Genomic DNA, 54288 nt, shown 5'->3' on the forward strand with positions numbered 1-54288 from the left:
TTGCACGGGATCATCAGCTATCTGCTGCACCAGTGGATCTGGATCGGGACGGGCTTCACGCGACATAGTGCGGTTCGCGCGGGGTTTGCGACCAGAACCGTGGTCGAGACGCACTCGGATGTCTCGGAGGGGGCGATCGGCTGCCGACGGCACTTCAGCGTCCCTCCATTGGTTATGCTTTACCCTTTGCCGGCGCGTTCCCCCGCGATCAATTCCACGGCCTCAACGTTCAGGGCTCGAGCATCGCTTTGCACCACGCTCAGAGGGGCTGGTGTCGGTCGCGTACGCAGGAGGTCGAGGCCGCCGTAAATTCCCTCAGCCTGCTGTACGGCGAGGCGGTCGCGATCTCGGGCACGGAGAAAATCCTCCACGATCGCCGCGCGATCGGCGTCGATACCGATCGCTACCAGGGCCTCGCGACCGAATCGCATCGCCGATTCAAACGTCTCGCGCAGTTCGTAGTCGACGCCCTTGGCGAGCAACTGCAGCGTATGTCCTCGGTCAAACGATCGGGCGAAGACCTTGGTGCCGGGAAATTCGGCGAGTGTGAGTTCGACGATCCGATTCGTCGGATGCTCCTTCTCCGTGCAGATCGCGATCAGACGAGCTTTGCCGAGACCTGCCGCATGCAGGACGTCGAGCCGGCTGCCGTCGCCATAATAGACCTTAAAGCCGAACGTTCCGGCGACGCGGATCATCTCGGGATCGGCGTCGATGATGGTGACGTCGATCCCCTCGGCCAGCAGGTATTGCGACACGATCTGCCCGAAACGACCGAAGCCGATCACCAGAACGGAGCCCTTCGCTTCGTCGAAGCTGTCTGCCGGATGCCGGTCGCGTCTCGTCCCGAGCCGACGTAGCAGCGCCTCGGTCAGCGCGGCAAAAGGCGGAGCGACGAGCAGCGTGATCGCGGCTATGGCGGACAGCAGGCTACCCTGCTCGGCGCTGAATATGCCTAGCGAGGCGCCCAGAGGCAGCAGCACGAAAGCGAACTCGCCCGCGCCGGTGAGTACCGAGCCGGCGCGCAGGGCGTCGCTAGGCTGTGTGCACGTGATGCGGAACAGTCCCCACACAACGGCCGCCTTGACCAGCGTGACGGCGAGCGCGCCGGCGATGATCAACCACAGATGTGCCCAGACGACGGTCATGTCGATCGTCATCCCGACGCCCATGAAGAAAAGCGCCAGCAGCAGGCCGCGGAAAGGCTCGATGTCGGCTTCGAGCTGGTGACGATAGTTGGAGCCGGCCAGCAGCACGCCGGCAAGGAACGCGCCGAGGGCCATGGACATTCCGACGACCTGCATGAGAAGTGCGGCGCCGAGCACGACCAGCAGCGCGGCGGCGGTCATCACCTCGCGGGCGCCGGTTCCGGCGAGCAGGCGAAAGAACGGATTGAGCAAATAGCGGCCGGCCAGAATCAGGGCGGCGATGGCGCCGCCGATCAGCGCCACGCTGCCGACGGTATCGGCCAGAGTCAGTTTGGCACTCGAAGCTCCGGGGGAGGCCAGCAGCGGAACGAGCGCGAGCAATGGCACGACCGACATGTCCTGTAGAAGCAGGATCGCGAAGGCGCGCTGGCCGTAGGTGTGTTGCAGATGGCCGCGCTCCTCTAGAATCCTCAGCGCGATCGCGGTGGCGGAGAGTGCGAGCGCCAGGGCCGCGACGAGGGCTCCGCGCCAGTCGAACAGGCCCGTCAGCAGCGTGAGCGCCCAGATTGCCGCCGTGGTAAGCGAGAGTTGCGCAAGGCCCAGACCCAAGATGTCGCGTCGCATGGCGAGCAGGCGCGAGAACTCGAGCTCGAGCCCGACGAGGAACAGCAGCATCACCACCCCGAGCTCGGCCACCGGCAGGATGTGCTCGGGATCGTCGAAGACCTTCAGTCCGTAGGGGCCGATCACCACGCCGGCGAGCAGATAGGCGACGATGGCCGAAAGTCGACCGAGGCGCGCGATCGGCACGCTGATGACGGCCGCCGCAAGCAATATGAGGGGAAGTCCGACGAGGCCGACCTGGGCGGAATGGGAGTTCATCGAAGGGTCCGGGATTGCGGGCCGCGAATGGTGCTCGTCGAAACGTCGGAAACGCCCATTGGTGATGAAGGCTATCGGCCGGCGAAGACCGACGCGTTCTCCTTGACGAACCCGGCAACGGTCTGCGCCGGCCGCCCTGTAAGCTCGGCGATCGTGTCGGTGATGGTCACGGTCTTGCCGCCGGCGCGTTGATAGGCGCCGATGGCGAGAACGCTTTCGATCACGGCGGGCGGGACGCCCTCTCGGACGCGGCGCGCCCGGGCCTGCTCGGGGGTTTCGTCGACGAATCGCACTTCCTTGCCGATGGTGGCGCCGATGATCTCCGCGGCCTGCCGGTAGGATAACGCTTCGCTTCCCGTGACCACGTAGGTCTTGCCGTCGTGTCCGGGTTGGGTCAGCGTGACGAAGGCGACCGCGGCCACGTCGCGCGGATCGACGTAGGGAATCTTGCCGTCGCCCGAGGGCGAGTAGATGGCGCCTTCCTTGGCGACGTATCCGGCCTGGGCGACGAGGTTCGTCATGAAGTGGTGGGGCTGGAGCATCGTCCAGGCCATGCCGGATGCCTTCAGCTCCTCTTCGATTCGGTGGTGCCATTGCCCGATCGGAGCCTTGGAGTGGTCGGTGGCGGCGAAGGCCGAAACTTTCACGACGTGCTTCATGCCCGCGGCCCGCGCCGCGACGATCGCGTTGTGTTGCAACTCCACCATGTCCTCGTAGTAGTGCGTGAGGAGGAATAGCGACTTGGCCCCCTCGAAGGCGTCCTTCAGGGTTTCCGGCTTGGCCAGATCGCCGACGACCCATGTGATGCCTGGTAGCTTCTGCGCCTTGGCCGGATCGCGGACGAGCGCGCGGGCCGGCACCTTCGCTTGGGACAGCAATCGCAGGAGTTCGCTGCCGATGACGCCTGTGCCTCCGGTGACGAGTATCATGGATTCCTCTTCTTGCTCTGTGCGCGATGTACGGTCTTCATCCGGATGCCGGCGCAGCCGGATGGCGGTCGATGCTGAAGTCGATGACCGGGCCGAGCGGGACGACTCCCGTCGGATTGATGGTCGTATGGCTTTCGTAATAATGGCGCCGGATGTGATCGAGATTGACCGTCTGGGCGACGCCGGGAAGGTTGTAGACGTCGCGGGTGAAGCGCCAGAGCGCCGGGCAATCGGCAATGCGTCTCAGGTTGCACTTGAAGTGACCGTGGTACACGGCATCGAACCTGGCCAGCGTGGTGAACAGCCTAATGTCGGCTTCGGTGAGCCGGTCTCCGGTCAGGAAACGCGATCCGGACAGCTTGGCCTCCAGCCAATCGAGAGCCTCGAACAGCGTCACGACGGCTTCTTCGTAGGCCGCCTGCGTGGTCGCGAAGCCGGCGCGGTAGACGCCGTTGTTGACTTCCCGGTAGATGCGCTCGTTCAGCGCGTCGATCTCCGCACGCAATGGCGCGGGATAGTAGTCGCCCGCCGCCGCTCCGACGCGGTCGAAGGCGCTATTGAACATGCGGATGATCTCGGCGGATTCGTTGGATACGATGGTGCTGCGCCTCTTGTCCCAAAGAACCGGCACCGTGACGCGGCCCGTGTAGTGCGGGTCGGCTGCGACGTAGATCTGGCTCAGCGTCTCGGCGCCCATGAGCGGATCGCCCGTCACGCACGGCCCCGGAGCGAAGGTCCAGCCCCGCTCGCGCATCAGCCAGTTGACCACCGATAGCGAGACGGTGTCTTCCAGGCCTTTCAGCCGCCGCATGATCAGGGTCCGGTGCGCCCATGGACAGGCCAGGCTGACATAGAGGTGGTAGCGCCCCCGTTCGGCCTGGAAGCCACCTGCGCCGGTCGGGCCGGGTTCGCCCTCAGGCGTCACCCAGTTGCGGAAAGCGCTGGCTTTGCGCTCGAACCGGCCGCCGGTACTGGCCGTGTCGTACCAGACGTCGTGCCACTGGCCGTCGACAAGCATGCCCATCTGACGTCTTTCCTGAAACTCGCCGCGACGCCGGCGGGGGGATCGAGGCGCGCCTTCCCCGCCGGTCGTCGTGAAGTCGCCTCACTTCGAAGAGGCGACGCCGCTGGTTTGCTTCGCGGCGTCCTGAGCCTTCTGATAGCTCTCGATGACGGCCGCGTAGTTGGGCGCGACGAGCGCATAAAGCTTTGCGAGCTCGGCGGCCTCCGGCCTGGCCCAGGTGCGATGCGCCTCCGACAGCACCGCGTTGGTCGACGTCGGCACCACCCCGGACTGGACGAACCGGGCGACGGTGGTGCGCGAAGCCATCTCGCTGGGGTCGCCTGACGCGTCGATCACCGCGTAGACCTTGTAGCCGGCGGCCTTGGCGTCCAGCGCCGGGAACATGACGCAGACGCTGGTCCAGACGCCGGCCATGATGAGGGTCTTCTTGCCCGTCGCGCGCACGGCCTTGACGAAGTCGTCGTTGTCCCACGCATTCACCTCTCCCTTGCGTCCTACGTAGACGGCATGCGGCGCGAACTGGTGTATCTCCGGCATCAGCGGCCCGTTCGGCCCGTTCGGCTCGGATGCGGTCGTAATGACGGGTATCTTCAGTAGCGTGGCTAATTTAGCCAGCATGATGGTGTTATTCCTCAATTCGGCTACGCTGATGTCCTTGACGGTCTGGAAAAGCCCGGACTGGTGGTCCAGTAGCAGGATCACCGAGTCGGAAGCATCGAAGAGGGCAGCGCCACCGCCTGAGGGCAACACGTTTGCACGCTGAGTGGGGCTGTCCGTTTGGGCGAGCGCGCCCGAAATGGGCGGCAGAACCAACAGCGCTAGAGCGGTGGCAATCGCACCTGCCAGCTTGGATGTGATCGGCATGGCGGTACCTCCCTGCTGAATCGTGGCAAACCAATTTCCGCAATAGGGGGTGCCCTGGCGCCGAGTGCTGCATTGATGTGGATCAAAGGATTCGAGGCGGGCTTCAATTGAGATGAAGCAATGGATGGCGCGGTCAGTCGAAGGCGTGCACCAATGGACGAGTTTTTTGCGCGCGCGAGAAAGCACTTGTCGCTCGAGGTGCCGCAGGCCTTGAACGATCCCAATGTCGCCCCACACCTTGACCAAGACGCGGGCGAGGATCTGATTGCTGCAATCGCCGCAGCGCGGCCGATCAGGACGGCTGCCGTTCTCGTTCCGGTCGTAGAACGGAAAGAGCCAACCATCCTCTTCACGCAGCGGACCTCACAGCTCGCAGACCACGGCGGTGAGATTGCTTTCGCTGGCGGCAAGATCGATCTGCGTGATGCGAGCCCGGTTGACGCCGCTCTTCGAGAAGCGGAGGAGGAGATCGGTCTCGACCGCCGCTTTGTCGATCCTATCGGCTATCTCAACGTCCACGCGGTGCCTACCGGCTACCGGATCTTGCCTACGCTTGCACGCGTCCGTGAAGGTTTCTCGCTCCGTTTCAATCCGGGCGAGGTGACCGATGTGTTTGAAGCACCGTTGTCTTTCCTGATGACCCCGGCGAACTTCAAGCGCGAGAAAGCGGACTGGAAGGGTCTGCCGACGCACGTTCACGCCCTTCGGTTCGAGCTTCACAAGATTTGGGGAGTGACCGCGAACATCCTCTGGAATCTCCGGGAGCGGCTCTATACCAACCGCTGATCTAGATCAGGTGAGGAGCCTATGGTCCTGATCTGATGGTAGAAGCCAAGGACCGGACGCTCCAGACGGCGGAACCTTTGATATGGATCAATGCCGCCTCAGTTCAGTGTCATGGACTCGTCGAGCGCTGTGTGCGCTCTCCATTGGCGGGACGGTAGGAACGTTCAGCTCTGGGAAGAGCGACGCAGCATACAAATGTGTGCCAGATCGACGGAGCGGCCAACATGTTTGAACGCGGTCGGTGGATTTGGACGGTAGCGGCCATATTGGTCATGGCCTCCCTCTTCTCGCCTGCCCGGGCGGATGATCCGGCGACACCTCAACGCATCCAAGAAGAGGTTTGGGCGCTTCTTACGCCATTGCCGACCTTCGGTTACGTGGCCCGCCCAGTCGGTGATGGGCCCTTTCCGCTTGTGATCATCAACCATGGCGTTGGCCTAAAAGCGACGGAGCGCAGCTTCTTTCCGCTCACGGAATTCAGGGATCTTGCGAAGTGGTTTGCTCAGCGCGGCTATTTCGTCGTTGCGCCGGTCGGTCCCGGCTACGGCGCCTCGGCGATCGACATTCCCGAGCGAGCGATCTTCGGACCGTTCTTTTCCAAGATCGGAAAATGTGAGAACCCGAATTTCCGCGACGCCGGGCTCGCTGTCGCCCAGATGGATCTGTGGATCATCGATTTTTTGGCCGCCGAGAAACGGATCGTGCCTAAGGACGTCATTATTGTCGGCCAATCGGCGGGCGGATGGGGATCGATCGCGCTATCGAGCATCAATCCTGGCTCGGTGAAAGCGATCATAACGTTCGGTGCGGGCCGAGGTGGTCGCGTCGGCGGCAAGCCAAACAGCAACTGTGCACCTGACAAGCTGGTCCAGGCGGCTGCCGATTTCGGCCGGACATCTCGCATACCGATGCTATGGGTGTACAACGAGAACGACACCTATTTTGGGCCGGAATTGTCCAAACGAATGCATCAGGCATTTGTCGGCGCCGGCGGCAAAGCCGAATACCGTCTTCTGCCACCGTTTGGCGACGATGGCCATTTCATGATCTGCACACCGAGCGCCATCCCGGTCTGGTCGCCGGTCGTCAGCAAATTCCTGGAAGAGCAAGGTTAGAAATCGTTTCGATCGGACCTTTTCTTGCAATAGTCGAAGGTTCGAACGCCCTCCGGATTATCTGGTCGCTCAAACACCTCCGGATGTGACAGGCTGCGCACCGCATCGTCGTAGCCGGATTTCCAGTGCTCTTCCATGGTTCTGCGCGAGAACTCGTAATCCTTCGAAGCTCCTTCGTACGACTTGGAATGATAGATCAGGTGGACGATGTTGTAGACTTTCTCATCGGCTTCCCGCGCAAGAATTTTGACCTCTGGCGTGGTGCGCAGCCCGTCCGGAAGATGTTCAAGCACCTTCCTGAATGCTCTGCGAAGCATCTGCGCATACTTGAATTGGTCGGTCGCTGCGCGGGTTCTGCTCGAATACTGGATTTCTTTTTGGCGCACCTCCGCTTCCTGGAGGTTATCCGGAAGTTCGCCGTCGGCGCTCCAAAGATCGACCTGAAAAGCGAGCGTGTCTTCGTGGGGCCGGTTCTCCAACATCCATTGCAGCGGAGTGTTAGAGACGAGGCCTCCGTCCCAATAGTATTCGCCTTCGATCTCGGTCGCGGGAAACCCGGGCGGCAGCGAGCCGCTCGCGATGATGTGGGCCGGACAGATCCGATGCGTTCGGTTGTCGAAGTAGAGGAAATTGCCGGTGCGCACATTTACCGCGCCAACGCTGAACCGCATCTGTCTCGAGTTGATCCTGTCGAAGTCGACCAGACGTTCGAGCGTCTGCCGCAGAGGAGCAACGTCGTAGTAGCTGACCGAATCCGGAGATAAAGCGGGCCAGAACAAGGGTGGCAGAACGCGCGGAGCGAAGAAGCTTGGCGCTCCGAACAGTAGGACACCGAGCGCGCGGCTCTGGTTGACAATACGTCTTGTCAATTCGTCGGAAATCTCGATGGACTTCAAGTAGGGGACGCCCAGAGGCGCGGTGCTCACAGCTTCCCAAAACTCGCGCAGCCGCTCGACGCGCTTTTGCGGGGCATTACCGGCAATCAAGGCGGCATTCACCGCACCTATCGATATGCCGGCAACCCAATCCAGGTCAAGATTTGCTTCTGATAAGGCTTCGTAGACACCAGCCTGGTACGCACCAAGCGCGCCTCCACCCTGCAGAAGCAACGCAACTCGTTCAAAAGGCGGCCGGTCCTTTTCCATCCGAACTTGCTCGTCCACCGGATACCGGTCTCCACAGAGGTCGATTGCGCGGACGACGGCTGTTCGCATTGATCTATGTCAAGCCCCAGGCTACGCGCCCGCCCAAGTCTGCCGTCCGAAGTTATCCCAAGAAGGATCTCATCATGGCTCAGCTTGAGAGATACAGCGACCAGATGGCACTGCTGGGGCGAATTTTCGCAGCTTCGATGCTTCTGCTTTTTGGCTACGGCAAGATCACCGCCTTTTCCGGCACCACGGCCTACATGGCCTCTCTTGGCCTTCCGGCTCCTGCGCTGGTCACCCTGCTTGCGATCATCATCGAGGTCGCTGGAGGCCTTTTGTTGCTGGTGGGCTATCAAACCCGACCTGTGGCGTTAGGTCTCGCCATCTACATTCTGGCATCAGCTTTCATCGGACATTCGCAACTGGGCGACTTCAACCAGTTCCAGCACTTCATGAAGAACATGGCCATCGTCGGTGGCCTGCTGGCGTTTACCGCTTTCGGCGCAGGCGCGTATTCGGTCGATGCACGCGCTCCGCATTTGAAGACCGCATGAAATGGTCATGCTCGTCAACGGTGAGTGGCGCGACGTCTGGTACGATATCGCGAACAGCGCTGGCCACTTCGAGCGCAAAGACAAGCGCCTTCCGCAGCTGCGATGGTGGTCTCAACGGATGTTCCTCTCGCTGCGGCAGCCCGCGGAGGGTGCCTCGCGGCGGCGCGACCGCCGAGAACGCCGACGCGAGGCACGTGAACGGGCCGGCGCGAACGCGTCCTAGCCAAAGAAAAAGCCGCCAGCGAAGCTGGGCGGCTTGATAGTCCCGGACCGTCGATCGCCACCCCAGCCCCAAGCTTGGCTTGGCTTAGCGAAGGCCAGCCATATCTCCGTCGTCGATCCCGAGTCCGGGGTTACCTCGACGATGCTGAATTCCTTGCCGAACGACTCTGCCATGAACGTTCAACCAGCTTTCAACGCAGCCATTTCAAACTGCATCCGCGCTTCAGTCAGGCGGCTATCCTGGCGATTTGAGCCACTCTCTCATGTGAGAGCCGGTCTCACATTGCCGAGCTTTCCGGATGACCTGCTCGCGTGCAGGTCCTGCGGAAGCTGTGTGGCTTCTTCGCGCAAACGCCTTGCCTCTTCGGCAAGCCGTTCTTCCAACGATCGGGTCTGTTTGAAACGACGCCGCTTCAGCATGGGCTGCTCCCTTGTTCGAGGGGGCGGGAGCGCTACGGGCGTTCTCATCACAGGTAGCAGCCAAGGTCCGGACTGTGATGGTAAGACCGTGCGCCTAAGTATCTCGGCGGTTGAAGCTAAACTCTGTTTTTGCTTCGCAGGTCAGGGGCTCGCCAACGGACGCGGCCGTCGGCGCACACAGAACCGATATGGTTGTGGACAACCACACTCCGTATTAGCCTCAGCGGAAACCTCCCGGGGCACGGCCAAATGAATCTCGAAGACCTCTACCGCCTTTTGCGTAGCGAGCACGTCCAGGCCCAAGGGATCGTCGACACGCTAGAGGAACCCCTGCTTGTCCTCGATCAAGCGGGATGTGTTCTCAGCGCCAACCGCGGGTTTTACGAAACCTTCAGGGTGGGACGCGACGACACGGTGGGGCGCAGCTTATTCGCCCTTGGCGATGGTCAATGGGACATACCCGAACTCAGGACACTGGTCAGCGAGATCGTTCCCAGGTCTGCCGCCATCGTGGGATATGAGGTCGCCGCCGAGTTTCCCGCCATCGGCCAGCGGACCATGCTCGTCAGCGCGCGTCGTCTGGTTCACCCGGACAATAACAGCACCAGCATTCTAATCTTGTTCGAGGATGTGACCGACAGACGCCACAGCGAGGACCAAAAAGACATTCTCCTCGCGGAAACGCGCCATCGGATGAAGAACCTCCTGGGCATCGTACGCGCGCTTGCCAATCAGACAGATGTTGAGGGCCGCACAGCCAAGGAATACCGCGATGCGTTCTTGGGAAGGTTCCAGGCTGTGGCTGAAGCGGAGACCATGGCGCTGGCCAGCAGCCCTGAAGCCAATCTAAGTACCCTTGTAGAGCAATCGCTCAAGGCCGCGGGCCCCGAGCGATACCGGATAACCCCCGGGCCAGCAGTGCGTCTCAGCCCACGGCAGATCATGCCGATGAGCCTCATTCTGCATGAACTCGTCACCAATGCTTGGAAGTACGGAGCGTTCTCCAACACTGGAGGGCTAGTCCACTTGAGCTGGCGCACGTCGGAAGAGCAAGGCGAAACCTTCCTGCAAATCGATTGGCAAGAGGAAAACGGCCCGCCGGTGAGTCCGCCAACTCGCTCGGGCTTCGGCTCCAGACTGATCGATCTCAGCGCCGTACAAGGCTTACGCGGAGCGGTGGAACTGAAGTATGAGCCAACCGGTTTAAGAGTTCACATCACCGCGCCTGTGGAGTCTTGAACCCGGGGACAATTGTGCAGGAAGCCCCCCGAATACTGGTGGTCGAAGATGAGTACCTCATCGCATTGGAGCTCGAGACCGAGTTGAGGACTGCTGGATACCGCGTGGTCGGTCCTGTCCCGAGCATCGATGGCGCTTTGAAGTTGTTGAAGGCGAACCGGCCCGACGCTGCCATCCTCGACGTCAACCTGGCCGGAGAATGGATCACCCCGGTCGCGGAAACGCTCCGGGCGATGGCGGTGCCCTACATTCTCGCCAGCGGCTACGTTGCCGCCGATCTCCAAGGCCATCCGGCGCTGCGAGACGCGGTAAATGTCGGAAAGTCGTGGCGGTCCGAATATCTGCTCGAGACCCTCCGGAGCGCCTTGGGCCGGCCGTAGGAAATGTCGCTCCAAAGTCTGGCTTGCTTCGATCCCGACGTTGGCCGGGTCAGCAGCCGCAGGTCACCGGCTCCAAGTGCGCAACGGACGCGGCCGCCGGCTGAGCCTCGCTCCGCACTGCACTGCAACGCTGCGAAAGCAACCAGCCGGTGGCATCGGCGCAGGGCCTCTTCTTGGGTAGAACGCATTTTTCGAGAAGCTTAACTTGCCTGAATCCCAAGACCGGGAAAACTCGGTTAAGATGCGACTTTCCCTTATTGGGGGCATCTCATGTTCGACACGGCAACCACCGCGCTTTTGCGCGCGGTCTTCGAAGAAGTATGCGAGGGTCTCCCGCAGCGGGAGATTGGGGCGCGTACGCATGTGGCATCGAAGATCCTGGAGGCCGCCACCAGCGGCGAGCTCTCTCCCGAAGACCTCAGACAGATCGGCCGCAAGGCCCTTTCGCACGCGCCCACCATGTGGCGCTAACTGAGAGCCGGGGCGCGGACGTGAACTTCCAGGTCACTGTTTTGAAGATCTTGGCGGCATACCCGGACGGGTTTGCCGTGATGGAAGACCTCAAGCGTGACATGGCTATCCTGGCGACGAGTGGCAGCGACTGGGCAGACCGGACCAGGCGGCTCGCGGCCAAGGCGCCCGACCTGAACATCTGGTCACAAGGACTGGTCGAACGCCTAAGCGGGGGATGGAAGATCACAGCCAAAGGACGGGCAGTGCTGGACCTCATGGAGGCCCGCCCAGCGTCGTCGGAGGCTGTCCAGGTGTCCGCGGTTGAAGATTCCATTGCGGCGTCCACATCCCCCGTTCCACCGTTGCGGCAGCCTGCCGATCGAGCCAAGCGACGGCGCGAGCGCCGGGAGCGGCTCCGTGAGGCCCGAGAACGAGCAAGGGCCAACGCCTCCTGAGGGAGGGTGAGCGAAAAAAAGCCGCCAGCGGAGCTGGGCGGCTTGATAGTCCCGGACCGTCGGTTGCCTCCCCAGCCCCAAGCGTACCGCCGTTACCTTGTTTGCGGCCATGCCGCTCCGAACTACCGAACGCGCTTCGATTCGGCTATTGGGCCGCTGATTTATGCACGGGGCATTTTACAGAGCCGGCAAGAGGCCAGATCAGGAGAGAAGCCGACCCAGAAGGATATGGCCAGCCGCGACCGTCCCGCCCGCCCGAACCACGCGCAGCACTTCGATTTCAAATCGAGGGCTCGTTTCCGCCGACGAGAGCGCGTGCCGCTAAGGCCAGCTCGCAACCGATCGCGGAGGGCACCGTCTTAGAACTGATCGTGGGACTAGGCGGAGGCATTGAGAGATTCGAGACGCTTGCGAAGAAATGCCAGCACCATGATCTCGTCGGATGTGAGCTTGGCGTACTGTCGCTTGAACTTCTGCGCGATCTTGGCTTCGATCATCTTCACAAGGTCACCGGACATGTAGGCGTCCAAGACTTCCGGGTGAACATAGCACTTCCGGCAGACGGCCGGCGTGTTGCCGAGCTGCTTCGAGACGTTCTCGATCGCGGCGACCACGTTGCGCTTCGCCTCGGCCTGGCTGTCGTATTTCTTGAACTCGGTCAGCGCCAACGCCGCCAGAACCGTCCCCGCCCAAGTGCGGAAATCCTTGGCGCTGAAGTCCTCGCCGGTGATGTCTTTGATGTAGGCGTTGACTTCGCCGGAATCGACGGTGCGTGGCTGCCCGTCGCCGTCCAGGTATTTGAAGAGTTCGTGTCCCGGAATCTCGGCGCAGCGCTTCACGATCGCGGCTATCCGTTTGTCCTCGACGCGAAGCTTCCATTGCTTGCCCGATTTGCCCGTGAAGTCGAACCGAAGCACGCCGCGGCCGACCGCGACGTGCTTGCGGCGCATGGTGGTGAGCCCATAGGACTTGTTTTTCTCCGCATACTCGGCGTTGCCGACCCGGATCAACGTTTTCTCCAGAAGACTAACGATCGTGGCCAGCACCTTCTCGCGAGGTAGTCCTTCCAGCTTCATGTCGGCGGCGACACGGTCGCGCAGCGCGGGCAGCGCGGCCGCGAACTGGATGATATGCTCATACTTGTTCTGGTCACGCAGCTCCCGCCACTTCGGGTGATAGCGATACTGCTTGCGACCCCGCGCATCGAGCCCGGTCGCCTGGATGTGGCCATTGGCCGAGGGGCAGATCCACACCGATTCATAGGCCGGCGGGATGCCGATCGACTTGATACGCCGGATGACGGCGGCATCGGTGATGCGCCTGCCGTCCTTGTCGTAATAGCTGAAAGTGGTTCCGGTCCGCTTGCGGGTGTAGCCCGGCGCGGAGTCGCTGACATACCGAAGCCCTTCTTCCGCGATGGTGGCCGCCACTTCGGCGGTGCGGTCCAGAACCTGTTCTTCGTTGCCGGTCTCTCGAAGCATGGGCCTGTCCCTCGGAAGCACTCAGGGATCGAGGCTTCGATCTTTCACAAAGGATGACGAAGCCGGTTGGTTCCGTTCTGAGGTCGGTGGAGCGATGTGCAACTCGCTGACAGCGACGAAAGAAGAGCCGCCGGTTCCTTCGGCAAATCGCAGCGGGTCGGTGAGAGAGACGCCTGGTCGACTTCAGACAATCGCCACAAAGTTCACCGACATGGCTCCCCAGTCAGTGTGTGCGAAGGCCGCCATGTCCCAATATTCGCTCGATGCATTGCGTCAGCGCTATGTCATCGAGAAAAGACCGCTCGAGACTAGCGTCGAGCAGATCTTGCGGGCTGACGCCCGCGCGGGAGCCCGCGCCATCCTGGCTTCGATCGATAAGAGGCGCTTCGAAAACAGGTCCGAAGGGCAGCGCCTCCGCAAGATGCTCAGTTTCGAGACCTCGCTCTGGGGGAGCGGGCTTCATGCCGTGGCGGGCGTGGACGAAGCCGGAATGAGCCCTCTCGCAGGCCCGGTCTCCGCAGGCGCCGTGATTCTCAAGCCCGGTACACGGATCATCGGAATCGACGACTCCAAGAAGCTCGACGCTGTCGCTCGCGAGGAACTCGCGAAGGAGATCAAGGCAAAGGCAGAGAGTTGGAGTGTGGCGTTCGTGGAGGTCGAAGAGATCGACGCGATCAACATCTATTGGGCCGGCATCCAGGCCATGCAGCGTGCTGTCCGTGGCCTAGGGTTGAGGCCGCAGCACCTGCTGATCGATGCGAAGCGATTGAAGGAAATCGACCTCCCCCAGCAGGCCATCATCAAGGGCGATGCCAAGTCCGCCAGCATCGCTGCTGCGTCAATCCTGGCGAAAGTCGAGCGCGACACGGTCATGCGGGCTCTCGACGTCCGCTACCCCGGCTACGGTTTCGCGGATCACAAGGGCTACCCGGTGCCGGCTCACTACGGTGCTCTCGCCAGGCTTGGGGCGTGCGCAGCTCACCGGAAGTCGTTCGGACCTGTACGCAAGGCTCTCGGGTTGCCGCCCCTCCCGCCGTGGCCTTCGGCAACAGAGCGCGCCGCCGGTTGACCGGGTCGGACGTCTCTTCTCGGCGACGCTATTTTCGCGACCAACTCTTTTCGCGAACGACGTCCTTGGCCTTTTTGTCGGACCGCAGGCCGAGATAGACTGGCTGGCGCAGCTCCCCCTTACTGGTCCACTCCGCGAACTTCACCTCTGCGACCAACGAAGGACGCACCCAGGTCGTGACCTGCTCATCCTTCACCTTGGCGGGAAAGGGCGACTTGGCCGTCTTGAGCTTCAGGAGTTTGCCGTGAAGCTCTCCCAGAACCTGGTGGCTGAAGCCGGTGCCGACGTGGCCGACGTACCGCCACCCGCCATTTTCCCGCACTGCCAGCGTTAGAGCGCCGAAAAAGGGCCGGGTTCGCCTCGGCGCCGTGAAGCCGGCGATCACGACCTCCTGCCGCTGCGCGGTCTTCACCTTCAGCCAATCGGCGGTCCGACGTCCGGACGCGTACGGGCTGTCGGCGCGCTTGGCCATAATGCCTTCGAGATGTCTCCGCTCGGCTTCTGCGAAGAACTTCGTTCCGTTACCTTTGCGGTGGTTGCTGAACGCGATCAGCTTGTGGCGCGGCAGGATGGCTTTCAGCCGCTTCTTGCGCTCGAGGAGCGGCAGCGTGCGCAGATCCTCGCCGTCCGCGAACATGAGGTCGAACACGCAGTACAAGAGCTTGGCTTCATGGCGCAGGGCGTTCTGGAGCAACTGGAAATGGGATGCGCCGTCCTTGCCGATCGCGACGAGCTCGCCATCGATCACAGCATCCGTCTTCACGCCCTCGAGTGCTTTCGCGACCTCCATATAGGAGTGGCTGATGATCTTCCCGTTGCGGCTATAGAGCGCGACCCGACCTCCCCGAACCTCCGCCACCATGCGGAAACCATCGAATTTGTCCTCGAAGACCCAATCGGGGTCATCGAACGGCGCATCCGTCAGCGTGGCCAGCATGGGCTGTAGGCGATAAGGCAAGGTGGATTTTCGGGCCATGGCAGGGGCTCTCTACAGGGCCGGCAGAGGCCGAAACGGGGGAGACGGGAGGCGAATTTGCGCGATATCACGGGCCGCGACCGTCCCGCCGGCCCGTACCACGCCCAGCACCCCGGATTTGAACGGAGGGCCCGTTTCCGCCGACGAGAGCACCTGCCGCTTGAGACCGGACCGGAAGCGGTCGATGAGGACGCAGGGCGTCCGGAGACCGGTCAGCTCGATGATTGCCGTGGGACCCAACTCGATGAGGGTGCCGAGCGGCATCCGCTCCAAGTCCAGGCCAGTCGTTGTGATGTTCTCACCCATGTCCCCCGCTGCGACCTCGAACCCGGCCTCCGAGAGGGACGCAAAGAGCTCGGCCGGGATCAAGTGGACCTGCCGGAGATTGGGTAGTCGTGGCCGGCGGCGTGCCAAATAGCGGTGCCGGACGAACGGGCCGGCGTGAGCGTCGCCTTCGACGCCGTGGCCTTCCACCAGGATTATGCTGTCCCGAGTTGGTTTGCTGAAGTGGTGCCCGCGATCGGCGGCGACCGCCACGACCCTCCCCTCGAGCGAGAGTTCGTGCGCGTGCTGCATCAAGCGGCGCGGGCCAGCGAGCGCCGCTTCTGACGCAGGTAACGCGTGATCTCGGCAAGTGTCATCGCGTTCAGGACCCGGTCGGCGGGGACACCGCCCTTGCGGGCCATCAGGACGCCCCAGTGCATGTGGTCGAGTTCGGCGATCGAGTGGGCGTCCGGATTGATGCTCAGCATGCAACCGAAGTCGAGGGCCGCCTGGTGCCAGCGCCAGTCCAGGTCGAGCCGCCATGGGTGGGCGTTGATCTCGACGACGACGTCGTGCTTCGCGCAGGTGCGCAGCACCTTCTCGATGTCGATTTCGTAGCCCGGCCGCCGCTGGAGCTGTCGCCCCGTCATGTGGCCGATGATGGTGGTGTGAGGGTTGGAGATAGCCCGAAGCAGGCGCTGCGTCTGGGCCTTGCGATCCAGCTTGAAGCGCCCATGGACGCTGGCGACCACGAAATCGAAGCGCTCCAGAACGTCATCTTCATAGTCGAGCGACCCGTCCGCCAGGATGTCCGACTCGATACCCTTGAGGATCCGGAAGTCTTTGCCGAAGCGCTTGTTCAGTCGATCGGCTTCCCGGTGCTGCTGCGCGATCTCCTCGACGGAGAGACCGCCGGCATAGTGGGCAGACTTGGAATGGTCCGCCACGCCGAAATATTCGAAGCCCCGCTGGCGCGTGGTCTTGGCCATGGTTTCCAGGGTCTCGGTGCCATCAGAGGCATCGGTGTGGCAGTGAAGGATGCCCCGCAGGTCCTGGTCGCTGACGAGCTTTGGGAGCTTGCCTTTCAGAGCCGCCTCGATCTCGCCGCGCCCCTCCCGGAGCTCAGGGTCGATGAAGGGCAGACCGAGGGCGCGGTAGATCTCGGCCTCCTCGCCGGCGATCAGCGTGCGGTCCTTGTGCAAGCCGTCGGCGACTAACCGCAGACCCTTCTCGGCGGCCAAGGCTTGAAGCTGCTCGATGTGGCCGGCGGAGCCGGTGGCGAAGAGAAGGGCGGCGCCGAAGTGCTTGCGGTCGGACACTCGGATTTGCAGCCCGTCGGCCGATGGCATCGATGACTTGTCCGGCTTGGCAGTCTCCGCAAGGATCGCGAGATCGCCAACGAGTTCGCAGCCGCGGCGGAAATCGCCAGCGATCGTCACACGCTTGAGTTCGGGGCGGGACTTGCGGATCGAATCCTTCGCATGCGCGAGCAGCACGGCAGCGCGGTGCAGGTGGAGGCGCCCTTCCCCGCTTTTCGCGATCGCAAGGTTCTGCAGGATCTTGGTCTGCAGCGCGGCGCCGAGTCCTTTCGCCTTCTTGATGCGGTCATCCTTGGCGGCGGCCTCCAACTCCGAGAGCGAGCCTATGCTGAGATCCTTGTACAGGCGTAGCACCTTCTCCGGACGAAGGCCGGGTACAGCGAGCATCTCGAGCACGCCCGCGGGAACCTCCTTCCGCAGCTTTTCGAGGCTGGGATGGCTGCCCGTCTTGTGAACCTTGGTGATGATGTCGGCGATAGCATCGCCGACGCCAGGGATCTCAGTAAGTCGATCTTCGGCGACAAGCACGTCCAGAGGAACGGCTAGGGCCGCCAAGCTGTCGGCGGCCCGAGAGTACGCTTTCGCCCGGTAGGGATTGCCGCCTCCCAAGGCGGTCCGCTGCGCGTACTCTCGCAGAAGGCTTGCCACACTGCGCGCGTCGAGCGAAGGCATTCAGCCAGCCTCCCTATCCGAGCTTTGCGGCGCCGCTGGAGCAAGGCGACCGCCGGAGCGGTCACTTGGCCGGCGATCGAGAGAGGCCTCGAGCTTCTGGGCTGCATGAAAGTCCTCAAGGTGCTGGACATTGGGGCCGTAGGCAGCCTCCTTCTTGAGGAGATTGTAGATCCGGCCTACCACAAGCTGCAGATGCTTCATCCGGCCCCTCGGCATTGACCGAGCCTTACAAAGAGCTCGGACAGCGTAGGCGCGGAAGTAGTCGAACGCGTCTGACATGGTCGGTAAACGCCTGTTCTCGCCGATAGTTCGGCCGCACCCGTCTTTCAAAGGTCCTCACGCAGCCCCTTGAAAAACGGGTGCCTCACCTTTCCTTCCGCCGACTTGGCCCGATATTCGACCTCGGCGAGCAGCTTCGGCTCCACCCAGATGCCTTTGTGGGCGATCCGCTTCGCGTACGGCTGCGTCTTCCGGATCAGCGGCTTCAGTCGCCTTTGCAGATCGGTAGCGGAGACCTTATCGAAGCCGTGGTCGACCTTGCCGGCGTAGACCAGGTCGTCCCCCTTGCGTCGACCGAGATAGATGCCATCCCACTTGCCTTCGTCGAGCGCGAAACCGGCGATCGCCAGGGTCTCCCGCTGCTCGCAGGTCTTCTTGACCCAGTTGTTGCCGCGGCCGCTGGCGTACGCGCTGTCGCGGACCTTGGAGACAACGCCCTCCAGACCGACCTTGCAGGCGTGCTCGAACATCGCGCGGCCCTCGAGCTCGAAGCTTTCGCTGAACTGGATCTCGGTGCCGTCGACGATCTTCTTGAGTTCGGTCTTGCGCTGGAAAAGCGGAAGCTTCCGGAGGTCGCGGCCGTTCAGGTACAGGAGATCGAAGGCGACCAGTACGATGCTGGCCGACTTGCCTTTCAATTCGTTCTGAAGGACCGAGAAGTCCGTCGTGCCGTCCGCAGCGGGGACCACGACTTCCCCGTCAACGATCGCCGATCCCGCCTTGATGTGCCAGGCGTCGTCGGCGACCTTTTTGAAGCGGTTGGTCCAGTCGTGACCGCGGCGGGTGAAGACCTTCACGGCTTCGTTCACCAGATGGACCTGGACGCGGTAGCCATCGAACTTGATTTCATGAATCCATCGCGCTCCGGACGGCACCTTCTCGATCGATGATGCCAAGGCCGGCTCTACGAAGCCCGGGAACGGCGCCTTCACGCCGATCGCCGCCCGTTGACGCCGCTGAAACGCCACGCAATGAACTCCAACGCAACAACTCGTCGACTCAAGCCGGGACGGCAGGATTCGTTTCCGGAACCCGCGAATCCTTGCGGCGTTGCATCGCCATCAGTTCGCAAGAGGAGGAGCCGATGGCGGCAGCGAAGAAGACCGCGCGTGGACGCAAACAGGACCGGGCACGCGTCGCCAAGGGGCAGGACTACGAAGTCCGCTACGAAGCGAAGAAGACAGGCCGCTCGGCCTCGGCCGTGAAGAAGGCGATCAAGAAGGTCGGCAACAGCCGCAAGCGCGTCGAGAAGCGTCTCGGCCGCTAGGCCGCCTCAGATCCGGTCGGAGAACCGTGTGAATGCGGTCAGCCTCTGCACGCTGGGCTCGACGTCCTGCATGTAGATCTCGGTTCGCAGAAACGCGATCTCGTCGCCGAGCGCGGTCTCGTCGACGTCTCTGAACCAGGACTTCGGCCTGCCGTCGCTGCCGTCGTTCCAGCGAGCCTGCGTTCAGCGAGTCCTTGAGTTCGAAAGCGGTCTGCTCTGCCCAGACTCGCATCGTCGGCTTGCGGGCGGTTTCTCCAGCAGGAGCGCAAGCGCCGGCGCGCCGGTCGTCGGCAGTACGAAATCCAGGACCTCCAGCAGAGCGTGGCAGTCGTCCACGGCGCGGTGCGCTTGGTGGAAGTAGCCGGCTCCCTTCAGGAGATAGCCGAGCTGCGAGGCGGCGAAGCCATGTTTGCGCCAGTCGATCTCGCTCATGCTGCAGCCCCAGGCCTTGTGCTCGAACACGGGCCAGTAGCGTTCGACGAACCTCCTGTCGAAAGCGCTGTTATGCGCGATCGTGATGACTGCGCTTTCGACGAAAGCCGTGACGGCGGCATCGTCTAATTGTGTCCGGCGACCATTTCGTTGGTGATGCCGGTGAGTGCCGTCACTTCCGCGGAAATCGGCGCACTCGGTTCGTTGAAGGCGGAGAACGTGTCTCAGACGCCGGCGACCTGCCCGTCCGGCGTGTAGTCGAACTTGACCATCCCGGGCTCGATGATCTCGTCTTTGGCCGGCCAGAACCGGTCGGCTCGCTCACCGCAGAATATCCGCAGCGCCGGCAATGAGATACCTGAAAAAGGAGCGATTCACGGGCTTTCGGCCGTTGTGGATTCGATAGCGGGCATCCGGTCTGCATGCGTCGTTGCGGAGGCGGCTCATCGTCAGCGCGGGCGGCGATTGGGGCAGGCATGGTCGCGCGTCCGGTCCTGCCGCCAATAGCCGACATTGCAAACGCCCCAGCTTTGCTCGCCCAAGGGCCACGTCCAGAGTGTTCGTTGAAAACACCGTGCTTTGTTCTGCGAGGAACCCCTGCGCAACACCTTCGTTGTGCTGATCTTCCGAACAGCAAAGGACATGGTTATGGACCGCGAACATGTGAAGGGCGCCGCCGACAAGGCAAAAGGCGCCATCAAAGAAGGTGCCGGCAAGCTCACAGGCGACAAGGACATGGAAACCGAAGGCAAGATCGATAAGGCCAAGGGATCCGCCCACAACGCCGCGGGGGACGTGAAAGATGCAGCGCGGGACGCCGCTGACGCCCTCAAGAAGTAAGCAGAAGAAGCGAAGATCAAAAACTAGCCGCCCCCGGGCGGCCTTTTTGCGCCAATTGAGACGGCGAGCGGGCTTTCAGCCGGAGATCAGAGGAACGAAGCGGACCTCCTCTATCCTTTCCTCGACGAAACGATCGTCCGGTCCGCGTGTCAGCTTCGTCAGCCACTGCACACCGTCAGGATCGCCGAGCGGGATGAGCAGTCGTCCCAAGGGAGCTAATTGAGTCTCGAGGACCGCTGGCATCTGCGCTCTGGCGGCCGACACCAGGATCACGTCGAACTCGCCGCCATCCGGCCATCCCGCGGTGCCGTCGCCATGACGCAGATCCACATTGCGGCAGCCGAGATGCCGAAGGCGCGATCGGGCGCGCTGCACCAATGCTTCATGGCGCTCGATCGCGCAAACCTCCCGCCCCAGCTTGGCGGCGAGCGCCGCCAGATAACCCGAACCCGCGCCGATCTCCAGAACCCGGTCCGATTTGGCGATCGCGGCAGCCTCGAGCATCTTGGCGACGATGTAGGGCTGAGAGATGGTCTGCCCTTTCGGGAGCGGTACCGCGCAGTCTTCGTACGCGGCTTCCGCGAACCGCCGATCGAGGAAAATCTCGCGGGGGACCTGCCGCATCGCCAGCAGGACCCGCCTGCTGCGAACGCCGCGGCCGGCAATCTGCACGTCGACCATCGCGTCGCGGAGGAAGCGCGATCTCCTGGACCGTTTGCTCTCCTTGACCGCGCGCACGACCTCTCCATCATGAACGATTTCGCTCCAGCAGATGGGAAACTCGGAGGCCCGCGACTTGCTCCTACACGCGAGGGGCCGCTGCCGATGAGCGACATCGCGGACCTGCAGTCAGGAACGTGCTCGCAGCGGAACGACCGCCTCCGGATCGAATTGACCTCGCGGAAAACCGAGCCCGGAGAACGCTCATGAAATGGATCTTCACGGCGGCATGCGTGGCCGCAATGGCGCTGGCATCGGCCTCCGGCGCGGACGCGAAGGGTTGCATCAAGGGCGCCATCGTCGGAGGCGTCGCGGGCCACATGGCGGGACACGGCAAGCTCGGCGCTGCCGCCGGCTGCGTGATCGGCCATCATGAGGCGAACAAGAAGAACCCGAACGATTCGAATGCTCAGGCGCCGTCAGGCCGGAAGTGACCTTCCGGATCTACGGGCGGTTCGTCGCGACGCCGGAGCCGATCGGACCGGCGGCACCCCTGATGATCGAACCCGAGACGCCGCTCGTCGGGCCTTCATGACTCCTGGAGGAGAGGGGATGAAATCGGCAGTGTCGGCGCTCGTTCTCGGACTTGTCGCCTCGAGCTCCACGGTTTCGGCGCAACCGGTGAGATGGACGACGTATTCCATCCCGCAGACAGGCACCTCTGTCGATTTCCCGGCCTCGATCTTTACCGAAGAAGCCGGCCGTCCGGACGGGTACGGACAGCGATTTCGGACGGCTGACGGCCGAGCCGACATCACGATACAGGCCGCACCCAACGTCTCGAACGATTCACCCGCTGCATTTCTCGCAAAGAAGCATCCGCCCGCACGCATTCAGTACAAGCGAACGACGCCTCGATTCTTTGCGGTGTCCAGCTACAAGAGCGACAAGGTCTGGTACAACCGGTGCAACTTCTCGAGCGGATTGATCCACTGCGTCCTGATCAACTACCCGGCGAGCGAAGAGCGCGAGTGGGACGACATCGTAACGCGGATCAGTCTATCGCTGAGGGGCAGATAAAGCGGGTGCGGGATGGAGATCTCGCCTGTCGGCGAGGGCGCGAAGGCGCATAGCTGCGAGAACACCGGGGTTCCGAAGAGGCCGCCGCCTTTGGCTATCCTCGCGAGCGCTAGTTCTGAATAGCGGGTCGTGAGACCTTTGGCTATCCGCGACAGGCGCCGTAGTTCAACGGCGGGCGACGGTCCCTGCAGTCCAATAGGGTGGCAAGGTTATCGTTCCTCCGATCTGCCCGCGGCTCGCCAATCTGTGGTTCACGAGGTAGCCGCCGCCCGTCCGGCGTCGGTGATGCGATACTCGATATCTCCGGATGGAAGCGGTTCGGTTTCCACGAGACCGAGTTCCACGAGCCGCGCCACGATTTCATGGTCGAACGTCGGCGGGCTGACCCAGGATTCGCCGAGGAGCTTCCTCAGAAAATCGCGCTCCAGATCGGTCAGCTCCATGCTCTAGCTCCGCTCGCCGACTACGTCCGGCACATTGCGGCGCGTCATCGTTCCGGCCGCTTCATCCCTGGGGAATCAACATTTCGCCGCGGATTGTGCCAGGAACGGAGGCATCGTCGCACTGTTGATTTCCGAAGACAACATCCAGGAGGTCAACCATGGCCATGGAAGATAGCGAGACGTTCAGTCTGATCGGCAGCGACAAGGTGGAGGGTACGAACGTGTACGGGGCCGACGGGGAAAAGGTCGGCTACATCGAGCGCGTCATGATCGACAAGGTCAGCGGCAAGGTGTCGTACGCGGTGCTAAGCTTCGGCGGCCTGCTCGGCATCGGCGACGATCACTATCCGCTGCCTTGGCAGGCGTTGAAATATGACACCAACCTCGGCGGCTACGTCACCGGTATCACCCAGGACCAGCTCCGCGGCGCCCCCAAATACGCCGACGAGAGCAGTTGGAATTGGAGCGACCCGGCGACCACGCGCTCCGTGAACGCCTACTATGGTGTGCCGGTGGCCTGAGGCGGGACGACACTCTGACGTCTGGCTGCCCGACGCACCGCCGCCCCGGTCGACGATCAAGCCTGATCGCCGAGGAGACTTGAAAGTGAGCGATGCCGTTCGTGTTCTGGTCGTGGAGGACGAAGCTCTCATCGCCAGCTTCGTGGAGGACGCGTTGTCCGACGTCGGTTTCGAGGCCTGCTCGGTCCCTTCGGGGGAAGCGGCCTTCTCCACGTTTTGCGATGGCCGTGAGGGATGTCGGTGCTGCTGACGGACATCAACCTGGGTGACGGCATCAGCGGCTGGGAACTAGCGCAGCAGATCAGGGAAATCTCACCTGGCTTTCCGGTGGTCTACATGACGAGCGCCAGCGCGCCGGACTGGCAATCGCGGGGGGTCGAAGGCAGCCTTCTGATCCAGAAACCCTTTGCGCCGGCGCAATTGGCTGCCGCCGTTTCGCAGCTACTTGATACCGGGCCCTCACCGGCTTGAACCGGGATCGTGGTGAGTTTTCGATCCTTCGATCGAGCCCGTAAGGATGGCAGCGGATCGTCGCTTGCTCGCGCTATCCTTTAGCCGCGCGTTGCGGCTGCGGCGCGCGCCGCCGCGACCGCCATTCAGTCCCCCAGCAGGCCTCTGTCCTCTCTCGAAATGCTGCCGAATAAGTCGCACGGCCTGCCGCGAGTGAATGACCGTCGTGTCTCAATGGCATCTTCTGGGTCTTGCGATCTGGAGCGCCATGGCGCGATCTGCCAGAGAACTTCGGTCCGTATACTATGTACTACAACCGCTTCGTCCGCTGGCGGGGGGCTGGCTCTGGGGCGGTATCATAGATGCGCTTGCAACTGCCCACGATGCCGCTGTCCAGATGATCGACACTTCGATTGTCCGTGTGCATCATCGGCTTAATGGCAAACCACTCATTGTCCGTCAGTTCGTAGCGCATGATTCGGCCCCTTCGGTCGGATGGCTTGAATCATGGTTTGGCCATCAGCCTCAACTGGTCGTTACCACCCGAAAGTGGACCTATTACCGGAAGTCCGGGTGTCGTCTCTGTCTTGCTGATAAATGAACCTAGTCTCCCTTTCGGGCGTTAGGGCCAAGGCGATTAATAAGGTCACGGAGGCGGACGTGCTGCCAGCGAGACTTTTCATCTATCGGCGGGATGAACTAAGCGACAACAAAATTATCGAGGAAGCTCGCCGAGTTATCGCTGAATGTGTGAGGGTCCTCGAAACTCATCCGTCTCCGGATACATTTCGGCCGCAGGACACACAGACCTATTCCTCAGGCTGAAGAGGAATGATCTTGTAACTGGACTATTCTGGTTGTTCGTCCCATGCTGGTTCCGGGCAGGAACCGGCTATGACGCTGGATGAAAAAATCGCTCAAGCGCAGCGCCACGTTGATAGGGGCAGGATCATCATAGAGCGCCAGCGAGCGATTGTAGCCCGCCACGGAACGCCGGTTTCAATCGACCTCCTGCAACTTTTCGAACAGACACAGCAGATATTCGAACTGGACTTGGCTGAGTTGCTCAAGAGGCAGTAAGGCCGTTTCATCAAATGACCCTCTGGCCCATCTGCGAAGTTGCCGCGTCTGCCAGAGGTCCGTTCACCACGCCAGTCTGATCAGATTTGCTCAACCTAAGTTTTTCTCAGTTTCACCCGGACTGACCTCTCGCCGTTCTCAATCGGTTCTGGTGTCACCGTTTGTCCCCATGCGGCGGGCGTGGACGAACACCCCCATTCTGGAACTGCCTCTGGCGCCCGACCGTTAGTGAGTCGTCGAAATTGCTTTAGGAGCACGCCATGCTCAAACGGCGTCGTTTCAAGCAACAAACCACTCTAAAAGAAAGGCTTGCCGCTTGGACCAAGAGTCTCCGCGAGCAAGCAACCAAACTCCCACCCGGGCCTGATCGCGATGCGCTGATCAAGACTGCCAGTCAAGCCGAGACCGGCTCTCGCCTGAACAGTTGGCTAACCTCCTCGGGCTTGCAGCCGCCGAAGTAAGGCCGCCTTCAGTTGGCGGCCTCTTTCATTCCGGCCAAGGCTGACTTCCGCTGCTGGCCTTCTCGGAAGTCCCATAACGTCCGCTTTCGCGCCGCTGTTCGGGACAAGCGGACTTCAGGTGCGCCTGCTCCTAGTGACAGGTTTTATGTACGTACCCTAGGGGTCACCTGCCGCGTTAGGCTCGAGTTGGTGCGGCTGTAACCGGCTTACTATGCGCAGCGGCGGCCGCTCGATAAGGCGGACGGCGGCTGAAGGAAGCATCTCCAGCCGAATATCGGGCGAGAACGTCCAACTCATCAGCGAAGTCGACGGCGCGAGGAAGCGGCCGTTTCTCGGCGCCGCCGCCTTGTTGCTTCCGATCGATTGGCTAGAGCCTTTCGGCTTGGTCATCACCGAGGCGATGATCCCCTTCTCACGCTTCGCCGCTGCCGGAGAAGATCGTCGAGGGCGGGGTGGTGCGTGGCGGCGGCAGCGGCCTGGTGCTTCCGGCAGGTTTGCTCTTGGCGTCGTACCTCTGGGCCAGATCGAGCAACCGTCTGCGTGTGAACGGATCCGCCTTCTCCGCCAGGTCGCGCGCATGCTGCGCGAACCCCCTGTAGAACTCTTCCATGACGCCACCCTGCAACAACACCGCGGACGCCGATCTTCGACGGTCTTCGGCGTTCGCGTCAAGAGATCGCTTGTGCCCGCAAGGCAAAGGGCACTACGCTGATCGCGGCGGGGAAGCCAAATGTCGATGCTACATCCTATCCTGAAGCCGTGCCCGCACTGCGGGCGGCCGATGAAGCTTGTTCGCGACGCGGCCGCCAGAGGCGGCGAGCGCTACGTCTGTCCCGAGTGCGACGACGACCCGCTGCACGATCCCGCCGCCCGGAAGTGGGTGGACGGCCCGCTGCGGCCGCCCGCGAAATAGGGTCCGGAAGGACGGTCTGGTCTGACGGCCAGGAAGACGCTGGGACTGGCAAGTTCCTCATAGGCGCACCAACTCCATTATTGTTACCGAACATGGGAGGTGCGAGGTGTCGACTGTCGCAAACCTGCTCGCGCGCAAGCAGGCGCTCATGGAGCGACTGGAGAACGGTGCCGGATCGAACGAGCGCGAGGAAATCGAGCGTCTGCTCGCGCAGATCGAGACCGCGCTGAACTTGCTCGAATCGGGAAATGCCGCCCCGCGCGAGGAATGATCTGGCCGCGCCGGTCGCGGCGCGGCGAAAGCGTGGGCGCCTAGGAACGGCAGCCGCCGCAGCCGGTTTTCGTGAATGCCGCGCTATTACTTTGATACCTCCGACAACGAGAACTTCGTCTTCGACGACGTCGGGGTGGAGATCGCCTCGTTCGAGGACGTGAAACGGGAGGCGTCCCGGGCCATGGCGGACTTCGCCAAGGACGTACTGCCAGGGTCCGAGGTTCGCAACTTGGCGATCGAAGTCCGGGATGACGCAGGGCCCGTTCTCCGGGTGGGCCTTCGCTTCGAGATCGAGCACGCGGCTGTGCGCTGACGCCGGGGCCGGGCGATACCCCTCGCAGGGTGAAATGCTCCCGCCGCCCGTGGGCCATGTCGGAACCGGACCGCCTCGTTCGTCTTGAATCCAGGCCCGCCCCAACGGAGTTCCGCGTACATGGCCCCGCGTGCCAACTGGAAAGGCTTCCTGCGTCTCTCCCTAGTGACCTGTCCGGTCGCGCTCTATCCGGCCACCTCCGAGTCCGAGAAGATCAGCTTCAACCAGCTCAACCGGCAGACCGGACATCGCATCAGGTACCTGAAGGTCGATGCCGACACTGGCGACGAGGTGCCGAACGAGGACATCGTCAAGGGCTACCAGCTTGAGAAGGATCAGTTCATCGAGGTGACGAAGGAGGAGCTCGAGGAGATCGCGCTGGAGTCGACGCGCACTATCGAGATTGACGAGTTCGTCGACAAGTCCGACATCGACCCGCGCTACCTGATCCGCCCGTACTACATCCGTCCCGACGGCAAGGTCGGGCACGACGCCTTCGCCGTGATCCGGGAGACCATCCGCGACATGAACAAGGTGGCCATCGGTCGGGTCGTGCTGACCAACCGCGAGCACATCATCGGGCTCGAGCCGCTGGACAAGGGGCTCGTCGGCACCCTGCTGCGCTACCCCTACGAAGTCCGGAGCGAGCAGGAGTATTTCGAGGACATCCAGCAGGTGAAGCTGACCAAGGACATGCTCGACCTCGCAAAGCACATCGTCAACCAGAAGGCGGGGCGGTTCGAGCCGGAGAAGTTCGAGGACCACTATGAGACCGCGCTGATCGACCTCATCAACAAGAAGCGCGCCGGCAAGCCGATCACGCCGAAGGAGCGTCCAGCGTCGACCAACGTCGTCGATCTGATGGAGGCGCTGCGGCGGTCCGTCGGCAACGAGGCCGCGCCGGCGAAGGCCGCAAAGCCCACCAAGAAGCCGCGAAAGGCGGCGGCCGGCCAGAAGGAAATGCTGATGCCGATCGAGGGCAAGAAGACGGCGAAGGAAGCTACGGCGAAAAGGCCGGCCAAACCGCAGCGGAAGTCTGCGTGATTTTCTACAGCAGGAGGATTGGAACGAACGGGTTCGCGAAACGTCGAATCCAAGCCCCCGGCCCCCAAAAGCCCCATCCGGGGGAAAACCTACCCCAAGGTTGGCGGTCCGAATGCGCAACATAGCGCAAGGACCGTTTTGCGCCCGAAGGAGGGAGCAATGAACAATCGCATATCGGACCGACGGATGCCGACCGTTGCCCAACGGGAAGCCCGCAAGGTGTTTCGCGACACGCGCGCGGAGGCGCCGGTCTCAGAGCATGAGCGCGACCAACAGGCATTCCATGCAAACCGGGAGCGCCTGAAGGCGGAGCGGATCGCTCGAGAGGCTGCAGCGAAACAGAAGCCAAAGACCTGAAAGCGGTTAGCGCCAGCGGGCTCCCGTTCGATGGAGACGATTGCGACGTCCGCTTCCCATCACCGAGATGAAAAGCGGATGCCACCTCAATTCCGCCCCTGCGGGAGCGAATGCTCGAGGAAGAAGCGCAGCATTTCTCTCGTTGCGTCCGGTCCGTCCGGATCGGTGTAGGAGCCGGCGGGGCTGCCCCCCGACCATGCGTGTCCGGCTCCGTGGATCTCCCAGTGCTCGAGGATGCCGCGTCCGGAGACGTCAGTATGGACCGTGCGAGTGTAGGCATGCCCGCCAGGCACCCGCCCGCGACGCACCTCCGTCGTCGTGCTTGTCCCACCAACGGATTGCCGGACAATTCGCGCGGCGTTTTTCGAATGCACCGTGTTGTCGCGGTCGCCGTGGAAGACGATCGTCGGAATGGATGGGCCATCTGCCGGCCTTTCATCGGACCCGCCGCCTTGCTTCATGGCGATCAGTGCCGAGGAAAGGTCGCTGGCTGCTCCGCAGGCCAGTCCGGAATGAATGCCGATCGCCGCGTACAGGTCGCCATACGTCGATCCCATGACGGCCGCGGCCGCGGCCCCGGCGGACAGTCCGGCGACGTAGACGCGTTCCGAATCGACCGAATAATCGCACATGATCTGGCGGGTGATGCCGGCGATGAGCGAGGGCTCGCCTCCGTCGCGCTGTTGGTCGGCCGGACGAAACCAATTCCAGCATTTCGCCTGGTTTGCGTCGGCCCGCTGCGCGGGATAGGCGACGAAGCAGGTCTGTTCTTCGGCGATGAAGTTCATTCGCGTGCCGGCGGCGAAATCCTCCGGCGACTGCGTGCAGCCGTGGAGCATGATCACCAGCGGAATGGGCTGGCCATGATAGCCGCTCGGGATGAAGAGCCGGTAGGCGCGGCTTCCCGCGCCGTTTGCGTAGACGCCTTCGACGAACCTGGCGCCGTCCGGCACGATGTCCGCCATGGGAGGCGGCGCACGCCTCAGGGCTCCTCCCAGTCCGAGCCCGCGGAGGTTTTTGGCGATATCCACTGCCGGCTGGGCCGCCCGACGCGGACGCCTCGTCTCGGCGGCGTTCGCCTTGGCGTCGATGGTTGGCGGCTCTCGTCCTGACGCAAGGGCGGCGTGGTCGACCCTCGGTGCGGTAGCGCCGCGCTCTTTCTCGCCCCGAAGCATGCGCTGAAGCAGCGCGGTGGCCTCGACGAGTCGGCCCGAGCGTGTGAGGCGGGTGGCTTCGCGAATGATGTCCTGGTTCAACATGACCTTACCTCGTCCTGTCGGCGAGAGCAGACTTGACCGCCGAACTGGCATGCAGGGCCCCCAGCACAGAGACCGATGCAATTGTCGCGCGGGCCAGCTCGGGCGTGACGTCCTGCGCGATGGTGGCGAGGCCCAGAACATTGATGTGCAGCATCTCGCCCGCCCGCCGCGCCGCCTCGAGATCCTCGCGGCTGTAGTTTCGCAAGCCCAGGTCCAAGCTCTTTCGCGCCGTGGACTGCTTGACCACGTCGGCATGGCGTTCGAGCTGGTTGCGGATCGCGGTCCGGATGAAATCCGTGCGGTTCGAGTAGAAGCCTTCCTGCACCATCAAATCGACCTGACCGAGATCGACAAAACCAAGATTGATCGTGATTTTTTCCGAGTCGGAGGGCTTTGGTCGGATTTCGTGCACATTGCTGGCCATCGTTAGTACATCCCATCGCCATCTGATTAGATGGTATATGGATGGAATTCGTCGGCCCGCAAGGCCCCGCCTTGCCGCGTTTGCGAAAAGTGCGATCCGTCCGGGGGCGGCCAGCGCTACCCGCATCGCCTTCTGCAGTAGCAGCGCTGATCCAGAGCCTCGGGAGCGGCTCATCGACAGATTATGGGAGGAGAGGCGAGACGCTCCGGAGGGTTAGGCCCGCGATTGCGGTCGTGGCGGCCCCGGATTCCTACGGTCGCCTCGCTGTGTGATCGTTTACGATCCGCGATTATGTTTCAGCCCATGGACGTCGAGTACGATCCCGAGCGCGAGGCGTTTGCGGCCATGAAGCTCGCCGCCGAAGCCGATGGAGCTGAACGGCAGAGATGGATCAACGCCGCGCTGGCGTGGATCGAACTCATTCGCCTTCGTGCCTCGGCTTGCTGCGAGCGTGGCATGACGGACAAGACGGCTTAGTCGGCCTCGGGCGGGCACTCCGGGCAGGTGTCGCCGATCGAATCCAGGACCTCGCGAACTTCCGCCACGGCTTCGTCGGCGGAAATGCCGGCTGGCGGATTCTGACGGGCGAGGCGGAAGGCGCGGTCCCTGGCGTGCGGGTCGGCGCGGTCCTGCATCCAGCCATGTTCTTCGCACTCGCGGATGGCGCCTGCCTCCTGCAGCACAGAGATCGCCCAGCCGCGCAGCGTCCGGATCGCCGGTCGTCGTTCCTTCGTCATCAGCATCGAGAGCGCTCCTGCCTGGACGAATCCTTCCGCCCGCCTGCTCGTTCCGGGCGGTTAGCACGGGTCAGGGATTTACAATCGGCAGAGCTTCGGCTTGTCCACGTGTTCCGCAGCGCCTGTGCAGAACGCTGAGTGCGTAGCGCCGACGCTTTGGCCCGATGAGCATTGCCATATCGAAGAAGGTAGGATGTATTTCCCGGCGGGGGCACCTCTGAAGTTGCAGGAGGGGTCCATGGGTAACTGGCTGATCGTCCCCAAAGGGACAAGCCTGGCGAAGCGGATCCGATCGCGCCGCGCAGCGCCATACGTCCGAATGTCGAGAGAACTCCAGCGCTACTCGATCAAGAACCAGCTCGCGGCTATCGCCGCCTATGCCGAGACGAACACTCTCACGATCGTCCGCACCTACGCCGACGAAGGCCGCAGCGGCCTTCGGATCAAAGGACGGCCTGGTCTGATCGAACTGATCGACGACGTTCAGTCGGGACAAGCCGACTTCGATCACATCCTCGTCTACGACGTGAGCCGCTGGGGCCGCTTCCAGGATGTCGACGAGAGCGCCTACTACGAATTCCTGTGCAAGCGGACCGGCGTCCAGGTCGATACTGCGCGGAGCTCTTCAAGAACGACGGCACGTTCGTTTCCGGGATAGCGAAAAACTTGAAGCGCGGCATGGCCGCCGAGTGGAGCCGAGAACTTTCGGTTAAAGTGCACGCCGGACACTGCCGGGTCGCGAGCCTCGGGTACCGCGTCGGCGCTCCCATAGGCTATGGGCTCCGACGTTTTGATGGTCGACGAAAGCGAGCATCCGAAGGGCCTCCTCGAAAAGGGCCAATTCAAAGCTTTGCAGTCGGATCGCGTTCGGTTGCGGCTTGGTTCACGCGAAGAAGCAGAGGTCATCCGATGCATTTTCGACCAGTTCGTCAACGGTCGGAAATCGTACAGCGAGATCAGGCGTCAACTGAACGAGGCGAGCATCGCCAATCACAATGATCCGCTTTGGACGGATGGCATGATACCGACCATTCTCGCCAACGAGAATTATATCGGCAAGACCATCTACAATCGCACCTCGCGGCGCCTGGGGCAGAAGCTCGTCAAGAACCCGGATCACGCCTGGGTCCGGGGCGCTGCGGCGGTCGAGCCTATCGTCGATCCGGGCATCTTCGCTCGAGCCCAGAAGCTGCTGGCAGAGCGGCGCGTGGAGATCCGGAAGATGACATGTTGCTACGCCTGCGTCTCACGCTTCGCCGGCGCGGAAAGCTGAACTCGCGCATCATCAACTCGACGCTCGGCCTCAATCACGTCTCGTCGTACGTGAAGCATTTCGGATCGCTGCGGAAGGCCTATGCGCTGATCCGATACGCGTCGCCGCGCGACTGCGATTGGATCGACACCCGGGAGCTTTGGGTCTCCGAACAGGCGAGGCATGCCTCCGAACTCGCGGAGGTGCTGCGGACCGACCTTGGTCTTCAGCCGGAGCTCGATCTGGACGGCATAGGCCTTGATATCAGAGGCGAACGCCTGGTTTCGTTTCTCGTCGCGCGACGCTTGGCCCACCGTGGAGCGGATCACGGGCCACAATGGAAAGCCTACCGTAGGCAGATCTCATCGGGGTTACTCGCCGTGATGCGGCTGGATGCGGCGAATAGGGCGATCGAGGACTATGTGCTGTTGCCTCCCTCACTGAGGGCAGGCCGCTACGTCTGGCTCTCATCAGATTCCCTCCGCCGACATCGGGGGGCGCTTTACGCCGGAAAGGATGCGTTGTTCGGAGCGATCAAGGCGAAGTTCGCAAGAACCAACCATGCCGCCCTAACCAGGTCAGTGCCGCTGAGCAAGCGAACAAAACCAAGCCGGCCCAAAACCAACGGCTCCCTCGGGCGGCGCTGGTAGAGCGGAAATACAGGAACGCTCCGATGAAGGTCCCGTAGTTCGGGACGCCGTCCGACCAGGGACGCTGGTCTTCAAGCCAGAGTCAACAAAGGCGGCGCTTTCCAGCGTCCCGAGCGCGCCCAACGCAACCCGGCCTCGTTCAGGTGTCTCAGGGGCGGCAAGTACCTGTACGTCCCGCCGATCACGCTCGCGCCCCATCGGTCCTCGCCTCCGAGACGATTGCGGCAAATGACCTTGCCCTCGGATGCGAGTTTGTGTGGCGGCAGCAGTCGGACGAGCTGGGTGAGCTCTCCGCGGAAAGTGCGGACCTGCGAGCCCGGACCGAGTTCGCTCCCGTCGTCCGCGTAAAGGCGCCAGTGCGCTGCCGTAACGTCTTCGAAATAGACCGGAAGCAGAACTGGATAGAGATAGAGCCTGTGATCACCTTCCCATTTTCCCCGCAGGTGAAAGCACAGGTTGGCATCGACCTGATAGATGTCCAGTCGGCAGCGCCAATCGTCCTTATGGTCCTTGTTTGCGATGAAGTTTTCTCGTTCCCGTTCGGCCGCGACCCGCCTCTCGAACTCGCGGGGGCGACCGTGCTCATCGCGACCCCGGTACTCGCCTCTGTGGTTGTCCCAAATGGTGAAGGTCACGCTCTGTGTCCCGCCGATATTTCATTGTCGGCGGAATATCCGTGACGCCGATCGTGGGTGCAAGAAGAACCATTTTTGTCAAGTTGACTAAATGTGGAAAGCCGAATTCTGTTCGGGTTCGAGCACTTACCTAGTACTCGTTGCCATCATTCGAAATTCGTTGAAGCTAGTGAACGGCACCAGGCAGCGATGCTCCGTACCAGCCGGCGCTTTCAGGACGCTTCTCGCGTTGCGCGGATGGCGCCCGCCCAACGCGCCGAGTAGAGGCGGACTGGCCGAATCTCGGGGGAAGTCCGGCGTGCAGCTGATGCGCGCGGCGAGGAGCGAAACCCTTCCAGAACGTGCCCGATTGCGTCTTTGCGGAATTTGCGGATCGGCTGCTGACTGGTAGGGTTCCTGGTGCGAGCGAGGAACGCGATCAGTGGACGCCGAGGGTGCAGCGCCGGGAGCTAAGGGGACCGACTGGACGGCCGAGCAGGTCGCCATCGTGGTCGCCAACTATTTCCTGATGCTCGAGCGTGAGCGCGCCGGCGACAAGATCAACAAGGCCGATCTGTACAGGCGCCTGTCGCCGGAAGTGGGTCGCTCCGCGAAGTCGATCGAGTGGAAGCTCCGCAACGTCTCGGCGGTCCTGGAGGAACTCGGGATCGCCTGGATCCCGGGACTGCTGCCGGCCCACAACTACCAGGACTCCTTGGTGCAGGTCGTCGAGGCCCAGATAGGGCTACATCCGAAGATCCTGACGGAGCCGGTTGTCGTCCAACCGCGCTTCACGTCGGCGGGAGGGCCTGTGCTGGTGCCGCCGCCAGCGGTTTTGAACTCGGGCCCGCAGGACCGTCAACCGGCGCTCCGGCGGCTGATCGGCAAGTACGACCCGGCGGCCAGGGACGAGCTCAACCGCTCGCTGGGGCGCGCCGGCGAGGAGATGGTGTTCAAGTTCGAATTCGACCGGTTGTGCCAAGCCGGACGCAAAGATCTGGCGAAGGAGATGGACTGGCCTTCCGATCGCGGCGAGGACCACCGGGGCTACGATATCCGATCCTTCGAGCCGGACAGCGGCGAGGAGCGGCTTCTCGAGATCAAGACCACGCACGGGCACGCTCGCACCCGATTCTGGCTGTCCCGCAACCAGGTCGAGACGGCTGCGGAGAACCCGTCGGCCTACCGCGTCCGGAGGGTCTTCCATTTCCGGAACGGCGCGCAGATGTTCGACATCAAGCCGCCACTCGACGCCGGCCTTTGGCTGATGCCGGACAAGTATGTGGCAGTGCCGAGGTGACGTGGTTCACGTAGAGCGGTGGCCAGGAAGCCCCGCCAACGAAGGCCGCCAACTCCCTTGGGATCACGATAGACGATGCGCAGCTTGCGCTGCTCGCGCATCGCTTCGCGCGCGCCGCGATTTCTCTCTGCAGCACGGAGACGGCCCAGTCGCCTAGCGTCCGGATGCCTGGCTCTCTCTGCATCGAAATCACTCCCGGGTGCGCACAACGAATCCTTGAGGGCCGCCGCCCATCCAACACGTGAGGGATTGGAATCGCGAGACGATGCGCTTTTCCACCGGTTCTGTCCGAAACGCCACATCGCTTGGCAGCTTTTCGGAGAAAAACCGCAACATTATCAATCCCGTGCCGAGTTGGTGTAGCGGTGTGCCGGTCCTGACCGAATGCTTTATCGACAATTAGAACTATGGACTTTGCGCCCTCGGAAGTTGTAAGGATGGCTATTCATTGAGCAAATTAGATGCAGGGGGCTATATGACCGAGAAATCAAAAGTTGTGCTGTCGCTTGGGGCGGCGCTCGCATCGCTCACGGGAATGTCGGTTCAGGTCGCTGAGGCCAAGACCGCAGTTGCCAGCGATACAAGCGCGGTAGCGGCCGAAAACACTGTCACTAAGCTTGAGCCAAATGCCTACTATCAGGCGGGGGAAGACCTTCTTGGGTTTGTCATGACGAAGCAGCCCGATGGCACCATCGTCGCGGGGCATAGCTCCCACGCGTCGCATGCTTCACATGCGTCTCATGCCTCAAGCCGCTAAGCTTCCTGCGGCGTCGTCGGTCGAGGTAGCTGTCGATTTCGATTCAAGCATCCAAAGCCTCAGTGCTTTGGATGCGGCAGCGTATCGCCTGATCGGAACCGCGACTTGCCAGGTTGACCGGGCGGGCGACCGCTATCTATGCCGTTTGATTTCGTCTGCCAATCCGCAAAAGGGCGCGGTGCTCGGTCCGGACGAGTTGAAGGAGCGGTTTCTGAGCCTTGTCGCCGACGAAAACTTGCGGGCTCGCGTCGCCGCAAGAACGGATGGCGTTCGGAATGTCATCCTCGCACTTGCCTTCGGAGCCTTGGCCACCAACCAAAATGATGCCTGATAACGTCCAGCCGGGGGCCCATGGCGCGGTTTTCATCTCCTGAAGCCTTCGGCGCGGCAACCGAAGATCTCTCGTTGTTGCCATTCAATTTTGAGCGTGCCGGCGCAAACCAGTACCTCGTCGCCAACCTGGTCGGCGATTTCATTCGCCTGACCGAAGCTGAACTGCACAAGCTGGTCGATTTACAGATCCGACCCGGTGACGGCCTCTACGAAAAGGCCTATGCCGCTCATCTGGTCACCGGAACGAACCAGAAGTCACAACGACAGCTTTTGGCGGCTCGGCTGAGAAGCCGAATGTCGTTCCTGCAGCAGACGACCCCGCTCCATATTTTCGTCGTGACGCTGCGGTGCGAACACTCCTGCCCTTATTGCCAGGTCTCGCGTCAAAGCACCGACCGCTCGCGCTTCGACATGAGCGAGCAGACCGCGATGCGTGCGCTTGACATAGCGTTCGCCAGCCCGACGGCGCGGATCAAGATCGAGTTTCAGGGCGGGGAGCCGCTTCTCAATTTTCCGCTGATCAGGAAGATCGTTGCCGCTGCTAAGCAGCGGTCCGGCAAGAAGCTCGACTTCGTCATCGCCTCGAACCTGGCCTTGTTGGACAACACCGTTCTCGAATTTTGCAAGGAGAACGACGTCCTGCTCTCGACCTCCCTCGACGGTCCTGCCGACCTGCACAACAAGAATCGCCCTCGACCCGGCGGAAATAGTCATGAACTAGCCGTTGCTGGTATCCGGCGAGCGAGGGAGATTCTAGGTCCCGACAGGGTCGGGGCCTTGATGACCACTACGGAGGCGAGCCTCGATCGCGTCGATGAAATCATCGACGAATATCTCCAATTGGGGCTCGATGGCATCTTCTTGCGCCCGCTTTCCCCGTTTGGATTTGCGATCAAAACAAAGCAGTTCGCCAAGTACGACGCGCGGAAGTGGCTTGCCTTCTATGAGCGTGGGTTGCGCCGGGTCCTGGAGATCAACCGACAGGGCACCCCGTTCCGGGAGTTCTACGCGGCGCTGCTTCTCACACGGATGCTCTCGGACCGACCCATCGGCTACGTTGATTTGCGCAGCCCCGCCGGCGCCGGCCTCGGCGCACTGGTCTACAACTATGACGGCAGTGTTTTCGCGTCGGATGAAGGCAGGATGCTGGCCGAGACCGGTGACGACGCTTTCCGGCTCGGTCACGTCGAACACGACAGCTACAATTCGCTCATTTTGTCGGACAAGCTGATCGGGGCGATTTCGTCGTCGCTGACGCAGTGTGCGCCCGAATGCTCGACCTGTGTGTATGAGAGCCACTGCGGCGCGGACCCCGTCTATCATCACGCGACGCAGGGTGACGCCTTGGGAATCAAGCCTCTGTCGGCATTTTGCGCTCGCCAAAAAGGCATCATGGGCCTGCTGTTGGACATTCTGGAGAACTCTCCGGAAGATGCTGCCATCTTGCGACGATGGGCCGCCGCATGACCCTTCCTCTCTATGGCACAGCCTCGCGCAGCGCTGGATTTTCCTCGGACAAGGCCCGATCGGTGGTCAGGCTCCGGTCGGTCGACAGTGCCGCCGAACGTCACGTGGCTGATTTCGCGCTCGCCAGAACGCCAGACGACATCCGGCGCGCGATAGAAGCCGAGTGGCAGTCTATCCTTGTCGTCTCCGACGACTCAATCGATCTACCCGGTACGTTCACAGGACGGCTCGTCGTCGTCCCCCCGAAATATGACTATCTCGCGGACGGCGATGTGATCGGCTTCGATCATGCGTCGAGGAAATTCCGTACGCTGTATCGCCGGAATTCTGCGCACAACTCGTTTCTCGTCACGGAACGGTGCAACAATTACTGCCTGATGTGCTCGCAACCACCAAAAAATGTCGATGACCGGTGGATACTCAGCGAAATCAAGGAAAGTCTGCCTCTCATCGACCCGGCGACCGGTGGGCTGACGTTCACCGGCGGAGAGACCCTGTCGGATTGGGAAGACTTCATCGCCGTGCTGAAGGAGTGCCGCGATCGGCTGCCGGCGACCGCCATCCAGGTGCTGACCAACGGCCGGGCGTTCGCCGACTCGCGGATCGTCGATGCCTGGAAGGATATCGGCCACCCGTTCCTAATGGCGGCCATTCCGGTCTACGCCTCGGTCGATCATGTCCATGATCACGTGGTGCAGGCCAAGGGTGCGTTCGACGAGACGATCCTGGGCATCCTAAAGCTCAAGGACCGGGGACTGCGCGTGGAAATCCGCGTCGTCTTGCATGCATTGACCGCCCCGATCATCGAGGACACGGGTCGGTGGATTGCCCGCAATCTGCCGTTCGTCGACCACGTCGCGTTGATGGGCCTCGAAAACACGGGCTTTGCAATCGCAAACGATGCCATGCTCTGGATGGATCCGGTGGACTATGGCGACGGACTTGCGAGGGCCGTCGATCACTTGAGCGCCGCTGGCGTCAACGTGTCGGTGTACAACCTTCCCAAGTGTGTTCTTCCGAAGTCTGTTTGGCCGCACGCCCTCCAATCGATCTCGGACTGGAAGAACGGCTTCGTGGAAGAATGCGATCGCTGCGACGCAAAGACCACCTGCAGCGGCTTTTTTACCACCGGACGCCCGCGGTTCAGTCGCGGCGTACGCGCGATCACTGCCCAACGAGATGAATTGACCACTTTGGCGGATTAGCAGGCCACGGAACTAGGAGAACGAACATGAAGATCGGTAATGGTCTCATCGTTGCTGCGGTTGTATGCAGCATCTAGGCGGCTCCGGCCTTCGCAAAGACTGGGAAGGAATGCACAGCTGAGTGACGCGCCGACAAGGCCGGCATGCAGGCTCGGGGCGTGACCCGAAAAAGCGTACGATGCCGGCAGCGACCTTCGAGGGCTTTCTGACGGCGCCCTCAATGGGGCACTACTATAACGCCAACATCAAAGGCTTTAGCTCAGACGGACCCTTTGACTGTCGTACGCTCGCGTTCCTCGATATTAGATTCTCAAGAACGGCCATGTTCGAGGCGCGGCCTTTAACGATGCCATTGGTCGGGTGAGAGGATAAAGCGATAGCTACGCCGTCGCCGGGTCTTCCTTCACGCCCCGAGCGACGATCCGGAGCGCGCCGTCCGGAAGAGGCCGCTGCAGCTTGAGCGCTTCGCCCGCCGGCGCGGTCATCCAAGTCTCGACCTCTTCGGGCGTCGTCAGGATCACAGGCATCGCCTTGGGATGGACGGCGCCGACCTCGGCGTTGGCCTCCGTCGTAAGGAACGCGTAGAGGTCGTTCGTTGTCTCGCCTTCCTTGACCTTCCGCACGGACGTCCAGTTGGTCCAGATGCCGGCGAAGCAGGCGAGCTGCCGGGATTCGTCGAGTGCGAACCAAATGTCTCCGCCCTCGGCCTTGTTGAACTCGCTGAACGAGTTGAACGGCACCACGCATCTATTCTCGACGCCGAGCCAGCGCGTCCAGTGCTTGCTCTTCACGTTGCGGATGTTGGTCGTTCCGGAATCCGGCTCCATCCGGAGCAATTCCTTGAAGTCGACTGTCTTGCCTTTAGCCTGCAGTTTCTCGGCCCGCTTCTTGGTCGCGTCCATGAGCGCCTTCGACGACGACGGCATACCCCATCGGGCGGTCGCGAGCTCCCGACCCGCAACGCCATTGCGGACGATCGGCGCCGTGTAGTCGGGAAAGACGCCGGGCATCGGCGCGAGATTGCCGACGTAGCGGTTGACGACGCGGAACAGCGCGCTGATTGCGGCTTGGTTGGTGGTGATCGAATACAGATTGCACATCGTCAGGTCTCCGGAGCGGCCTGGCGAGGGCGCTGCGCCAATTGTAGCAACGTCGTAGGCGGTCGGCGATTGGCCTTAGCGCACTTGCGGCAGCGAAGTCGGCTCGCCAAGTCATGAACGTGAGTTGTCGGCGGATGGGGCAGCGCCGCCAGGTCGACGTACCGCCTGGTCTTGCATCGAGAGCATTCGATTTCGATCCATGGGTAGCCGCCGTTGACGGACTGATCGATCGTGGGCGACGGGTCGATCGGGCCTCCGTCGGCCCACATCCTTTCGTTCCAGGATTCGGCGAGCAACTTGTCGGCCTGACGGATCAGGGCCTCGCCTTTGGCGCGGGCCTCGGCGGCTTGGGCGGCGAGGATGCTGGTCATGGCACGGGCCCGGCCGAGCTCCTTCTGCAGCGCCTTGCGGTCACCGCCGCTGAGCGGGGTGGGATGGTGCTTCGGCGCCACGGCCGGCCGCCGTCAGTCGTATGACGGCCAGCAGCCGTCTTCCTCATGGCCCCCGGTCCGGATCGTGCACGTGTTGTCCAGCAGCCGCTGCCCGAAGCCCTTCCAGACCGCGTCCGGACCGTACAGCCGGACGGCGTCAGCCCGCTGCACCTCGACGGTCCGGCCGCAGCGCCGGCAGCCCACCCTCAGTAAATGCTTGGGAATTTGGTTCAGCCGCAGCGCGCGTCCGGATGCAAGGGCGACCGGATTGGCCTCGTCGGCGCGAGCGTCGGCTAGGAGCGCTTGCCAATATTCGGGCGGGAGGTCGTCGTTCGGTGCCTGCCCCGCAGGAGGCATCTTTCTGCCGACGGCAGCGGCCATCTTCTCCATTTGGGCTCGGGTCGGCATGCGCCAGCTCGCGGGTCGGTCGGTCATCCGTGAATGAGAACATATCAAGAACGGAGAGTCGAGCCCTGATCGTCTCTCAAGAATTCCCGCCGACCGAGGCACATCAAGGGCCCGATGATGCGGAGACCAGCACGCGACGCGCGCCATGGAGAACCGGTCCGCACTTTCCTTCCAAGAGTTGCAGAATGCGCGTGTTCGACATCCCCGTGAAGCGTTGCGACAGGGGCATCCAAATTGTTCACGTGTGAAACCGAAAGGAGGGATTAGGAGAAACGTTGTCCGACAACTCCGTCATAATTTCCCCGACCCGCTTCGCAAACAGGAGCGTTACCGGTAGTCGCGTGATCCCGTCACTGGAGTTCCAATTCATCTTAGAAAGCAGGAGAATTTCGCGCGCACGTGCTTCGATGTCGGTCTCCCCGGCGGACCCTATCTGGATCGGCGAGGGAATGTGCGCGCCGGGAAACTCGTCCCACCAAGGAACATACCCGCTGGTGAAGAGGAACGACTCTCCCTCGATTTGGCACAGGGTTCCGCGCCACGGTTCTTCCGATCCCTTGCGGACCAGACGGAAGGGCGTCTGGCGCAACCAGACCAGATCGCAACCCGGCACTGAGCCCTTGACTGCGCGACGGAAGCCCTTTTCCTCGTCGGGCTGGTAGATCGAAGTCTTGTGGACCACAATCCTCTTGGGCAGCAGACCCGTCCGAAGGCGATAGCCCTCCATGACGTCCTTCATCAGAGAGTAGGCTTGGGACTCGTTCAGGTACGGTTGCCGGTCGATCCGCTGTTCATGGTCGATGTGAGCCCCTTTGAGACAGAAGGGCTCATGGTCGGACGAGAAAGCCTGCGCGACGCTGGCGTAGACGAGGTGCCCTCCGCGCTTTTTCAGATGGTGAAAGGATACACCGACGAAGCAGACGCCGTCCGGAAGACCGGACGGTCGCCACGGTAATCCGCCCGCCTTGTAGTAAAGAGCTGTCGTAAAGTTCCAATTTCTCGTCGCCTGGCTTTGACCCGTATCATCGTCGCGTTCGATCGTGCTCCGCCGCAGGACCTGAATGGGCACCGCGTTGTCGTACTTGTGCACTCTCGACTTTAGCGCGCGGTAGAACGTACGAAAGAGCAGATCTTCGGCGCTGGTCCGCAGCGCTTCGGCTTCGGCCAGCTCTTCCTCGCTCGGAGCGAACAGATCGAATTGTGCGCTCTCCTCCTCTTGTTTCAGGATCTCCAACGCGCGCCGTTCTCTCGCCGAGAGACCGGGGTTTTCAACCCTCAGGTCACCCAGTTCGTCTGGAATGCAGACCACTATGCAGTCCGGACGCGCGTCGCCGAACATTGTGACCATCGGACCTTCGAACATCTCGACGAGCATCTCGAAGGCATCTGCACCCATGGGCTTCCGGAAGAGGCGGTCGTAAGTGCCGTCGTCGAGGACGCGCACGAACTGATCGTCGATTTCGAATTTCGCCTTCAGCGCGCGCTCCGCCCCCGGCCAATCGCGATACCGCCGTGCGTTCTTCTCCTTGGCCGGACGAAACGTATCGATGTCTCCGATCCATCGGCGCGCGGCAGCGACGTCCGAAGCCAAGCCGATGAGTCCAAGCCGGAAGCGCCGTCCGCGATTGTCGACGGGACCGTGCGCGACCAAAGCACGCCGCGGATCGACGTCCTCATGTCCGTTGTTGAACTGAACCGTGGGTTCAGGCAGGCACTTGATCTTGATCGCGATCGTCATCGATCAGTCCTTCCTCGGGAACGTCTATCGACAGGAATGAACCCTCGAGCAAGATGTCCTGTGCGGCGACTTGGCTCAAGTTGATGGCCGGGGCGCCCTGCGCGATGAATCGTCCCCAGAACACCAGATCGCCGTCGACGGCCTGATTCCTGTCGAACTTCATACGTCGTGTCGCGCGCTTCGTCCTCGCGTATCCCGGCAAGGGCGTGGACGCGTCCGGTCCAGTGAACATGTAGAACGGCTTGAGACGCACGCCCCACAGCGACCCGACGCGCGCGATGTCGTACGCAAAACCTTCGTTCTCGAACCAGACTGGAGACTTGTCGCTTCTCTGTTTGACGACCTCGCGAGGCACGTTCTTTCGGGTCGGAGCGTCGTACACGTACTTGCGTGGACCCTTGTTGACGCCGGCGAAATAGGCGCGCCGTTGGGATTTCTTCCCTGCCTCGATCATGAGGCCATGCCTTTTCAATCGCACCAGCTGTCCCTCAAAATGCTTGCGAAGGAACCACGTGAACACCCGCGCCAGATCGGGATCGGATTCGAGGTCCGGACGCTCGGTGACCGTCACTTTCGCGTCGGTCATGACCGGACGAAGCACCGAAGTGAGGAGCGCCGGCGGAGCCAGGGACCACAATTCGCCGCTCCAAAGAAGGACTGTCCCCGCCTCTTCGAGTGAGACGGTCTGCGCGATCTCCCGCAGCGTCCCTCGAACCTTTACGCGGGAAACCGTTGCGGGAAGAGCCGCGAACGGCAGGAGGTTGACGATGTAGGTTCCTATCGGCCGGGTATCGATGGCGACCCCGGCGATCCGCCCGGACGAGGTCGGTTGAAAGATCTCGGCCCGGAAGCTGTCGTCGCCTGGCGGAAATTTGAATACCGCCTGGCCGCTTCCGTCGCGTGCGTAGCGGGCCACATCGGTCAGACCGGTTCCGGCGCGCTCCATCGCGCTCATGCCGAAGAAGATGTCGCAGAGCGCCCTGTTGCGGAGCGACGTCAGTTCGCTCACGGGCTCAAACATTCCGTCGTCTCCGATGAGGAGCTTTTCCGTCAGTGGCTGGGACGCGCGGCCGGGGTTGGAGAAAGCGATCTTCCGTCCCGCCTCGACGTCGATCATGGAGGGACGAGGGTCTTCGTAGTCTCGGTGAACCAGGAGATTGACTACCAACTCGATCAGAGCTCGTTGATGGTAAGCAGGTCGCTCGACGTGACGACCGACCGTCTTCACCTTGATCGTCGGATTGACGTCTTTGTCGACTATCCACTCCAGAAGATCGTTCCGTTGTTTGAGTAGGTTGCCCTCGATGACCTGTCGCTTTTTTCCGTCGACGGTCGCGGTTACCACGGCGTGCCGGAAGAATCGTTGCGGTTCGGTGCCGAAAAGGAGTATCGCCGCGTTGGTGGGCCTCTGCTCTCCATCGCATTCGACCAGGAGACCGTGTTCGCGCAAGAACGTCGCCAGGGTCGCGGATGTCGGCTCGCGAAGCCTCAACTTCCTAGCGTACTCGATGGCGGTGCGTAGCGTCAGGTCCAAATCGAGATCCGCAAGCGAAGCGGTTGCCGCAGGCCGGTCGTCGAAGGCCACCTCCCCTCTGGCCGCAGGCGAGCCCAGGTTTCGTTGCTGGCCGGCGAGCACCGCGTCCACGTCGCGGAAAAGCTCGTCGAAACCGTCGATCTCCAGGAGACGGAAGTTACCTCCGAGCCGACCCTGCAGCGTGAGGACATTCGGATGCGGACTGTCGCCGGCGCGCTGACACCAGAAGATTCCCTTCTTGAATGCGAGATCGCCGGTATCGCCCAGCAGGCACTCCATGATCGAAGGCTCCGCGCCGCGATAGCCCACGACAATCAGTGGAGTGGACTGCAGCAGCGGAAACAGCAGGCTGACAAGTTTGGCGTCGAGCGATGCGACCTCTTCCGTCAGATTTTTGTCGGTGTACCCTTCGGCTTTCCCGTGGAGCCAAACGATCTGAGCCCGATTGAAGATGTCGAATTCCCGGAAGTCGCCCGGCGCCCGATTGACCTCCGATACCGAATGGAGATGCGGGCGCTTGTCGTTCAGCGCCTTAGGCAAGCAGATGTCAAAGTTGGTGGTCAGGAGCGTACCGGCAAGCCCTCGAAGGACGAGTTCCGCGAGCGCCCTATAGCCAATGCCTATGTCCTCAGTGGGCTGGATCAGATCGAGCAGAACCTTCTGTCGATAGGCCTGCGGCTGAAGAAGATGTTTGACCGCCAGCGGAAAATTGTCGGCAAACCGATTTTCATCGTTGATGAACCAGCTCTGCTGATTCAGCCAGGCTCTCCACTCCGATGTCTTGACCTGCTCGGGTAGTACGTTCCCGCCCAAGATGCGCTCGGAGAAATACCTCCGCGCGATGCGCCGTACGGCTTCGTCCGCCAGCGGAACACCCGAAGTGAAGGAAGCGCCCGCGCCGAGCAGGACCGTAGGGCGCGCCTCGTTGCTCGGGCTGAAGATCGACGCAAGCTCACGCACGCTCTGGATGTGGGACATCGGAGTGCCATTGGCTAGGGATCGGAGCTTAGAACAATGCATGAACAAGGTGAGTCGGCCAGAGCCAATCCCACGGTTTTCCCCGATTTATCGGCACGCTGCCGGCTGGGTGCGCCGTACTACGTAAGAGCGATTCCCTCCGAACGGTCTCGTTCGCCCCACCCCCGACAGCCGCTGCTTCACGTCGTGCCGGGCCAGCACCTTCTCGCAGAGCTCCCACCGCTCTCCTTTCGGCGTGACGTCGCCGGCGTATCGCAGATCGAACGCGTTCGCTCGGGTCGGGCTCTCGGTATAATCGCGAAGTCGGGCCTAGAGTTCTTCCTCATCCTCGATCCAGTCGTCCTCGAGGACGTTCGGTGAGGTGCCGAGCATCGAAGCGGTTTCGCAAGCGCTCGGAGAGCTTGGCATAGACCTTCTCGTCGACAGTCTGCTGCGCGAGCCCGTCATAGAGGAGATTGACACAGCCGCGGACTCACAACACCGTGCGACGGCGTTAGATCTGTTCGGCCCGCCCGAGCAAGGCGGCCGGCTCAGCGATAGGTGGTCGAAATGGCGTGGATGCACGCACTGGCGACGAGCTCGACGAGCAAATCGTAAGTCGGCCTGTCCAAGGAGGGCGTCGCCCAGGAAAGGGAGTGCCCCAGCGTGTTGCGGCATCGGCCGGCATATTCGACCGCTTTTCCTGCGGACATACCGGATCCTATCTTCCTCAGTACATCGGCATCGAAAGATCTCGCCGAAAGCTTGTAACCGGGCGGCATCTTCAGAGAGCCCTTGACCCGCTGGACGGCTTTATCGAGCGTGCCGGGATTGGCTCCGGCGAATCGCGGGCTCTCCTTCAAGATGCTCTCAAGCAAGATGCATCCCCTGATGAGATGAAGAAGAACGGTTCGCGAGAACCGTTCGCGACGAGATCGATCAGGCGCGACCGATACTTCCTCTCCGCGATGAACGAGATGAACGCGGTGATCAGCGTCCGTTTGTGGGCGTCGACCGACGAGATCAGCGGCGAAAGGAACCATGTCCTGAGCTCATCGAGGGTGATGGGCCTGGCATCGGCCCGGGCATTGTAATTCCGGATCAGGTCCTCAGCGCTTTGAATGATGTCCCGCACAATCTGGGAAGCGAGAACCTCCTGTCCGCGGTCTTCAAGACGCATAAATCGCAGAGCGGGCGTGTCCGCGCTGCCTCCAGACAGCCGCAAGTCTTCGGCGACGGCTGCATCGAACATCAGGCTCGCGGCTGGGTAGTCGTGAGATGCGAACGCCGCGTAGCCCATGACGTAGTACGGGCTTCCCTTGTGCTGCTGATCGAAATCCGCCGCGCCGCTCGCGCGATATTCTTCGAACAGCGTCAGCCCGCTCTCGATCGCGAGCGAATACTTCCCGCGCAACACGGGCATTCGGTAAGTCAGGAACACGTTCTCGAAATAGTTGGCCCTGCCCGGACGAAATTGCCGCTCTTTTTCGACCTGCAGCGGATCGGGCTGTGGGCAGTCGGTCACAATGTGTTCTCCGAGTTTGGCAGCCCGTGCGCGCTGCCGCGCTCGCTGCGTGAGCTAGAATGAGAGAATGCCGGGTATGACCCGCAATCAGGTAAATGGCTTCAGGAACAAACTTCCGATCCCGTCAGGCTTCAGGTTGCCCGCGCGAAGCAGTTCCTCGCATCGCTCCCGCAGCGCCGCTTCGTCACCGGGAGCGGCGACCATGTGAACGAGCATATCGCGCACAACGCCAGCCAACCTCGTCGCGTCCGCGAGGCGCAGCGCATAGGTGCCAGCCGGCGTCGCCTTCTGGTCGGCTACGGGCTCGGGCAAGGCTGAAACCCGGACTGACTCTCGGTCGGGATAGTTCGCGCGAAACCAGTGTTCGGCTTCGAGAAGTTGGGCGTGGTCCTTCTTGTAGAGCGGATTATCGTCAAGCTTCTCGTTCTTAGCCTCAATGATGAAATCGAACTTGGCGTCGGTACGCCAGAGTACGTCGGGGCCAACCCGGTAATTTTGCTCCGGACGGTCGGCATCGAAGCCGAGATATGACCCGAGCGCGGCGAGAGCGGCTTCGTATCGCCTTGGCGAAGAATGCGGCACCAAGTCGGCAAGTTCGACGTCGTAGTCGGCCAAAAGGGCGGGGCGGCGCTCATACTGCATCAAGCGTCGGACAATAGCTTCGGATTGTCGACCTGGAATCGGCCGCGGCCGATATTGGGGCCGCTGCTTCGGTGGACAATGATTGTTGTTGACCGTGAAGGCGTTGGTCTGAAGACGCTGTCCTCGCGCGTCTTCACCCATCTGATAGGCGATGCGAGCCGCCGCCGCGGAGAGCCAAGCGGCTCTCTCCGTGTCTGCCGCAACCTCGGGATCGTCGATGAGTTGTTCAAGCGTTGCCAGCGCGGGCTCGAATTGTCCCAGACGCTGCTGCCGGAACGCTTTGCGCTCCGCTCCCGCGATGCGCAGCGCTAGTTGATCGACTGGCGCGGCCTTGGCCGCCTCCGCGAGCTCCGACGCATGGTAGGCGACCCAGTCACGATCGCGCTGAAGACACTTCATCACGGTCGGCAGCACTTCGGCTGACTTCGAGACTTCCTCGCTGACCTCTTGGCCCATCCTCAATTGGGCGCGGGTGCTTGCGGTCAACTGGTCGAGGTTGATCTTCCTCCCGATCCAGCCGACCAGCTTTTCGCCGGTCAAGATCACGACGCAGTAGTCGGCTCCGCCGCGCGTTCCGCGTCCAATTCCTTGCTCTACACGTTGTGCCAGCAGGGAATTCACCGACGAATTTGCCATGACGTTCATGCGGAACATGTCGTAGTCGGATGTCCCCTGAGGCAGGCCGTTCATGACCAGGAGGCGGCAGGAGTTTCCGGCCAGGTCGATGCCGTCGTATCGGTTCGCCAGAACGACCGGGCCGAACGACTTCCCGTCTTGCATGTCCTTGATGTACCCGGCGACCGCCTCCGTCTTGTTGGGGTAGGTCGCGATGTCTTCCCAGTTTTTAGCTGCCTCGCCAGAAGGGACGAGGATGGCGACGCCCGCTCTATAACCGGCTATCGTCACAGCGATGTGCTTGACGAGGCTGTCGATGGGTACGCCACTGAGTTTCATCAGTCCCGGCACCAGGATCATGCGCTCGCCAACACCGGCGAGGGAGGCCGATGAAATTGGTTGGCCTACTGCTGCGACCGAAGCGTCGAACGTGCGGACGATTTCGCTATCATCCGCGATCGTCGCAGACATGTAGATGCGGCGTGGGCAGTCTGCGAACGTAGGCAGCAGGTCGACCGCTGGAAAAAGTGGAGTGATAGTCACCGCTTTGCGGCTGATGAGGCAATGGCAGACGGCGAGATTGTCACGGAGCAATGGCCAGACGAAGTCGTCTATGCCGTCGACCACAGAAGCCAGATAATCCTGCATTTCATGAAGCTTGGCCTGCCAGGCCCAGCTTGGCACCTCGACGACGCCGAAGTCCCGGCCGCTCGTCACGTCATCGAATGATCCGACGCGACCGACATCGCGGAAAGCTGGGCGGAACCGTCCAACGATTTCCTGGTAGACGTTCTTGTGTTTCTTGGCATCGACGGTGAGTGTGAACGTGCGACGCACGTTCGAAAGTGCAACGTGCGCATCGTCGAGGATCATGGCGCCAACCTTGACCGGCTGGTTACTCGAGCCCCTGACGCCAAATCGGCTGCGACCGGAAAACAAGGTTTCGTAAGCGCCAACCAGGACAGCCCGGCCTTCCTCGAACTCGGTCGGAAATGGCTGCTTCTTGGCGTAAGGCACTGCGGCGATGCCGTACTCTCGGCTCTTTGCGAGCACCTGATCGACTAGCTGGTTCGTCGGTGCCAGATAGAGGACCGGCAAGCCAGTTTCGTTCATTATCGACTGCGCCATCAGCAGCGCGACCAGCGTCTTTCCGCCGCCGGTGTGCAGCTTGACGACAATGTCCCGCTCCTGACGCCGGCGGTGCCAGTTGTCAAGAACCTCGGCCTGGCTGGCGTAGAGATCGTTGATACCGGGTGGTTTGGGCAGCGAATGGAAGATTTCTCGCGGCGGAACGGGCTGCGGTTTTGCCTTGTTGGCGCGAAGCTTCTTGAAGTCGACCAAACGCGATACCTCCTTGATCGGACCGACTAACGAAGATCGTCAGCCGATTTTGAGCCAAAAACGACGTTTTCCCATGCTCTCGCGGTCGACCGGGATCTTTCGTCGCCTCCGGCAGCTAAACCATCGGCGGATTTTCAAGGACTCGTCTGCGGAAATCTGCTACGGCGAATGACTAACGCGGACGATAAGATCTTATCGATTCGGGCAACGGATTACCGGATGCTTCTGATTCTCCACGTGCAACAATAGGTTGCATAATTTTGAGTCAGGGATCTGCGTAAGTCGAGTCGGCTTTATGCGTCACAGAGTCAGGGTTATGCGTTCCCCGACAGGCGAAGCAAACCTCAAATATCGATCGTCGCGCTGAGCGAATGTTCCTGGATGAAGTCGCGGCGCGGTTCGACCACGTCGCCCATCAGCTTGGTGAAGATGTCGTCGGCCTCGTCGACCTCCTTGACCTTCACCTGCAGCAGCGAGCGCACGTCGGTATCGAGCGTGGTCTCCCAGAGCTGCTCCGGGTTCATCTCGCCGAGACCTTTGTAGCGCTGCAGCGAGATGCCCTTGCGGCCGGCCTCGGTCACCGCCTCGAACAGGTCGACCGGGCCATGGACCATGTGCTCCGTATCCTTCCGCCGCAGCTTGCCGGAGCGGGCGTAGACGTCCTGCAGCTTCGTCGTGTACTCGTCGAGCTTGCGGGCTTCGGCCGAGCCCAGGAAGGCATCGTCGATCACAGCGGCTTCCTTGACGCCGCGCACGGTGCGCTCGAACAGGAAGCCCTGGCCTTCCACGTATTGCCCGATCCAGCCGCGCTCGACCTCTTCGGCCTGATTGTCCAGCCGGCTCGCGATGTATTGGGCGGCGGCCGCGGCGTTCTCGGGATTGCCGTAGATCGATTTGTTCAGCACGCCGGTGATGGCGGCCTGCTCGATCACCTTGCGGTTATAGCGGCTGTGCAGGTTGCGCAGGATGCTGCGGACCACGCGGGCGTCCTCGACCAGCGAGCGCAAATCGCGGCCGGTGCGGTCGCCGCCGGTACCGGGAATGTAGACGCAGTCATCCAAGCCGGCGTCGATCAGATAGTCTTCCAGCGCCCGCTCGTCCTTCAGATACTGCTCGGACTTGCCACGGGAAACCTTATAGAGCGGCGGCTGGGCGATGTAGAGATAGCCGCCGTCGATGATGTCGCGCATCTGCCGGTAGAAGAAGGTCAGCAGCAGCGTGCGGATGTGGGCGCCGTCGACGTCGGCGTCCGTCATCACGATGATCTTGTGATAGCGCAGCTTCTCGACCGAGAATTCGTCGCTGATGCCGGTGCCGAGCGCGGTGATCAGCGTGCCGATCTGCTCCGACGACAGCATCTTGTCGGGGCGAACGCGCTCGACGTTGAGGATCTTGCCGCGCAGCGGCAGCACCGCCTGGAATTCGCGGTTGCGGCCCTGCTTGGCGCTGCCTCCTGCCGAGTCACCCTCGACGATGAAAAGCTCGGATTTGGCCGGATCCTTTTCCTGGCAGTCGGCGAGCTTGCCGGGCAGCGAGGAGACCGAGAGCGGGCTCTTGCGCGTCAGCTCGCGCGCTTTTCGCGCGGCCTCACGCGCGGCGGCGGCCTGGATCACCTTGCCGACGATCATCTTGGCTTCGCTCGGATGCTCCTCGAACCAGGCCTGGAGCGCCTCGTTGAGGACGTTTTCGACCACGGGACGCACTTCCGAGGACACCAGCTTGTCCTTGGTCTGCGACGAGAACTTTGGATCGGGCACCTTCACCGACAGCACGGCGGTGAGGCCTTCGCGGCAATCGTCGCCGGTCAGCGCGATCTTTTCCTTTTTCGCATTGGCCTCGGCATAGCCGTTGACCTGGCGCGTCAGCGCGCCGCGGAAACCGGCCAGATGGGTGCCGCCGTCCCGCTGCGGGATGTTGTTGGTGAAGCACAGCACGTTCTCGTGGTAGCTGTCGTTCCACCACAACGCCGCCTCGACGCCGATGCCGTTGGCTTCCGCGCGCACCATGATCGGCGCCGGCACGATCGCCTTCTTGTTGCGGTCGAGATATTTGACGAATTCCTCGACGCCGCCGGAATAGTGCATCTCCTCGCGTTTCTCGACCGCATGACGCATGTCGGAGAGGGCGATGTTGACGCCGGAATTGAGGAAGGCGAGCTCGCGCAGCCGATGCTCGAGCGTCGCGAAATCATATTCGATGTTCTTGAAGGTCTCGGTCGAGGCGAGGAACGTCACCTCGGTGCCGCGCTTGCCCGGCGCGTCGCCGACCACCACCAGCGGTGCGACGGCATCGCCATGGGCGAACTCGATGTAGTGCTCCTTGTTGTCGCGCCAGATGCGCAAGCCGAGCTTGCTCGACAGCGCGTTGACGACGGAGACGCCGACGCCGTGCAGGCCGCCGGAGACCTTGTAGGAGTTCTGGTCGAACTTTCCGCCGGCGTGCAGCTGGGTCATGATGACCTCGGCCGCCGAGATGCCTTCGCCCTTGTGGATGTCGACGGGGATGCCGCGGCCGTCGTCGCGCACGGTGACGGAATTGTCGGCATTGAGCACGACGTCGACGCGCGTGGCGTGGCCCGCCAGCGCCTCGTCGATCGCGTTGTCGACGACTTCGTAGACCATGTGGTGCAGGCCGGAGCCGTCGTCGGTGTCGCCGATATACATGCCCGGGCGCTTGCGGACGGCATCGAGACCCTTGAGCACGCGGATCGATTCCGCGCCGTAATCGCTCGCGGTGGAGGGCTCGTTTTCGGCAGCGGGCTGCCGAGCAGGTTCTGTCATGAGAGGCCTTCGAGATGTCGCCCGAATCAGCGGCGCAAAAGGCGCTGATTTGCGAGCTATTTGTGCCACGAAAGAGGGCCTGCGCCTAGCGCAAAGTATCTTCCGTCAACCCTTTGACTAAATGGGGTTTTTAGGCCGGTTTTCAAGGCGTTCGAAGGCCGATTCCGAGGCTGGCCAAAAGCCCGATTCGAGGCCTCTTTTGGGCCCGCTGAGGCGGGGTTTTTGCGGGCGCGCGCAGGCCTGTTCCGAGGCGGCGCCGTGGTGTTCCGGAAGAAGCCTGGGTTCAGTAGATCTGGTCCGACTTGCTGTCGTCACTCAACCTGAGGGACCAAGCCTCGCCTGCGGCCAAAGTGATGGTGTCGGTGTGCACCATGTGACCCGACACGCGTAGCGCGTAGGAGTACGTGCCGGGCGGCAGATCCAGCACTTGTGGATGGTTGACGCCGCCCGCGATCTCGATGGTCTGGTCGTTGATCGTGAGCGAGGCCACGTCAGGTACGAGATAGCCGAAGATCAGCCGCGCGTGTCCTGCTATCGGTAGGAAGTTTGCCTTGGCCACGACCTCCGTATTTCGCTGCACGAGGTCGACCGTGGTCTCGCCCTTGGCGCGGTCGAGCGTCAGCATGCCCGGCCCTTTCGGCGAGGCGAAGACGAGCAGCGCGTGATCGGCGGCGACCATCGCGCCATCAGGCTTCTCCTGCCAGCCGCGCTTTCCGAGTTCCGCGCGATAGAAGGCCAGTACGTCGCTGAGTTCTGCGGGCACATGGGCTTTGAGCTCGAGCCGGAACGGGATTTCGATGCCGGACGCGTGCGCGGTGCTGAAGCTTGCGTGACTGGCTCGCGTCGGCACGGGCATGTCGGCGTGGGAATCTGCTGCGGTAAGCGGCTCCTGCGAACAAGCTGCAAGAAGAGGGAGGCCGCACATCAATAGCCACCACCGTGCCGGGACCTTCGTCCCGCGCCTTGCCGTCGTCATGCCTACTCTCCAGGAATGCCGCGATCTTCGCGCGATACAGCGGCTGCGACACCGTCGCCGCCGCCTCTCGACGACTAGTCGGCCCACGAACCGGACAGGTTCAACCTGGTCGTTACAGGCGCAAGCGGGGTCAATACATCTGCAACGGCAGTACGTCGCCGCTCGGCCCCACCAGCAGGCCCCAGGCGTCACCGGCAGCGACGGTGAGGGTCTCGGTGTGGGCCGGGCGCCCGGGCATGCGCAGGGCGTACTGGTAGGTGCCCGGCGGCAGGTCGAGCATCGGGCCTTTCGGCGATTGCGGACCGCCGGCGCCGGCCGCGATCTTCACCGTCTGCTTGTTGATGGTCAGCGAGGCTTCCTTCGCCCCGATATTGCCCAGCATTAGCCTGGCCTGGCCAGGCTTCGGCATGATGTCGGCCTTCACAGCGGCATCCGGATTCTTCTGCGCCAGGCTGACCGTGGTCTCGCCCTTGGCGCGGCCGAGCTTGAGCACGGCCGGGCCTTGCGGCGAGGTGAAGTCGATCTGCGCGCGTTCGGCGGACACGGTGGCGCCGTCGGCCTTTTCCTGCCAGCCGAACTTGGAAAGCTCGGCCCGGTAGAAGGCCAGGACATCGCCGAGCGGGGCAGGGATGCTGGCTGCCAGCTCGCGGCGGAACGGCATCTCGCTACCCGGCATTTTAGTGGTGGCGAGCGAGGTCGAGGACCGCTGTGTCGGCACGGGGAGCTGGGATTCAGGGTCGGGCTTGAGCGGCTCGGAGGATTTGGCCTGCACGTCCGCGGTGGCCGCCGGCTTCGCGGCGGCCATCACGAGCCCCGATCCGTCGGCGCGCACGCTCACCTTCGGACCCATCTGCATCACGGTCATCGAGATCGATTTGCCGCCCTTGGCGAATTCCATCACCGCCATGTTGGGCTGGTTGATGACGGAGGGCTGCTCCTTCCAGCCGGCGGGCTTGAGCGATGCGCGATAGAACGCGGTGAGCGCCTTGACGCTCGAGGCGGAGGAGAATTCGAGATGGCCGTCGTCGCCCTCGAATTTCACGCCTTCGGCGTTTTCGGGCAGCGGCACCGGCGTGTTGCTGCCCGCGAGCGCAGTGAGTGGCGCATCCGACAGGGAGGCGGCCTGTGTCTTGCGCCTGGCCTCGTCGGCGGCAATGAGCTGCTGGGCCGCCCCCAAGGCATCGCCGAGAAATCTCTCGTCGGCCTCCTTCTTCGCCTTGGCGCGGGCCGCAAGTGCGGAGTCCTTCACCTGCGCGGTCAGGCTGATCATGGTGAAATCATATTTGCGGCCGAGCCGCAGCACGCCAGTTTCCTCGGCGTTGGAGATCTTGATCGCGACGTCGTCGCCGGGCGCGAGCGGCGCATTGCCATCTTCCTGCCAGCCACGCGCGGCGAACTCGCGGTGATAGAACGCGAGCACGGCGGGCAGCTCGGCCATCGCGGCGGCCGACATCTCGCGCTTGTTGGAGCTCGCGCTGCCGAGGCCTCTCGCCGATTTGGTCGGCTTCGGCCGCGGCAAGCCCGCCATGTCATCGTCGGCCTCGAGCTCTTGGGGCAGCGCGAACGGCGCCACCCGGATGTCGACATTGGTGCGGCCGTCGTCGCGTCGTGTCAGGGTCAGCATCACCGGCTTCTGATAGATGTGCGTCGCGTCGCGATCGGGGTGGTCGTAAAAGACGCGCACGCCGTTCGGGACGGTCCCGTCAAGATCGGCGTTCGGCCAGCGCGAGGACGTTTCAGGCGTGAGCTTGCGCCATCCCATGGCCGCCATGTCCTTGGCAAAGAACTCGGAGGTCGCCTCGAACGCACCGGGCGCGATGCAGCCGAGATAGGGTCGGGTCTCGTCGAACACGAGATCGGTCGCGCGGTCCGGGAACGGCACGTTCGCATAGATCCGGTTCGGCGTGTAGAACACGGCGGATTGGTCGGAGCGCCCGCGTGCCTGTGTGAAGGAGACGCGCATTCCCTGCCGTCCTTTCTTGAAGGTCAGCGCGGCACTCTTCTCGTCCAGCGGATAGACATAGGGCACCCAGCCGTCGGCGCTCAGCAGCTTCTTGGTGGCGTCGGACGTGACGGCAAGCGCGGTCGGGACGGTGTAGATGACGCGATAGGTGTCGGGGCGCGAAGTATCCTCCACCGCGCCGTCCAGCCGCGGCAGCGTATGGACGTCGACGAAGCTGTCGTCTGCCGCGTCCGCGGGATACGACGTGCTCGCCATCGCGAGAATGCCGCAGGCAAGCAGCAGCCATCTTGCCGGGACTTGCGCCCCAAGCGGGATCATCCGCATCGTCAAACTCCTGGGTGTTGCGCGGGCCGTCGCCCAGCGCATGGGCAGGCTGCGACACCTCGGCGCGCGGCCTCAGACGAGAAGTCGCGATGGGAACCGGAGAGGTTCAACGGACGGCGTACGAGCGGCGTCATGGACCTGAT

At 62.3% G+C, this 54288-nt stretch carries 61 protein-coding genes and 2 pseudogenes; 30 read left to right on the top strand and 33 right to left on the bottom strand.

The features are described from left to right. Positions 1 to 179: 179 nt before the first annotated feature. From GGD67_RS11135 to GGD67_RS11150, 4 genes are all read right to left on the bottom strand, one after another. Entirely contained in the window at positions 180 to 2030 is a 1851-nt protein-coding gene (locus tag GGD67_RS11135) for a monovalent cation:proton antiporter-2 (CPA2) family protein (RefSeq protein ID WP_179732683.1), read from the bottom strand. 71 nt (positions 2031 to 2101) lie between these two features. Next, complete coding sequence (locus GGD67_RS11140; RefSeq protein WP_179732685.1) at positions 2102 to 2959, bottom strand: SDR family oxidoreductase; 858 nt, start codon at positions 2957 to 2959, stop codon at positions 2102 to 2104. Positions 2960 to 2996: 37 nt separating this feature from the next. Next, entirely contained in the window at positions 2997 to 3983 is a 987-nt protein-coding gene (locus GGD67_RS11145; RefSeq protein WP_179732687.1) for a glutathione S-transferase family protein, read from the bottom strand. Positions 3984 to 4064: 81 nt separating this feature from the next. After that, positions 4065 to 4847 carry an isochorismatase family protein gene (locus GGD67_RS11150; RefSeq protein WP_179732688.1) on the bottom strand — a complete coding sequence of 261 codons (783 nt, stop codon included), beginning with the start codon at positions 4845 to 4847 and terminating at the stop codon, positions 4065 to 4067. Between the two features lie 153 nt (positions 4848 to 5000). Here GGD67_RS11150 and GGD67_RS11155 point away from each other — a divergent pair, with 153 nt between their 5' ends. After that, positions 5001 to 5633, top strand: a complete 633-nt coding sequence (locus GGD67_RS11155; protein ID WP_246790748.1) for a CoA pyrophosphatase — start codon at positions 5001 to 5003, stop codon at positions 5631 to 5633. Between the two features lie 224 nt (positions 5634 to 5857). Then, on the top strand, positions 5858 to 6748 hold the full coding sequence (locus GGD67_RS11160; RefSeq protein WP_179732693.1) for a S9 family peptidase: 891 nt from the start codon (positions 5858 to 5860) through the stop codon (positions 6746 to 6748). Here the strand turns inward: GGD67_RS11160 and GGD67_RS11165 are convergent. Next, positions 6745 to 7893: a patatin-like phospholipase family protein gene (locus GGD67_RS11165; RefSeq protein WP_179733049.1), complete on the bottom strand. Its 1149-nt coding sequence runs from the start codon at positions 7891 to 7893 to the stop codon at positions 6745 to 6747. The genes GGD67_RS11160 and GGD67_RS11165 overlap by 4 nt on opposite strands. Positions 7894 to 8036: 143 nt before the next feature. Here GGD67_RS11165 and GGD67_RS11170 point away from each other — a divergent pair, with 143 nt between their 5' ends. Beyond that, positions 8037 to 8450, top strand: a complete 414-nt coding sequence (locus GGD67_RS11170; protein ID WP_179732695.1) for a DoxX family protein — start codon at positions 8037 to 8039, stop codon at positions 8448 to 8450. A gap of 1 nt (position 8451) precedes the next feature. Continuing rightward, positions 8452 to 8673, top strand: coding sequence for a hypothetical protein (locus GGD67_RS11175; protein WP_179732266.1), 222 nt, complete (start codon positions 8452 to 8454; stop codon positions 8671 to 8673). Between the two features lie 234 nt (positions 8674 to 8907). Here the strand turns inward: GGD67_RS11175 and GGD67_RS39195 are convergent. Then, positions 8908 to 9092 (bottom strand): annotated as a pseudogene (locus GGD67_RS39195) (hypothetical protein). Between the two features lie 249 nt (positions 9093 to 9341). Between GGD67_RS39195 and GGD67_RS11180 the strand changes: the two are divergent. The 4 genes from GGD67_RS11180 to GGD67_RS11195 all read left to right on the top strand — a co-directional run bounded on the left by GGD67_RS11180 (position 9342) and on the right by GGD67_RS11195 (position 11619). Further along, entirely contained in the window at positions 9342 to 10331 is a 990-nt protein-coding gene (locus GGD67_RS11180) for a sensor histidine kinase (protein WP_179732696.1), read from the top strand. A 14-nt stretch (positions 10332 to 10345) separates the two neighbouring features. Next, positions 10346 to 10711, top strand: coding sequence for a response regulator (locus GGD67_RS11185; protein WP_312013665.1), 366 nt, complete (start codon positions 10346 to 10348; stop codon positions 10709 to 10711). A gap of 270 nt (positions 10712 to 10981) precedes the next feature. Further along, positions 10982 to 11182: a hypothetical protein gene (locus tag GGD67_RS11190; RefSeq protein ID WP_018646883.1), complete on the top strand. Its 201-nt coding sequence runs from the start codon at positions 10982 to 10984 to the stop codon at positions 11180 to 11182. A 20-nt stretch (positions 11183 to 11202) separates the two neighbouring features. Beyond that, on the top strand, positions 11203 to 11619 hold the full coding sequence (locus GGD67_RS11195; RefSeq protein WP_179732698.1) for a hypothetical protein: 417 nt from the start codon (positions 11203 to 11205) through the stop codon (positions 11617 to 11619). A 377-nt stretch (positions 11620 to 11996) separates the two neighbouring features. On the opposite strand, the gene GGD67_RS11200 is transcribed toward GGD67_RS11195, so the two are convergent. Further along, positions 11997 to 13100, bottom strand: a complete 1104-nt coding sequence (locus GGD67_RS11200) for a DNA topoisomerase IB (RefSeq protein WP_179732700.1) — start codon at positions 13098 to 13100, stop codon at positions 11997 to 11999. A 244-nt stretch (positions 13101 to 13344) separates the two neighbouring features. Between GGD67_RS11200 and GGD67_RS11205 the strand changes: the two genes are divergently transcribed. Next, positions 13345 to 14169: a ribonuclease HII gene (locus tag GGD67_RS11205; protein WP_179732702.1), complete on the top strand. Its 825-nt coding sequence runs from the start codon at positions 13345 to 13347 to the stop codon at positions 14167 to 14169. 28 nt (positions 14170 to 14197) lie between these two features. Here GGD67_RS11205 and ligD (GGD67_RS11210) read toward each other — a convergent pair whose 3' ends face one another. The 4 genes from ligD (GGD67_RS11210) to ligD (GGD67_RS11225) all read right to left on the bottom strand — a co-directional run bounded on the left by ligD (GGD67_RS11210) (position 14198) and on the right by ligD (GGD67_RS11225) (position 18647). Beyond that, complete coding sequence (gene ligD, locus GGD67_RS11210) at positions 14198 to 15145, bottom strand: non-homologous end-joining DNA ligase (RefSeq protein WP_179732704.1); 948 nt, start codon at positions 15143 to 15145, stop codon at positions 14198 to 14200. Positions 15146 to 15157: 12 nt separating this feature from the next. Further along, positions 15158 to 15721 (bottom strand): MOSC domain-containing protein, encoded by a 564-nt coding sequence (locus tag GGD67_RS11215; protein ID WP_179732705.1) that lies wholly within the window; start codon positions 15719 to 15721, stop codon positions 15158 to 15160. Continuing rightward, entirely contained in the window at positions 15721 to 17400 is a 1680-nt protein-coding gene (locus GGD67_RS11220; protein WP_179732708.1) for a DNA polymerase/3'-5' exonuclease PolX, read from the bottom strand. The genes GGD67_RS11215 and GGD67_RS11220 overlap by 1 nt, the downstream gene beginning before the upstream one ends. A gap of 326 nt (positions 17401 to 17726) precedes the next feature. Continuing rightward, positions 17727 to 18647 carry a non-homologous end-joining DNA ligase gene (ligD, locus tag GGD67_RS11225; RefSeq protein ID WP_179732710.1) on the bottom strand — a complete coding sequence of 307 codons (921 nt, stop codon included), beginning with the start codon at positions 18645 to 18647 and terminating at the stop codon, positions 17727 to 17729. Between the two features lie 116 nt (positions 18648 to 18763). Between ligD (GGD67_RS11225) and GGD67_RS11230 the strand changes: the two genes are divergently transcribed. After that, positions 18764 to 18946 carry a DUF3606 domain-containing protein gene (locus GGD67_RS11230; protein WP_179732711.1) on the top strand — a complete coding sequence of 61 codons (183 nt, stop codon included), beginning with the start codon at positions 18764 to 18766 and terminating at the stop codon, positions 18944 to 18946. A 183-nt stretch (positions 18947 to 19129) separates the two neighbouring features. Here GGD67_RS11230 and GGD67_RS39875 read toward each other — a convergent pair whose 3' ends face one another. Together GGD67_RS39875 and GGD67_RS39880 are read right to left on the bottom strand one after the other, a co-directional pair. Then, the gene (locus GGD67_RS39875; RefSeq protein ID WP_312013667.1) at positions 19130 to 19378 is read right to left on the bottom strand and encodes a hypothetical protein; all 249 of its coding nucleotides are present in this window, start codon (positions 19376 to 19378) and stop codon (positions 19130 to 19132) included. A 224-nt stretch (positions 19379 to 19602) separates the two neighbouring features. After that, on the bottom strand, positions 19603 to 19728 hold the full coding sequence (locus tag GGD67_RS39880) for a hypothetical protein (protein ID WP_312013668.1): 126 nt from the start codon (positions 19726 to 19728) through the stop codon (positions 19603 to 19605). A 298-nt stretch (positions 19729 to 20026) separates the two neighbouring features. On the opposite strand from GGD67_RS39880, the gene GGD67_RS11240 reads away from it, so the two are divergent. After that, positions 20027 to 20218 carry a CsbD family protein gene (locus tag GGD67_RS11240; protein WP_060912872.1) on the top strand — a complete coding sequence of 64 codons (192 nt, stop codon included), beginning with the start codon at positions 20027 to 20029 and terminating at the stop codon, positions 20216 to 20218. Positions 20219 to 20293: 75 nt separating this feature from the next. Here the strand turns inward: GGD67_RS11240 and GGD67_RS11245 are convergent, their stop codons facing one another. Next, the gene (locus GGD67_RS11245; RefSeq protein WP_179732713.1) at positions 20294 to 20956 is read right to left on the bottom strand and encodes a protein-L-isoaspartate(D-aspartate) O-methyltransferase; all 663 of its coding nucleotides are present in this window, start codon (positions 20954 to 20956) and stop codon (positions 20294 to 20296) included. Positions 20957 to 21144: 188 nt separating this feature from the next. Between GGD67_RS11245 and GGD67_RS11250 the strand changes: the two genes are divergently transcribed. Then, positions 21145 to 21372, top strand: coding sequence for a hypothetical protein (locus GGD67_RS11250; RefSeq protein ID WP_092088370.1), 228 nt, complete (start codon positions 21145 to 21147; stop codon positions 21370 to 21372). A 118-nt stretch (positions 21373 to 21490) separates the two neighbouring features. Continuing rightward, on the top strand, positions 21491 to 21958 hold the full coding sequence (locus tag GGD67_RS11255; protein WP_179732715.1) for a hypothetical protein: 468 nt from the start codon (positions 21491 to 21493) through the stop codon (positions 21956 to 21958). A gap of 251 nt (positions 21959 to 22209) precedes the next feature. On the opposite strand, the gene GGD67_RS11260 is transcribed toward GGD67_RS11255, so the two are convergent. Next, positions 22210 to 22401 carry a hypothetical protein gene (locus GGD67_RS11260; protein WP_179732717.1) on the bottom strand — a complete coding sequence of 64 codons (192 nt, stop codon included), beginning with the start codon at positions 22399 to 22401 and terminating at the stop codon, positions 22210 to 22212. A 158-nt stretch (positions 22402 to 22559) separates the two neighbouring features. On the opposite strand from GGD67_RS11260, the gene GGD67_RS11265 reads away from it, so the two are divergent. The 3 genes and pseudogenes from GGD67_RS11265 to GGD67_RS11275 form a co-directional block, all read left to right on the top strand. Then, complete coding sequence (locus tag GGD67_RS11265) at positions 22560 to 22922, top strand: PRC-barrel domain-containing protein (RefSeq protein WP_179732719.1); 363 nt, start codon at positions 22560 to 22562, stop codon at positions 22920 to 22922. Positions 22923 to 23156: 234 nt separating this feature from the next. After that, the gene (locus GGD67_RS39200; protein ID WP_246790749.1) at positions 23157 to 23393 is read left to right on the top strand and encodes a response regulator; all 237 of its coding nucleotides are present in this window, start codon (positions 23157 to 23159) and stop codon (positions 23391 to 23393) included. Between the two features lie 159 nt (positions 23394 to 23552). Next, positions 23553 to 23716, top strand: a pseudogene (locus tag GGD67_RS11275) (transposase); the annotation flags it as partial. Here the strand turns inward: GGD67_RS11275 and GGD67_RS40055 are convergent. Next, entirely contained in the window at positions 23683 to 23847 is a 165-nt protein-coding gene (locus tag GGD67_RS40055) for a hypothetical protein (RefSeq protein ID WP_409411343.1), read from the bottom strand. The pseudogene GGD67_RS11275 and the gene GGD67_RS40055 sit on opposite strands and share 34 nt — an antisense overlap. Positions 23848 to 24266: 419 nt before the next feature. Between GGD67_RS40055 and GGD67_RS11280 the strand changes: the two genes are divergently transcribed. Continuing rightward, on the top strand, positions 24267 to 24452 hold the full coding sequence (locus tag GGD67_RS11280; RefSeq protein ID WP_179732721.1) for a hypothetical protein: 186 nt from the start codon (positions 24267 to 24269) through the stop codon (positions 24450 to 24452). 617 nt (positions 24453 to 25069) lie between these two features. On the opposite strand, the gene GGD67_RS39885 is transcribed toward GGD67_RS11280, so the two are convergent. Both GGD67_RS39885 and GGD67_RS11290 read right to left on the bottom strand, forming a co-directional pair. After that, complete coding sequence (locus GGD67_RS39885) at positions 25070 to 25303, bottom strand: hypothetical protein (RefSeq protein ID WP_179732723.1); 234 nt, start codon at positions 25301 to 25303, stop codon at positions 25070 to 25072. Between the two features lie 22 nt (positions 25304 to 25325). Further along, positions 25326 to 25523, bottom strand: coding sequence for a hypothetical protein (locus GGD67_RS11290; protein ID WP_179732724.1), 198 nt, complete (start codon positions 25521 to 25523; stop codon positions 25326 to 25328). A gap of 409 nt (positions 25524 to 25932) precedes the next feature. On the opposite strand from GGD67_RS11290, the gene GGD67_RS11295 reads away from it, so the two are divergent. From GGD67_RS11295 to GGD67_RS11310, 4 genes are all read left to right on the top strand, one after another. Further along, entirely contained in the window at positions 25933 to 26097 is a 165-nt protein-coding gene (locus GGD67_RS11295) for a hypothetical protein (RefSeq protein ID WP_179732726.1), read from the top strand. Positions 26098 to 26172: 75 nt separating this feature from the next. Continuing rightward, entirely contained in the window at positions 26173 to 26412 is a 240-nt protein-coding gene (locus GGD67_RS11300; protein WP_179732728.1) for a DUF6894 family protein, read from the top strand. Positions 26413 to 26532: 120 nt separating this feature from the next. Continuing rightward, positions 26533 to 27456, top strand: coding sequence for a Ku protein (locus GGD67_RS11305; RefSeq protein ID WP_179732730.1), 924 nt, complete (start codon positions 26533 to 26535; stop codon positions 27454 to 27456). 186 nt (positions 27457 to 27642) lie between these two features. After that, positions 27643 to 27813 carry a hypothetical protein gene (locus tag GGD67_RS11310; protein ID WP_018321675.1) on the top strand — a complete coding sequence of 57 codons (171 nt, stop codon included), beginning with the start codon at positions 27643 to 27645 and terminating at the stop codon, positions 27811 to 27813. Positions 27814 to 27899: 86 nt separating this feature from the next. On the opposite strand, the gene GGD67_RS11315 is transcribed toward GGD67_RS11310, so the two are convergent. Together GGD67_RS11315 and GGD67_RS11320 are read right to left on the bottom strand one after the other, a co-directional pair. Beyond that, positions 27900 to 29072: a PHB depolymerase family esterase gene (locus tag GGD67_RS11315; RefSeq protein ID WP_179732732.1), complete on the bottom strand. Its 1173-nt coding sequence runs from the start codon at positions 29070 to 29072 to the stop codon at positions 27900 to 27902. Between the two features lie 4 nt (positions 29073 to 29076). Further along, positions 29077 to 29496 (bottom strand): CopG family transcriptional regulator, encoded by a 420-nt coding sequence (locus GGD67_RS11320; RefSeq protein ID WP_179732734.1) that lies wholly within the window; start codon positions 29494 to 29496, stop codon positions 29077 to 29079. Between the two features lie 291 nt (positions 29497 to 29787). Between GGD67_RS11320 and GGD67_RS11325 the strand changes: the two genes are divergently transcribed. Continuing rightward, positions 29788 to 29973 carry a hypothetical protein gene (locus tag GGD67_RS11325; protein ID WP_179732268.1) on the top strand — a complete coding sequence of 62 codons (186 nt, stop codon included), beginning with the start codon at positions 29788 to 29790 and terminating at the stop codon, positions 29971 to 29973. Here GGD67_RS11325 and GGD67_RS11330 read toward each other — a convergent pair. Continuing rightward, complete coding sequence (locus GGD67_RS11330) at positions 29970 to 30239, bottom strand: hypothetical protein (RefSeq protein ID WP_179732736.1); 270 nt, start codon at positions 30237 to 30239, stop codon at positions 29970 to 29972. The two genes, GGD67_RS11325 and GGD67_RS11330, sit on opposite strands and share 4 nt — an antisense overlap. Positions 30240 to 30471: 232 nt before the next feature. Here GGD67_RS11330 and GGD67_RS11335 point away from each other — a divergent pair, with 232 nt between their 5' ends. The 3 genes from GGD67_RS11335 (at position 30472) to GGD67_RS11345 (ending at position 32135) form a co-directional block, all read left to right on the top strand. Beyond that, entirely contained in the window at positions 30472 to 30891 is a 420-nt protein-coding gene (locus GGD67_RS11335) for a recombinase family protein (RefSeq protein ID WP_283814101.1), read from the top strand. A 135-nt stretch (positions 30892 to 31026) separates the two neighbouring features. Continuing rightward, on the top strand, positions 31027 to 31506 hold the full coding sequence (locus tag GGD67_RS11340) for a recombinase family protein (RefSeq protein ID WP_179732740.1): 480 nt from the start codon (positions 31027 to 31029) through the stop codon (positions 31504 to 31506). Next, on the top strand, positions 31461 to 32135 hold the full coding sequence (locus GGD67_RS11345; protein ID WP_179732742.1) for a hypothetical protein: 675 nt from the start codon (positions 31461 to 31463) through the stop codon (positions 32133 to 32135). The genes GGD67_RS11340 and GGD67_RS11345 overlap by 46 nt, the downstream gene beginning before the upstream one ends. A 71-nt stretch (positions 32136 to 32206) precedes the next feature. On the opposite strand, the gene GGD67_RS11350 is transcribed toward GGD67_RS11345, so the two are convergent. Continuing rightward, positions 32207 to 32770, bottom strand: coding sequence for a hypothetical protein (locus tag GGD67_RS11350; protein WP_179732744.1), 564 nt, complete (start codon positions 32768 to 32770; stop codon positions 32207 to 32209). A 421-nt stretch (positions 32771 to 33191) separates the two neighbouring features. Between GGD67_RS11350 and GGD67_RS39890 the strand changes: the two genes are divergently transcribed. The 5 genes from GGD67_RS39890 to hxsC all read left to right on the top strand — a co-directional run bounded on the left by GGD67_RS39890 (position 33192) and on the right by hxsC (position 37811). Beyond that, positions 33192 to 34049 (top strand): DUF3883 domain-containing protein, encoded by an 858-nt coding sequence (locus GGD67_RS39890; RefSeq protein ID WP_179732746.1) that lies wholly within the window; start codon positions 33192 to 33194, stop codon positions 34047 to 34049. Between the two features lie 448 nt (positions 34050 to 34497). Further along, positions 34498 to 34806 carry a His-Xaa-Ser repeat protein HxsA2 gene (gene hxsA2, locus GGD67_RS11360; RefSeq protein WP_179732747.1) on the top strand — a complete coding sequence of 103 codons (309 nt, stop codon included), beginning with the start codon at positions 34498 to 34500 and terminating at the stop codon, positions 34804 to 34806. After that, on the top strand, positions 34781 to 35137 hold the full coding sequence (locus GGD67_RS11365) for a hypothetical protein (RefSeq protein WP_179732749.1): 357 nt from the start codon (positions 34781 to 34783) through the stop codon (positions 35135 to 35137). Before hxsA2 ends, GGD67_RS11365 begins: the two co-directional genes overlap by 26 nt. A gap of 20 nt (positions 35138 to 35157) precedes the next feature. Continuing rightward, the gene (hxsB, locus tag GGD67_RS11370) at positions 35158 to 36606 is read left to right on the top strand and encodes a His-Xaa-Ser system radical SAM maturase HxsB (RefSeq protein WP_179732751.1); all 1449 of its coding nucleotides are present in this window, start codon (positions 35158 to 35160) and stop codon (positions 36604 to 36606) included. Continuing rightward, positions 36603 to 37811, top strand: a complete 1209-nt coding sequence (gene hxsC, locus GGD67_RS11375; protein WP_179732753.1) for a His-Xaa-Ser system radical SAM maturase HxsC — start codon at positions 36603 to 36605, stop codon at positions 37809 to 37811. The genes hxsB and hxsC overlap by 4 nt, the downstream gene beginning before the upstream one ends. A 380-nt stretch (positions 37812 to 38191) precedes the next feature. Here hxsC and GGD67_RS11385 read toward each other — a convergent pair whose 3' ends face one another. From GGD67_RS11385 to GGD67_RS11435, 11 genes are all read right to left on the bottom strand, one after another. After that, positions 38192 to 38911 (bottom strand): SOS response-associated peptidase, encoded by a 720-nt coding sequence (locus tag GGD67_RS11385; RefSeq protein WP_179732763.1) that lies wholly within the window; start codon positions 38909 to 38911, stop codon positions 38192 to 38194. A gap of 2 nt (positions 38912 to 38913) precedes the next feature. Then, positions 38914 to 39363 carry a hypothetical protein gene (locus GGD67_RS11390; protein ID WP_179732765.1) on the bottom strand — a complete coding sequence of 150 codons (450 nt, stop codon included), beginning with the start codon at positions 39361 to 39363 and terminating at the stop codon, positions 38914 to 38916. A gap of 12 nt (positions 39364 to 39375) precedes the next feature. Then, the gene (locus GGD67_RS11395; protein WP_179732767.1) at positions 39376 to 39777 is read right to left on the bottom strand and encodes a hypothetical protein; all 402 of its coding nucleotides are present in this window, start codon (positions 39775 to 39777) and stop codon (positions 39376 to 39378) included. Positions 39778 to 39988: 211 nt separating this feature from the next. Next, a complete protein-coding gene (locus tag GGD67_RS11400) occupies positions 39989 to 41488 on the bottom strand; it encodes a hypothetical protein (RefSeq protein ID WP_179732769.1) in 1500 nt (499 codons plus the stop codon). Then, positions 41454 to 44000 (bottom strand): hypothetical protein, encoded by a 2547-nt coding sequence (locus tag GGD67_RS11405; RefSeq protein ID WP_179732771.1) that lies wholly within the window; start codon positions 43998 to 44000, stop codon positions 41454 to 41456. The genes GGD67_RS11400 and GGD67_RS11405 overlap by 35 nt, the downstream gene beginning before the upstream one ends. 530 nt (positions 44001 to 44530) lie before the next feature. Beyond that, positions 44531 to 44857: a hypothetical protein gene (locus GGD67_RS11410; RefSeq protein WP_179732773.1), complete on the bottom strand. Its 327-nt coding sequence runs from the start codon at positions 44855 to 44857 to the stop codon at positions 44531 to 44533. Next, positions 44839 to 45504 (bottom strand): hypothetical protein, encoded by a 666-nt coding sequence (locus GGD67_RS11415; RefSeq protein WP_179732775.1) that lies wholly within the window; start codon positions 45502 to 45504, stop codon positions 44839 to 44841. Before GGD67_RS11415 ends, GGD67_RS11410 begins: the two co-directional genes overlap by 19 nt. A gap of 87 nt (positions 45505 to 45591) precedes the next feature. Beyond that, a complete protein-coding gene (locus GGD67_RS11420; RefSeq protein WP_179732785.1) occupies positions 45592 to 48102 on the bottom strand; it encodes a DEAD/DEAH box helicase in 2511 nt (836 codons plus the stop codon). Positions 48103 to 48446: 344 nt separating this feature from the next. Continuing rightward, positions 48447 to 50882 (bottom strand): DNA topoisomerase (ATP-hydrolyzing) subunit B, encoded by a 2436-nt coding sequence (gene gyrB, locus GGD67_RS11425; protein WP_018319458.1) that lies wholly within the window; start codon positions 50880 to 50882, stop codon positions 48447 to 48449. A gap of 283 nt (positions 50883 to 51165) precedes the next feature. Beyond that, on the bottom strand, positions 51166 to 51738 hold the full coding sequence (locus GGD67_RS11430) for a hypothetical protein (RefSeq protein ID WP_092251524.1): 573 nt from the start codon (positions 51736 to 51738) through the stop codon (positions 51166 to 51168). Between the two features lie 250 nt (positions 51739 to 51988). Then, entirely contained in the window at positions 51989 to 54145 is a 2157-nt protein-coding gene (locus tag GGD67_RS11435) for a hypothetical protein (protein WP_179732787.1), read from the bottom strand. Between the last annotated feature and the right edge of the window lie 143 nt (positions 54146 to 54288).

It is taken from the genome of Bradyrhizobium sp. IAR9 (genome assembly GCF_013408065.1).
In the GTDB taxonomy this organism is placed as follows: domain Bacteria; phylum Pseudomonadota; class Alphaproteobacteria; order Rhizobiales; family Xanthobacteraceae; genus Bradyrhizobium.

What these genes read in the sequence shown, in the direction of transcription:
- GGD67_RS11310 (WP_018321675.1), top strand. Translation starts at nt 27,643, where the DNA reads ATGCCGACCGTTGCCCAACGGGAAGCCCGCAAGGTGTTTCGCGACACG.
- GGD67_RS11230 (WP_179732711.1), top strand. Translation starts at nt 18,764, where the DNA reads ATGGCGGCAGCGAAGAAGACCGCGCGTGGACGCAAACAGGACCGGGCA.
- GGD67_RS11290 (WP_179732724.1), bottom strand. Translation starts at nt 25,523, where the DNA reads ATGGAAGAGTTCTACAGGGGGTTCGCGCAGCATGCGCGCGACCTGGCG.
- GGD67_RS11405 (WP_179732771.1), bottom strand. Translation starts at nt 44,000, where the DNA reads ATGTCCCACATCCAGAGCGTGCGTGAGCTTGCGTCGATCTTCAGCCCG.
- hxsB (WP_179732751.1), top strand. Translation starts at nt 35,158, where the DNA reads ATGGCGCGGTTTTCATCTCCTGAAGCCTTCGGCGCGGCAACCGAAGAT.
- GGD67_RS39875 (WP_312013667.1), bottom strand. Translation starts at nt 19,378, where the DNA reads ATGAGCGAGATCGACTGGCGCAAACATGGCTTCGCCGCCTCGCAGCTC.
- GGD67_RS11165 (WP_179733049.1), bottom strand. Translation starts at nt 7,893, where the DNA reads ATGGAAAAGGACCGGCCGCCTTTTGAACGAGTTGCGTTGCTTCTGCAG.
- GGD67_RS11345 (WP_179732742.1), top strand. Translation starts at nt 31,461, where the DNA reads ATGTTGCTACGCCTGCGTCTCACGCTTCGCCGGCGCGGAAAGCTGAAC.
- GGD67_RS11190 (WP_018646883.1), top strand. Translation starts at nt 10,982, where the DNA reads ATGTTCGACACGGCAACCACCGCGCTTTTGCGCGCGGTCTTCGAAGAA.
- GGD67_RS11220 (WP_179732708.1), bottom strand. Translation starts at nt 17,400, where the DNA reads ATGCCTTCGCTCGACGCGCGCAGTGTGGCAAGCCTTCTGCGAGAGTAC.
- GGD67_RS11145 (WP_179732687.1), bottom strand. Translation starts at nt 3,983, where the DNA reads ATGGGCATGCTTGTCGACGGCCAGTGGCACGACGTCTGGTACGACACG.
- GGD67_RS11170 (WP_179732695.1), top strand. Translation starts at nt 8,037, where the DNA reads ATGGCTCAGCTTGAGAGATACAGCGACCAGATGGCACTGCTGGGGCGA.
- GGD67_RS11215 (WP_179732705.1), bottom strand. Translation starts at nt 15,721, where the DNA reads ATGCAGCACGCGCACGAACTCTCGCTCGAGGGGAGGGTCGTGGCGGTC.
- GGD67_RS11305 (WP_179732730.1), top strand. Translation starts at nt 26,533, where the DNA reads ATGGCCCCGCGTGCCAACTGGAAAGGCTTCCTGCGTCTCTCCCTAGTG.
- GGD67_RS11320 (WP_179732734.1), bottom strand. Translation starts at nt 29,496, where the DNA reads ATGGCCAGCAATGTGCACGAAATCCGACCAAAGCCCTCCGACTCGGAA.
- GGD67_RS11155 (WP_246790748.1), top strand. Translation starts at nt 5,001, where the DNA reads ATGGACGAGTTTTTTGCGCGCGCGAGAAAGCACTTGTCGCTCGAGGTG.
- GGD67_RS11365 (WP_179732749.1), top strand. Translation starts at nt 34,781, where the DNA reads ATGCGTCTCATGCCTCAAGCCGCTAAGCTTCCTGCGGCGTCGTCGGTC.
- GGD67_RS11175 (WP_179732266.1), top strand. Translation starts at nt 8,452, where the DNA reads ATGGTCATGCTCGTCAACGGTGAGTGGCGCGACGTCTGGTACGATATC.
- GGD67_RS11395 (WP_179732767.1), bottom strand. Translation starts at nt 39,777, where the DNA reads ATGACCGACCGACCCGCGAGCTGGCGCATGCCGACCCGAGCCCAAATG.
- GGD67_RS11335 (WP_283814101.1), top strand. Translation starts at nt 30,472, where the DNA reads ATGGGTAACTGGCTGATCGTCCCCAAAGGGACAAGCCTGGCGAAGCGG.
- GGD67_RS11160 (WP_179732693.1), top strand. Translation starts at nt 5,858, where the DNA reads ATGTTTGAACGCGGTCGGTGGATTTGGACGGTAGCGGCCATATTGGTC.
- GGD67_RS11265 (WP_179732719.1), top strand. Translation starts at nt 22,560, where the DNA reads ATGGCCATGGAAGATAGCGAGACGTTCAGTCTGATCGGCAGCGACAAG.
- GGD67_RS11250 (WP_092088370.1), top strand. Translation starts at nt 21,145, where the DNA reads ATGAAATGGATCTTCACGGCGGCATGCGTGGCCGCAATGGCGCTGGCA.
- ligD (WP_179732704.1), bottom strand. Translation starts at nt 15,145, where the DNA reads ATGGCCCGAAAATCCACCTTGCCTTATCGCCTACAGCCCATGCTGGCC.
- GGD67_RS11315 (WP_179732732.1), bottom strand. Translation starts at nt 29,072, where the DNA reads ATGTTGAACCAGGACATCATTCGCGAAGCCACCCGCCTCACACGCTCG.
- GGD67_RS11330 (WP_179732736.1), bottom strand. Translation starts at nt 30,239, where the DNA reads ATGCTGATGACGAAGGAACGACGACCGGCGATCCGGACGCTGCGCGGC.
- hxsC (WP_179732753.1), top strand. Translation starts at nt 36,603, where the DNA reads ATGACCCTTCCTCTCTATGGCACAGCCTCGCGCAGCGCTGGATTTTCC.
- GGD67_RS11180 (WP_179732696.1), top strand. Translation starts at nt 9,342, where the DNA reads ATGAATCTCGAAGACCTCTACCGCCTTTTGCGTAGCGAGCACGTCCAG.
- GGD67_RS11340 (WP_179732740.1), top strand. Translation starts at nt 31,027, where the DNA reads ATGGTCGACGAAAGCGAGCATCCGAAGGGCCTCCTCGAAAAGGGCCAA.
- GGD67_RS11150 (WP_179732688.1), bottom strand. Translation starts at nt 4,847, where the DNA reads ATGCCGATCACATCCAAGCTGGCAGGTGCGATTGCCACCGCTCTAGCG.
- GGD67_RS11135 (WP_179732683.1), bottom strand. Translation starts at nt 2,030, where the DNA reads ATGAACTCCCATTCCGCCCAGGTCGGCCTCGTCGGACTTCCCCTCATA.
- GGD67_RS40055 (WP_409411343.1), bottom strand. Translation starts at nt 23,847, where the DNA reads ATGCGCTACGAACTGACGGACAATGAGTGGTTTGCCATTAAGCCGATG.
- GGD67_RS11400 (WP_179732769.1), bottom strand. Translation starts at nt 41,488, where the DNA reads ATGACGATCGCGATCAAGATCAAGTGCCTGCCTGAACCCACGGTTCAG.
- GGD67_RS11140 (WP_179732685.1), bottom strand. Translation starts at nt 2,959, where the DNA reads ATGATACTCGTCACCGGAGGCACAGGCGTCATCGGCAGCGAACTCCTG.
- GGD67_RS11300 (WP_179732728.1), top strand. Translation starts at nt 26,173, where the DNA reads ATGCCGCGCTATTACTTTGATACCTCCGACAACGAGAACTTCGTCTTC.
- GGD67_RS11430 (WP_092251524.1), bottom strand. Translation starts at nt 51,738, where the DNA reads ATGCCCGTGCCGACGCGAGCCAGTCACGCAAGCTTCAGCACCGCGCAC.
- GGD67_RS11205 (WP_179732702.1), top strand. Translation starts at nt 13,345, where the DNA reads ATGTCCCAATATTCGCTCGATGCATTGCGTCAGCGCTATGTCATCGAG.
- GGD67_RS39885 (WP_179732723.1), bottom strand. Translation starts at nt 25,303, where the DNA reads ATGACCAAGCCGAAAGGCTCTAGCCAATCGATCGGAAGCAACAAGGCG.
- gyrB (WP_018319458.1), bottom strand. Translation starts at nt 50,882, where the DNA reads ATGACAGAACCTGCTCGGCAGCCCGCTGCCGAAAACGAGCCCTCCACC.
- GGD67_RS11435 (WP_179732787.1), bottom strand. Translation starts at nt 54,145, where the DNA reads ATGCGGATGATCCCGCTTGGGGCGCAAGTCCCGGCAAGATGGCTGCTG.
- GGD67_RS11240 (WP_060912872.1), top strand. Translation starts at nt 20,027, where the DNA reads ATGGACCGCGAACATGTGAAGGGCGCCGCCGACAAGGCAAAAGGCGCC.
- GGD67_RS11255 (WP_179732715.1), top strand. Translation starts at nt 21,491, where the DNA reads ATGAAATCGGCAGTGTCGGCGCTCGTTCTCGGACTTGTCGCCTCGAGC.
- GGD67_RS11260 (WP_179732717.1), bottom strand. Translation starts at nt 22,401, where the DNA reads ATGGAGCTGACCGATCTGGAGCGCGATTTTCTGAGGAAGCTCCTCGGC.
- GGD67_RS11325 (WP_179732268.1), top strand. Translation starts at nt 29,788, where the DNA reads ATGTTTCAGCCCATGGACGTCGAGTACGATCCCGAGCGCGAGGCGTTT.
- GGD67_RS39200 (WP_246790749.1), top strand. Translation starts at nt 23,157, where the DNA reads ATGTCGGTGCTGCTGACGGACATCAACCTGGGTGACGGCATCAGCGGC.
- GGD67_RS11200 (WP_179732700.1), bottom strand. Translation starts at nt 13,100, where the DNA reads ATGCTTCGAGAGACCGGCAACGAAGAACAGGTTCTGGACCGCACCGCC.
- GGD67_RS11385 (WP_179732763.1), bottom strand. Translation starts at nt 38,911, where the DNA reads ATGTGCAATCTGTATTCGATCACCACCAACCAAGCCGCAATCAGCGCG.
- GGD67_RS11280 (WP_179732721.1), top strand. Translation starts at nt 24,267, where the DNA reads ATGACGCTGGATGAAAAAATCGCTCAAGCGCAGCGCCACGTTGATAGG.